The sequence below is a fragment of the uncultured Ellagibacter sp. genome, from assembly GCF_934617235.1.
Lineage (GTDB): Bacteria > Actinomycetota > Coriobacteriia > Coriobacteriales > Eggerthellaceae > Ellagibacter.
In genome coordinates this window covers 1-53,945 of sequence record NZ_CAKTTZ010000012.1, presented here as the reverse complement: position 1 = coordinate 53,945, position 53,945 = coordinate 1, and the positions used below count along the sequence as shown (strand labels likewise).

The following is a 53,945-nucleotide window of genomic DNA, read 5'->3' as shown; positions in this document are numbered from 1 at the left end:
ACTGGCAGAAGCGCATGATCTCGTTGTTGGACTTGCCCTTCGGGTCGAAGTCCGAGCCGCCCTTGCCGCCGCCCATCGGCAGCGTGGTGAGAGCGTTCTTGAAGATCTGCTCGAAGCCCAGGAACTTCAGCATGCCCAGATAAACCGTGGGGTTGAAGCGCAGGCCGCCCTTGTAGGGCCCGATTGCGGAGTTGTACTCGACGCGGAAGCCGCGATTGACCTGGACCTCGCCTTTGTCGTCAATCCACGGCACGCGGAATTGGATGATGCGCTCAGGCTCCACGATGCGCTCGAGGATCTTTGCCTTCTCGTACTCCGGATGAGCCTCGATGACCGGCTCAAGCGTGGTCATGACCTCGGTGACGGCCTGGATGAATTCCGGCTGATCGGGGTCCTTCGCCTTCACCTGGTCGATAATTCTCTGGACGTAACTCATGTAACCTCCTCAAGGTTAACTTGTTCCCAACCGCGGTCATTATACGTTTGCGCAATGGCTCCGTTACTTCTAATTAACATGATAGAAACAATGGTTGCCAGCAATCGCGTTTCTCCTCCATAAACGGTATTGCTGGCACCCCGTTGGGAAGGAGGCCAACGCCTTGAAGGGAGGGGCCGCCGCCGCTTGAATGGGCATACTCGCCCCATCGAGGGGTCTCTGTCGGAGAGGTTGGGATGCGCCGCATCGAGCGAGAGGGGCATCTACGGATTTAGAGCACCTCAGTGTATGATTGGGCGCTCACGCGACGCGAGTTGTAGTAACATTCATAGTCTGCGTTTTTTACCTCAGTTTTGCCACAGTATTTGTATATCGTGCCTGCAACGCGCGATGCGAAAGGACATGCTCGCATGGAAGCACTTGCATGGCTGCTCTCACTTATCCTGCAGCCTTGTTACGACATAAGCGGGAATTGGTGGATCGCCATTCTCCTGTTCACCGTCATCGTGAAGATCATCCTCATCCCGATGTCGCTTTGGTGCCAGAAGAACTCGATTGTCATGGTCCAGCTCATGCCCGCCTTGAATCGCCTGAAGGTGAAGTACTACGGCGATCGCGAGACGATCGGCGAGGAGCAAAATAAGCTCTACAAGGAACAGCATTACCACCCGATGCTCTCCCTGATTCCTCTCGCCGTGCAGATCATTATCCTGTTCGGCCTGGTCGATGTTATCCACACGATCACCGATGGCGGTGCGCCCGGCACGGAGTTCTTGGGCCAGATTCCCTTCGAAGACGGCGGTGCGGCGTGGATCATGCCGCTTTTCGCAGGGCTTTCCGCCATTATCATGGGCTTCGCGCAAAACCGCATCAACCCGCTGCAACGTGAGCAGTCGCGCGCGGAAAAGAACATGACGAACGGCCTGTCCATCGGCCTTTCGTTTGTCCTGGGCGTCTTCGTCGCCACGGGCATGGGCTTTTACTGGGTCTGCTCGAATTTGACCTCCATCGCTATCCAGGCGCTTGCGAACATTCTGGTGAAGCCGGCGAAATATATCGACTACGAAGACCTCGAGGCGAGTCGAGTTGAACTTGAAGAGCTCGAGAATTTTTCGGGTCCTAAGAAGAAGTGGTACGAGCGCGATCCGCTTGCCAAGCGCGAGAAGGCCGACTACAAGCGTTTCTTCAAGGTTGTCGGCAAGCACATTGTCTTCTATTCCGAGGGAAGCGGCTTTTACAAGTACTTCCAGGGAGCGATTGAGTGGTTGCTCGCTCACTCCGACGCCGATATCCACTATGTGACGAACGACCCCAACGACCAGGTGTTCAAGCTGGCGGAGGCCGAGCCGCGCTTGAAACCCTACTACATCGGGCAGCGCAAGATCATCACCCTCATGATGAAGATGGACGCCGACGTGGTCGTGTCCACGCTCGAGGACTTGGAAAACTACTACATCAAGCGCTCCTATATCCGCAAGGACATCGAGTACGTGTTCATGTTCCATCACATGACCTCGACCCACCTCACGCCGCAAAAGGGTGCATACGACCACTACGACACGGTGCTGTGCGCGGGTCCTCATCAGGTGCGCGAGCTGCGACGTGCCGAGGAGCTCTACGGCACCAAGCGAAAGAATCTCGTGGAATGCGGCTATGACCTGCTTGATCGCGAGATTGCGGAATACGAGCTCGCCGCCTCCGCCGTCGAGCGCGATCCGTCGCGACGCGACGTCGTGCTCATTGCGCCGTCGTGGCAGGAGGGCAATATCCTCGATTGCTGCATCGACGACATGTTGAAGAGCGTGCTCGGGCGCGGCATGCGCGTCATTGTGCGCCCGCATCCCGAATACACGAAGCGCTACGCGGCCAGGTGGAACGCCCTTTTGGCTCGCTGGGCCGACGTTCCCGAGTCCGATTTGTACTTCGAACATGACTTCAGCTCGAACAAGACCGTGTTCACCTCCGATATCCTCGTGACCGACTGGTCGTCGATCTTCTGCGAGTTCTGCTTCTCCACGCGCAAGCCCGCCATCTTCATCGATACACCCATGAAGGTGGGCAACCCCGACTGGAAGGAACTCGGCATCGAGCCGACCGACATTGCGCTGCGCAGTGAGGTCGGCGTGTCGATCAGCCCCGAGGATGCCTCCACGTTCGGCGACGTTGCCGAGGAGATGCTCGCGAAACGCTACGCATGGAGCGATCGCATCAATAAGGTGCTCGACAGCTTCATCTTCAACGTCGGGCATGGCGGGGAAGTGGCCGGGCGCTATCTGCTCGACCGCATGATCGACATCCAGGAGTCCAAGCGCAATGGTGGCGCATCCGACGATTCGCTCGCCGCGGAACAACGTGCGGCGGCCGATGCGCAAGAGACGGTACGCAGCGATGAAGAACCGCTCGGCGACGTCGGAGACAGTGCGACGCGAGGGGTGCATGCGAGGAAGGCGGGCCGTCATGAAGCGTAATCGTATTATTGTCGGCGCCTATGATGCGCTTTCATTTGTCCTGATCGCAGGTGTGCTTTCGCTCGCGTGGATAACGCCTGCCTACGCGTATGTCGACCCTTCGGTCATGACCTATACCATCCAGGCGCTTGCTGGTGTCGCGGTTGCACTCTCCGCCGTGCTCGGCGTGGCGCTTCGCCGCACGCGCAAGATGCTCTTCAAGATGTTGCACATCGACGAGAATGCCGGCAAGGTGGTCGAAGCACCTGTTCACAGGCTTGACAAGGATGGCAACCCTATCCTCTCTCCCGACGAGATCGCCACTCGTGCGCAGACGTCGAAGGGCGCCTCCCGAAAGGGCCGCCCTGCCGACGATTATCCTCGTGCGAAGTGGGGCGTGCGCGTGGTTTGTGCGCTCATCGTGTGCGCGTTCTTCTCGTTTACCCTGCTCGTGGTTCCGCCGTATGAAATTGTTGCTGGCGCAGGCGCCGACCTTGTCTTCGGGCTGTCCGATATCTGGCCGATCTTCGCGGTTGCAGGCGTTTTGGTTGCAGTCGTTCTCGCGCTTGGTGTGTCGCTTCTGCGCGGCAGGGCGTTCGATATCGTGCTGCTCTTTTTATTCGCGCTCGGCGTTGCCGCCTATGTTCAGGTGCTGCTGTTGAACTCGGAGCTGCCCACCGCAGACGGCAAGTCCGTGAACTGGGGCGATTATACGTCAACCATGTTGGTGAGCACTGTCGTGTGGATCGTCATCGTGGCGATTCCCCTTGTCGTGGGCCATTTGAAGACGAGCCTTGCGCGCGGTGGTGCGGTTGCGCTTTCCCTTGCGCTCATCATCGTGCAGGGGGTTGGCGTGGGCAGCCTGTTTGCGTCGGGTGCATTCGAGGCAGCAACGAAAGAGCCTGGTCAGGTGAACGTTGCCGACCTGCGCATGACCGAGGACGGCTTGTTCACCGTTTCCGAGAAAAGCAACGTCATCGTCTTCGTGCTCGACTTCACCGACACGAAGCAGATGTCCCAGATCATGCAGGAGCATCCGGAGGAATTCAACGACTGGACGGGGTTCACCTGGTACAACAATGTTGCGGGCTCCATGGTTCCCACGCGCTACGGCGTGCCGTTCCTCTTGACCGGCCAGCTTCCGCAGCAGGGTGAGCTCTTCTCGCAATACCTCGCTACGCGTTACGAGCGCAGCACGTATCTTGACGACATTCACAACGCCGGCTACAGCATGGGCATCTACACCGATACGTTCGGAACCGAATATTCGAGCGAGGATGTGCAGCGCCATGTGGCGGGGCTTACCATGAACTACCACCCCATGAACCAGGAGGAGTCCCCCTCGCTGCTCGATGAGCAGGGCACCCTCTTCACGTTGTGGAAGTGTGCGATGTACCGCGACTTGCCGTGGGCGTTCAAGCCGTATTTCTGGTTCTACACCGACGAGGTCAACAACGGTATGACGCTGCAGGTGGACAGCGACGATGGGGAAGCTCAGCAGAGCACGCTGTACACGATGAACGATGGCGCTTACTACGAGAAGCTCAAGACGACGAAGCTTTCCGCTACTGACGACGGCGAGACGGGCGCCTTCCGCTTCATCCACTTGCTTGGTGGTCACTATCCGTTTAATCTCGATGAGAACGGCAACGACATCGGCACGGACAACTCCGACGCGATTCGCCAGATCCGCGGCAGCCTGAAGATGCTCTCCGAGTACATTCGCCAGTTGAAGGACATGGGGCTCTACGACAACACCGCGATTCTCGTGACGAGCGACCACGGCGACTGGGGAATCTACGAGGATTGGGATTCCACGTCGAACGCGATCATGTTCTACAAGCCGGCGCAGTCGGCCGAGGCGGACGCGCAGCCGATCCAGACGGTGTCGACGCCGGTCGCGCACGTGAATGTGCAGCCGACGATTATCCAGGCAGTTGGCGGCGACTCGTCCAAGTATGGCGAGACGCTCGCGCAAGTGCCCTTCGACAACCGCGTGCGCCAGTTCTACACGACGACGAGTGACGGCAAGAACGACGTCTCCATCGTGGAGTACAACATCACCGGCTGGGCCACTGACTTCAGCAACTGGCACAAGACAGGAGCCATCTGGGACGCGCAGCAATAGCAGCCTCGGATGCGCGACAAGCACACCTTCGACGAGGGCCTTCAAAGCAAGGCCCTCGCTTGTGTTTGGCGCATATAATAGTCTGTAGCATAACTTGGGATTACTGCGAAGCTGGCCAGGCAGGTTTACGTGTTGTCTCGTTGTGGTGTGTCTCGCCCTGCGCTGATTTCCCGCACAGCCTTGTGGGTATAATTAAGAGCAAAAAATGATAGAATTCGACTTTCCTTTGAGAGTTCTATATCGTTGTAGGAGAAAAATGACGGTATATAAAGCTATTGATTTATTCGCTGGCATCGGTGGAATTCGCATGGGCTTTGACCAGGCGTTTGGTGATGATATAGAGACGGTTTTTGCAAGCGAATTTGACGAGCCTGCCTGCAAGACATACCGTGCAAACTTTAATGATGCTTTTGAAATCGCTGGCGATATTACGAAGATCGACGCTTCGGAAGTTCCCGACTTCGACATCTGCCTTGCAGGTTTTCCTTGCCAAGCCTTCAGTTTGGCAGGGCGTCGTAAAGGCTTCGATGACGACTATAAAGGCCGAGCACGCGGAACACTCTTTTTTGATACGTTGCGAATTTGCACCGACAGGCTCAACAAGCCGAAGGTTATCTTTTGCGAAAACGTGAAGGGTTTGCCTATCCACGATAAAGGGCGCACGTTCAAAACTATTTTGGGCGCATTGGAAGAAGACGGATACGTGCCTTTTTACAAGGTGCTTAATTCGAAGAATTTCGGAGTTCCTCAAAATCGTGAGCGCATTTATATCGTCGCGTTTAGGGAAGACATTGCTCCTCGTGAATTTATATTCCCTACGCATGCAGGTCGAAAAAAGGCGATTCGAGACATTATGGAGGAAGCTCCGATTAGCCCGAAGTACTACCTTTCGGACACCTATATGGAAACGCTTCGGCGACATCGGGCGCATCATGAAGCACTTGGTCATGGGTTTGGTTACGAGATTAGAGACCTTGATGACATTGCGGGTGCTATCGTTTGCGGCGGCATGGGTCGAGAGCGTAATTTGATTGTCGATCATCGCGAGCATTCTATGGTGCCCGTGACGCGTATCAAGGGACACATCAATACGGAAGACGTCCGAAAAATGACCCCCCGTGAATGGGCACGTTTGCAGGGTTTCCCAGACACCTACAAACTGACGCTGTCGGACACCCAACTTTACAAACAGTTTGGCAATTCTGTGACAGTGCCGGTTATCAAGGCCATTGCCGCAAGGATTAAGGAGGTGCTTGATGCTCAAGGGCAATAGAGGCGAGTGGAGCGAGGTTTACGCTTTCTTGCGTATTCTCGCCGACGGTGAGATCGAGCCGGCCGATGCAGATCTCAATGTGCTTAAAGACGAGCCTGCAATTCCAGTTGTCAGAATTATTAGGGAAGAGAAAAACTCTCCGCGCATCAGCTACTATGCTGGGGATTTGGTTCAGGCTAAGCTTGACAATGGCGAGGATGTCGCTCAGGTAGAAAGCCTAAAGGTTTCCAATGAGGCCGAAAGTCTCTACCGCGAGATAGTCTCCAGCCATACCAAGGGGGCCTTTGCTGTTCCGCTGACCGAGGAGTTTATGGACGAACTTGGGCTGCATACTCTTAAAGCTCCATCGAAAGATAAATCGGACATAGTGCTTCAAATCCACGATGCGCATACCGGCTTCAACCCGATTTGCGGGTGGAGCATCAAGTCGGAGCTTGGTAATCCCCCGACTCTGCTTAATGCGGGGGCAACTACGAATTTCGTCTTCAAGATTCACGGTTGCAACCAAGAAATCATGGAACGGGTCAATGCAATTAATACATCGACCAAACTTAAAGACCGCATCTCGTTATTAAGAGAAGAGTGCGAGCTCGTCTTCGAAAGCGTGGCTCATCTAACATTCGACCGTAATATGCGATTGATTGATAGTTTCTTCCCGCAGCTGATGGCGAATGCCGTATTGCGATATTACTCGGGCGACGGTGTAATGTGTTCGCAAATTGTTCAGGCAATGGAACATGAAGACGTTCTCGGTATGGGTTCGGGTATGTATGAGTACAAGTTCAAGAAGTTCCTCTGTGCGTCGGCATTAGGCATGACTCCTGCAAAGGAATGGAGTGGACGTGACGATGCAACAGGTGGCTATGTCATCGTTCGCGATGACGGCAAAGTTCTGGCATTTCATATTTACAACAGGGATATGTTTGAGGACTACTTGCTCGAAAGCACGAAGTTTGAGACGGCGTCAACCTCAAGGCATGGCTTCGGGAGCATTTACGAAGAAGAAGGTGAGTACTTCATCAATTTGAACTTGCAAATAAGGTTCCGTTAAACTCGTCTCTAATGAGAGGAAGGTCTAGGCTGCAAAAGGCGTTATGGGGAGGTTCCTATGAATGAGATCAAGTGTCCGCATTGTGGGACGGTGTTTCAGGTGGACGAATCGGGATTCGCGGACATCGTGAAGCAGGTGCGCGACGCGGAGTTCAATCGGGAAATCGAGCGGCGCGAGAAACTCTTCGCTGAACAGCGTGAACAGGCGGTGGCGCTGGCGGGCGAGAAGGTGCGCGGGGAGGCGCGCGACGAGATCGCTTCCCGCGATGCAGAAATCGCGAAGCTCACCCAAAGCCTTGGCGCCATCAAGCGCGAAAACGAAGCGGCTTCTCGTGCGGCGCAGGCTGAGCAGGTTGCGGTGCTCTCTAAAGTTACCGCAGGTAAAGACGCAGAAATTGCCGAACTTAAAGCAAAGCTCGCACGCCTTTCCGACGAGCGCGCATCCGACGCGCGCGTGACCGAAGCTGAGCATAAACGCGCCTTGGCAGACGCAACCGCCTCCCGTGATGCGAAGATCGCCGAACTCGCGCAGAAGCTCGAAGCCCAAAAGGCGACCTTCGCGACGGAGAAGGAGCTCGCCATTACGCAGGCGCGAACCCAGGTCGAGCGCGAGCGCGACGACCTTGCTGCCCAGGTGAAGCTCAAGGCCGCCGAAGGTGAGCAGAAGGTAAGCGCGCTGCGCGAGGAGATGGCGACCAAGCTTCGCGCAAAAGACGAGCTCATCGCATACAAGGAAGAGGAAATCGCCCGTTATAAGGAGATGAAGGCGCGCCTCTCGACGAAGATGGTTGGTGAGTCGCTCGAACAGCACTGCGAGATTGAATTCAACAAGATGCGCGCCGCCGCCTTCCCGAAGGCATATTTCGAGAAGGACAACGACGTGGTCGACGGCACGAAGGGCGACTTCGTGTTTCGCGAGGCGGACGACGAGGGTAACGAAGTCGTCTCCATCATGTTCGAGATGAAAAACGAGAGCGACGACAGCACCCACAAGCATAAAAACGAGGACTTCCTGAAAAAGCTCGACTCCGACCGCAAGAAGAAGAACTGCGAGTATGCGGTGCTCGTGACGATGCTCGAGCCCGAAAACGAGCTCTACAACGAGGGCATCGTCGACATGAGCTACCGCTACGATAAGATGTACGTTATCCGCCCGCAGTTCTTCATCCCGATTATCAGCATCCTGCGCAATGCGTCGCTTTCGGCGCTCTCCTACAAGGCCGAACTCGCCGAGGTGCGCAACCAAAACATCGACATCACGCATTTCGAGGAGCAGATGGAGGACTTCAAGACGAAGTTCGGGCGCAACTACGATATCGCGAGTCGCAAGTTTCAAACCGCCATCGAGGAGATCGATAAGACGATCACGCATCTGCAGAAAACCAAGGATGCGCTGCTGTCATCGGAGAACAACCTGCGTCTGGCGAACAACAAGGCACAAGACCTTACCATTAAGCGTTTGACCAGGAATAACCCCACGATGAAGGCAATGTTTGCGGAACTAGCCGAAGCGAAGGAGACGAAGTCGGCGGGTGATTTGGGCGACGGATTGCACAACGGGGCAGCGGCTGAAGGCGAAGCCGAGTAGCGCCGAGCCCGCGTCCTCTGGGTCGAAAGGCCTCATTTTTCTCAAATAGTACTTGGAACATATGTTCGTATTTGATAAACTTTGCGATATGAATGACATCATGCAAGATATGCCCTCCACCCATGCCGAAGGCGCGCCTCTTCTTACTGATGGCGTGCCTTCGCTTAATGCCGCGCAGCTCGAGGCTGTCACTACAACGGAGGGCTATGTGCGCGTCATCGCTGGCGCGGGAACGGGCAAGACGCGCGCCCTCACAGAACGCTTCGCGTATCTGGTGAACGACCTCGGCATCATGCCGGGGAACATCCTGTGCGTTACCTTCACTAATAAGGCTGCTAACGAGATGCGCCGCCGCATACGCGCGCTCACCGGTGATAACGACACGGGTTTCATCAACACCTTCCACGGATTCTGCGTGTCGGTGTTGCAAGAGGATTCGCACGCCGTTCAATACCCGAAGAGTTTTCTCGTGCTCGACAACTCCGATATCGACCAGATGCTGCAGATCATCTACGATGAGCGGGGGCTTACGCTGCGCGATATGACGTTCGGGGATGCGCGCGACATGATCGAGATCATAAAGCTCAAGGATCGGCCTGATTACTACCTTGACCTTCTCGCTATGCCGCTCGCCACGCTTCGCGAAAAGTACGAGCAGGCAACCAACGCGCGCGACATCATTTTTTACGGGTATCTGTATCAGGAGAAGAAGTGTTTCGGGTTCGACTACAACGACCTTATTGTCGTCGTGCTCTACATCTTCGAGCAGCACCCTGACATTCGGCTGAAATGGCAGAAGCGGCTGGAATACGTGATGGTCGATGAGTTTCAGGACATCGATAAGTTGCAGCACAATCTCATGAGCGTGCTTGCCGGCTACCATAAGAACCTCTTCGTCGTGGGCGACCCAGACCAGACCATCTACACCTGGCGCGGCGCTGACGTGCGCTTTCTCCTTGATTTCGATCGAGTGTTCCCCGACACGCGCACCATCATGATGCTCGAGAACTACCGTTCGACCCCCGAAGTTATCGCGGTGGCGAATTCGCTTATCGAGAAGAATCGCCAGCGCATCCCGAAGGATTTGCAGGCACGTCGCAGCCAGCACGGGCCCACGGTGTGGCATCATGCGAAAACCGCCGATGACGAGGCGAAGTGGATTGCCGAAGGGGTGCGCGCGCTCCATTCCGAGGGTATCGCCTACCGCGATATGGCGGTGCTCTACCGCGCGCATTACGCATCGCGCCCGGTGGAGGAAGCGTTTCTTGAGGCCGAAGTCCCACACGCGGTGTATTCGGGTGTGCCGTTTTACGGCCGCAAGGAAATTAAGGACTCGCTTGCTTACTTGCGGCTTATTGCCTACCAGGACGATCTTTCCTTCGCGCGTGTGGCAAACGTTCCCAAGCGCAATCTCGGCCAGCGACGCATGGCGTTTCTCAGGGATTTTGCGGAAGAGCACGCGTGCTCGCTTTTCCAGGCGCTCGAGCAGACGGTCGACGATGAGATATTCAAGCGCACCAAGGCGAAGCAGCTCGTGGCGCTTGTACACAAGTTCCGTGCATCGTTTGAAGGCAGGCCGGTGTCGGAGGTGCTTGCGGCTCTCATCAATGAAAGCGGCTATGAGCAGGCGCTTCGCACGGAGGGAAGCCAGGAGCGGCTTGATAACGTGGCGGAGCTCAAGCAGTCGATCTACGAGTTCGAGAACAATTGCGGGGAGGAGGTGACGCTCGGGCATTATCTCTCCCATGTGGCGCTGCTCACCAACGCTGACGCGGTTGACGATGCTCGGGACAAGGTGCGTCTGATGACCATCCATGCTGCCAAGGGTTTGGAATTCCCGCATGTGTTTTTGTGCTCGCTTTCCGAAGGCGTGCTCCCGTCGCGCAAGACGAAGACGATCGAGGGGATGGAAGAGGAGCGCAGGCTCGCGTTTGTCGCGGTGACTCGAGCGCGGGACGGGCTCTATCTTACCGAGGCCGAAGGTTTCTCGCACGAGGGCTCGCCGCGCTACCCTTCGCGCTTTCTGCTCGACATCGACCAGAGCGCTCTGCGGTTCTCGAATAAGCCGAGTGACGAGGATCTTTCCTCCGCACGGGCGGCATATGCTGCAAGCGACAAGTGGATGGAGGGGATGGCGGCGGACGCTCGCTTTTCGCCAGGCGATTGCGTGCGCCATAAGGTGTTCGGGCGGGGCGTTATCGAGAGCCTCGACGAGGTGAAGCGCGCCTACATCGTGCATTTCGACTCGCTCGATACGCCGCGAGCCATATCGCTTCGGGCGAAGCTCGACGCGCCCGATGCCTAGGGAAACGCTGAGTGTGTAGCGAATGGACACGCGGGGCCATTCCTCTTGCTCATTTGCTACACTCATGGGTATGGATGAAGTGAACGTGAAAGAAACCCAAGCCGAGAAGATTGCACGCATCAAGCGCGGGCTCGACGCTGTGCCGACCCTGCCTGGCGTGTACCTTTGGAAGGACAAGGACGGCCAGGTCATCTACGTAGGTAAGGCGAAGCAGCTGCGCGCCCGCATGCGCCAGTACGTGAACTTCCAGGACGATCGCGCGAAGATTCCGCTGCTCGTCGACCAGATCGACTCGTTCGAGTACATCGTCGTCGACAACGAGCACGAGTCGCTTGTCCTCGAGAAGAACCTGATCAACCAGTACGCTCCGTTCTTCAACGCCGACTTCAAGGACGACAAGTCCTACCCGTTCATCGCGCTCACGAAAGGCGATGTGTTCCCTGCCATCAAGTACACGCGCGAGAAGCACAAGCCCGACACGCGCTACTTCGGGCCCTACACTGATTCACGTGCAGCTCGCCGCATGGTGGACATCGCGCGTCGCGTCGTGCCCTTGTGCGCGACGTCGTGCGCCGATTGGCGCAACCTCTCGCGCCGCCTTGAGCGCGACCCGCTCGCACTGATGAAATCCGACGTGCGCCCTTGCTTTGACTGCCACGTGGGCCTCGGCCCCGGCGCATGCTGCGGGCGCATTACCCCCGAGGAGTATGCCGTAAACGTGCGCCGCATCGAGCGGTTCCTCTCAGGCCAGCATCGGGAATTCCTCGAGGAGCTTTCCTCCGAGATGGCCGACGCGGCGGCCGAGCTCGATTTCGAGCGCGCTGGGCGAATCAAGGCGCGCATCGACACCATCAACTCGCTTACCGACAAGCAGCATGCGGTGTCCGCACACAACCTGAACGCTGATGTTGTGGGCATATTCCGCGAGGAAACGGTTGCAGGTGCGCATGTTCTCATCATTCGCGAGGGGCGCATCATCAACTCCAACGAGTTCGTCTTGAACCGCGGGCGCGATGTCCCCGACCAGGACCTTCTCCACAATTTCCTCCTGCGCTACTACGACACGACCACCTCCATTCCCCATGAGGTCATCGTGCGCGAGCTGCCCGAGGACGAAGAGTCGATGGGGGGGTGGCTTACCGAGAAGCTTGCGAGTGCGCACGGGGCGAAGGTGCGTTTCACAGCGCCGCAGAAAGGGGAGAAGGCGGCGCTCGTCGACATGGCGGAGACGAATGCGAAGCACACGCTCATGCGTTACAAGGTGCGCACGAACTACGAGGACAAGCGCGTGAACGACGCGTTGCTGCAGCTCGAAAGCGCGCTTGCGCTCGACGCGCCGCCGATGCGCATCGAGTGCTTCGACATCTCGACGATCCACGGGTCCTATACGGTCGCGTCGATGGTCGTGTTCACAGCTGGCAAGCCCGACAAGAACCAGTACCGTCGCTTCAAGATTAAAACGCCCCTCGACGAGGCGAACGACTTCCTCTCGATGCAGGAGGTGATGAGTCGCCGCTACTGCGCTGAGCGCATGGTCGACGAGCGCTTCGGCAGCAAGCCCGACCTTATCATCCTCGACGGCGGCAAGCCGCAGCTTTCGGCTGTCATGGAGATGTTCGACCAGATGGGCATCGACGACATCGCCCTGTGCGGCTTGGCGAAGCGCGACGAGGAGCTCTTCGTTCCCTGGCAGGACACCGGGCCGGTCGTTCTGCCCTCGGGATCGGCGTCTCTCTACCTGGTGAAGCAGGTGCGCGACGAGGCGCATCGGTTCGCGATCACCTTCCACCGCGAGCTTCGCGGCAAGGGCATGACGGCAAGCATCTTGGACGAGGTCGCGGGCTTGGGGCCTGTTCGCAAGAAAGCCCTGCTCAAGCACTTCAAATCATTCAAGAACCTGAAGGCGGCGAGTTTGGCGGAAATCAAAGAGGCCCACGTGTTGCCCGACGAGGTCGCCGAGGAGCTCTACAAGGTGATCGAGCAGTATAATAGTGATCGAAAAGATGAGCTGGTCGTTGGCGGTGAATTGGAGGTCGCAAATCATGGACACACGGCATGAGTACAGCGAGGTGGTGCCCGAGGGCGATTGCGAGGATGTCGCCCGGAAGGCCTCCGACAAAGAGGGCATTGCGCTTGAGGATATGCCCGAGATCGTCATCGTCACGGGCATGAGCGGTGCCGGGCGCACCGAGGCGATGCACGTGTTCGAGGACCTGGGCTATTTCTGTGTCGACAACTTGCCGGCAAGCCTGATTGGGAACCTGCTCGCGCTCAACGGCATGCCCGGCCAGCCCGATGCCCGCCTCCGCCTTGCCGTTGTGTGCGATGCGCGCAACCGCGACTTCTTCCCCAACTTGAAAGGTGAGGTCGAAAAGCTCGAGCACGAAGGTATCGACGTATGCATCCTGTTCCTGGATGCCGCAGATGACAGGCTTGTTGCCCGCTATAAGTCCTCCCGCCGCCGCCATCCGCTGTGCACCGACGGCACCACCATCGCGCAGGGCATCGAGCGCGAACGCCAGATGCTCTACGACCTGCGCGAGATGGCGCACCACGTCGTCGACACCACCGACATGCTCCCGCAACAGCTGCGCGAGACCATTCGCTCCATCTTCGCGCGCGGAAACGAGCGTCGTGGTCTGACAGTCACGGTGTACTCGTTTGGGTTCAAGCACGGCGCCCCCACAGACGCCGACCTCGTCATGGACGTGCGCTTCCTCCCAAACCCCTACTACGACCCCGACCTGCGCTTCCTCACCGGGCTTGACGCGCCGGTGCGTGACTTTGTCATGTATCGCGAGGAGACTATCGAGTTCGTAAAGCGTTGGCGCGCACTGCTCGATTGCGTCATGCCCGGCTACGTTGCCGAAGGGAAGCAGCAACTCGCCATCGCCATCGGCTGCACGGGCGGGCAGCATCGAAGCGTTGCCATTGCCGAGTCGACGGGTGATTACCTCAAATCGAACGGTTATCGCGTTTCCGTTGCGCATCGCGACCTGAAGCTCGCGCCTCGTGCCGCCCAGGAGTAGCTGCCCATGAAAAAGAAGCGACCCTTCATCCAGGACCCGTCGGCGACCGCGGCCTTCGCGGCGCTGTGCGATGTGCCCTTGCCGCGCGCGGCTCGCGTTCCGCGTGGCGACAAGTTCCACGCCGTTGTCATCGGCGGCGGTACGGGCGCGCCGGTGTCCATTCGCACGCTGCTCTCGCTCGGTGTCGAGACGAGCGCCGTGGTTGCAATGGCCGACGATGGCGGCTCGACCGGCCTTCTGCGCGAGGAGGCGGACGTGACCCCGCCAGGTGACGTGCGCAAATGCATCCTCGCGATGGCGGCAGACCCGAAAGACCCGCTCACCCGCGCGTTCAAGTACCGTTTCCCCATCGCAAACAACCATTCGCTCGGGAACCTCATGTTGGTTGCGCTCGAGGATGCGTGTGGTTCCTTCCCCGAGGCAATCTCTGTGTGCGAGCGCATGCTCGACGCGCGCGGCCACGTGTATCCCTCGACGCTTACCCACGTCACGCTTGCCGCGAAGACGCGCGGCGGGGAACTGCTTGAGGGGCAGGCGGTCGCATGCCATTCCGACATCGCGCTTTCGCGGGTTATCCTTCGAGGTCAGGGCGCAATCGAGCCCTATGCCCCCGCGCTTGACGCCATTCGCAACGCCGATTTGATCGTGTTAGGCCCGGGCTCGCTTTTCACATCCATCATCCCGAACCTGCTCGTGCCGGGTATCGTCGATGCCATCCGCGAATCGAAGGGCGCCACGCTGTTCGTCTGCGGGCTGGCCGACGTGCAGGGCGAGACGTTGCACCTGAATGCCCGCGAGCACGTCGAGGCGCTGCTCGACCACGGTATGCGCGACCTTCTCGACTACGTGCTCGTGCATTCGTCCCAGCCGCTCGCGCCTGAGCAGGCAAGCTGTGCCTCCGCGCTGCCTTGCCCCCAGGAGTCCGCGGGCATCCAGCCCGTTGCGGTCACTTACGAGGACGTCATGGCGATCCAGGCGCAGGGTCCGCGCGTCATCGTTCGCGATTTGGTCGACCACAAGCGTCCGACCTGGCATGATCCGGCAGCTTTCCGAGAGGCGCTTTGGGGGGTGCTCAAGCTATGTCGTTCACGGCGGAAGTAAAAGACGAGCTCGCGCGCGTTTTGCCCGAATGCTCGCACTGCGGCAAGGCGACGCTCGCCGCGCTCGTACGCATCGAGGGGACGCTCTTCGTTTCCGGTCCCGGGCGCTATCGCGTGGAAATCGCCACGGATGTGCCGAGCGTTGCGCGCCTTGTGATCAAGCTTTTGCACGGCATCTACCAGCTGCGCACCGAGCTTACCGTGCGCCGCAGCGTGCTTCATAAGACGCCGAACTATCTGATCGAGGTCCCCGCGCAGCCGCATCTGTCGAAATCGCTGCTCGATTTGGGCGTCATCACCGAGGAGGGCGGCTTGGAAGTCGGCATTCGCCCCGATATCGTGGCGAAGCAGTGCTGTGCGGCCGCCTATGTGCGCGGAGCGTTTCTCGGCAGCGGCTTTATAGCGAACCCGCGCGGCGACTTCCATTTCGAGATCACGGTCGAGTCCGAGTCCCTCGCCGAGGGGCTTGTGGCCCTGCTCGCCGACAAGGGCATCAAGGCGCGCATCATGCAACGTCGCAGCTCATATATGGTGTACCTGAAGTCGGGAAACGCGATCCTCGAGTTCCTCGCTTTCGTCGGTGCGCATCAGTGCGCGCTGCGCCTCGAGCAAGAACGCGTCGTGAAAAGCGTCCGCAACGACGTGAATCGCATGACGAACGCCGAGATTGCGAACCAGGCGAAGTCGTCTTCCGCTGCGGTTGACCAGCTCTTCGCCATCCGCACCGTGCTCGAAGCGCATGGCATGGAAAACCTTCCGCCCGCGCTGCAGGAATTCATCCGCCTGCGCGTGAGCTTCCCCGATGCGAGCATCAAAGAGCTCGGCGAGCGCGCGAACCCGCCGCTCTCGAAATCGGCGGTCTACCATCGCATTCGGCGTATCGAGCAGCTCGCGAGCGAAGCCACAAACCGAAAAGGGTAGCGGCTCCGCAGGCAATTCGCCCGAAAATGACGCGCGTCCGCGCAAGGTAGGCTAGACTGATTCTGTGCGTCAAGGAAAGTAATCCTTCGAAAGGAGATTTGCATGGCAATCAAGGTAGGCATCAACGGTTTCGGTCGCATCGGGCGCCTGGCGTTCCGCGCGATGGTGAAAGATCCTGCGATCGAGGTTGTCGCCGTGAACGACTTGGGCGACATCCCCACGATGGCGCATCTGCTCAAGTACGATTCCGTTCATGGACGTGCCTTCGACACGGTTGAGGTCACCGAAGACGGCTTCGTGGCCGACGGCTACGCCGTGAAAGTTCTTTCCGAGCGCGACCCCAACAATCTTCCCTGGGGCGAGCTGGGCGTGGAGGTTGTCGTGGAGTCCACGGGCATCTTCAAGACCGGTGAGCTCGCGAGCGCCCATATCAAGGCTGGCGCGAAGAAGGTCGTCATCACCTGTCCGGCGAAGGGCGAAGACGCCACCATCGTCATGGGCGTGAACGACGGTGAATACGACGCCGAGAAGCACAACATTATCTCCAACGCGTCTTGCACGACCAACTGCCTCGCGCCGGTTGCGAAGGTTCTCATGGAGAACTTCGGCATCAAGCGCGGCTACATGAACACCATCCATTCCTACACCAACGACCAGAAGATCCTCGACCTTCCGCATAAGGACCTGCGCCGCGCCCGCGCCGCAGCCATGTCGATGATCCCGACCACGACGGGTGCCGCTCGCGCAGTCGCCCTCGTCCTTCCCGAGCTCAAGGGAAAGCTCGATGGCTTCGCCACGCGCGTCCCGACTCCCGACGGATCGATGGTCGACCTGACCGTCGAGCTCGATCGCGAGGTCACTGCCGAGGAAATCAACGCCGCGATGAAGAAGGCTGCCGAAGGCGAGCTTGCGGGCATCCTGGAATACACCGAGGACCCGATCGTGTCCATCGACATCGTGGGCAACGACCACTCTTCGATTTTCGACAGCGGGCTTACCATGGTCATGGGCGGCAAGTCCAACCTCGTGAAGGTCGTTTCTTGGTACGACAACGAGTGGGGTTATTCGAACCGCGTGAAGGACCTGGTGAAGATTCTTCTGTAATCGGAATCACGCATTACCGGGCGGCTTCTTGCCGCCCGTTTCTTTGTTGTTGATAGGAGACCAATGGCATCAATCAAAACGATCGACGAACTTGATGCGCGCGACAAGCGCGTGCTCGTGCGCGTCGATTTCAACGTCCCCGTGTCCGATGGCGTCGTGACTGACGACACGCGCATCAAAGCGGCGCTGCCGACCATCGAGAAGCTTGTCGGCGATGGCGCGCGCGTCGTCCTCATGAGCCACCTCGGCCGCCCCTCGGGCGAGGGCTTCGAGGAGAAGTTCTCGCTTCGCCCGGCTGCTCTTCGCCTGGCGGAGCTCCTCGGCAAGCCGGTTGCGTTCGCGAGCGATACGGTTGGCGAGGACGCGCAAACGAAGGCGGCTGCCCTTCGCGCGGGCGACGTGCTGCTGCTCGAGAACCTGCGCTTCGACAAGCGCGAGAAGAAAAACGACCCCGCCTTTTGCGAGGAGCTCGCCAAGCTCGGTGACGCCTACGTCAACGACGCGTTCGGCACGGCGCATCGCGCGCATGCATCCACCGCGGGAGTCGCTGCGCTTCTGCCGGCGTATGCGGGCTACCTCATGCAGCGCGAGGTGTCCACGCTCACGGGCATGCTCGAGAATCCGAAGCGCCCCTTCGTCGCCATCCTCGGCGGCTCGAAAGTCTCCGACAAGATTAAGGTAATCGATGCCCTTATCGACAAGTGCGAAACGCTTGTCATCGGCGGCGGCATGTGCTTCACGTTCCTTCTGGCCGAAGGCAAACAGGTAGGCACCTCACTTAAGGAAGACGAGTGGGTGGCGCGCGCCGGCGAGATGATGGAGAAGGCGAAGGCGAGTGGTTGCGAGCTGCTGCTTCCTGTCGACGTCGTGTGCGCCGACAAGTTTGCCGAGGACGCGAACACGCTGACCTGCTCGGTCGACGAGATTCCCGCTGACATGATGGGTCTCGACATCGGGCCCGAGACCGCCAAGCTCTACGCCGAGGCCATCGCTGGCGCGCAGACGGTCTTCTGGAACGGCCCCATGGGCGTGTTCGAGATGGATGCCTTCGCTGCGGGCACGAAGGCGGTGGCGCTTGCCGTCGCTGCCAACAAGGAGGCAGACACGGTCATCGGCGGCGGCGATTCGGTCGCTGCGGTCAACAAGTTCGACCTTGCCGACCAGATGACCTTCATCTCGACCGGCGGCGGCGCGAGCATGGAACTCGTGCAGGGAGAGGCGCTTCCCGGCGTCGAAGCTCTGCGTTAAACTGCCGATATGCAAAGAGGGGAGGCGGCAAGGCGTGCGAGGTGCGCTTGCGTCTCCCCGTTCTTTTTCTGCGGAAAGGACAAGTCATGGCAAGAAAACCAATGATGGCCGGCAACTGGAAGATGAACAATGCCATCGGTGAGGCGGTCGTGCTCACCCAGGAAATCTCCAATAACTGGTGGAAGGACTGGGGGGACAAAGTAGACATCGTCATCTGCCCGCCGTTCATCGACTTGAAGCCGGTGAAGACGGTGCTCGAGTTCGATAAGACGAAGATCTTCGTTGGCGCGCAAAACGTCTACTGGGAGGACGCGGGCGCTTACACTGGCGAAGTCTCCGTCCGCATGATCCGCGAGTGCGGCTGTGAGTACTGCATCGTCGGCCATTCGGAGCGCCGCGGGCTTTTCGGCGAGACGAACGAGGACGTTAACAAGAAGGTGCGCGCGCTTGTGGCTGGGCGCCTGAAGCCGATCGTGTGTGTGGGCGAGTCGCTTGCCGTCCGCGATGAGGGTACGACGAATGAGTACGTATGTGCCCAGGTGAAGGCCGCGTTTGCGGGTGTTGATGCGGAAGACGCCGCGAAGTGCGTCGTGGCATACGAGCCCATCTGGGCTATCGGCACCGGCCGCACGGCGACGCCCGAGCAGGCTGAAGAGGTGTGCGCGGCTATTCGTGCGCAGCTCGCTGTTCTCTTCGGCGAGGAAACGGCTCAGGCCATGCGCATCCTCTACGGAGGCTCCATGAACCCCGGCAATGTCGACGCGCTTGTGGCCGAGCCCGATATCGACGGTGGACTCATCGGCGGCGCAAGCCTGAAGTGCGATTCCTTCATCCAGCTCGTGAAGGCGGTCATGCAGTAATGGGTGCTCTCGATTCGTCTGCACGCGAGGGCCTTGCGCTTCCTGTGTGCCTTGTCATTATGGATGGCTTCGGGCTTGCGCCTGCAGGTCCCGGCAATGCCATCTCGCTTGCGAGCACGCCGTTTCTCGACGAGCTTTTCGCTGGCGAGTGCACGCGCCTTCAGGCGTCGGGTGAGGCCGTCGGTCTGCCCGAGGGTCAGATGGGCAACTCCGAGGTCGGCCACTTGAACATCGGGGCGGGGCGCGTTGTCCATCAGGAACTCACGCGCATCGATCGCGCCTGCCGTACGGGGTCCATCGATGAGAACGAGGTCATCAACGAGTGCCTCGATTCGTCGAAGGAGCCGGGCCGTGCGCTGCATGTCATGGGGCTTCTCTCCGATGGCGGCGTGCATTCGAGCAATGAACATCTCTTCGCGATTCTCGAGCATGCGGTCACGCGCGGGCTTCGGGATATCCGCGTGCATTGCTTCCTCGATGGGCGCGATGTGCCGCCTTCGAGCGGCGAGGGCTATGTTGCCGAGCTCGAGCAGCTCATCGTCTCGAGGGGATGGGAAAACAAGGTTCGCATTGCGTCGATTTCCGGGCGCTATTTCGCGATGGATCGCGATAAGCGTTGGGATCGCGTGCGGAAGGCGTGGGAGGCGATTGTTTGCGCGACACCTTCCGTTGACCGCGGAGCTTGCGACGTAGTGGCGGATTCATCTACAGAAGGCGTTACCGACGAATTTGTGGTTCCGTGTGCTCTGGATTCACGCGGAGTTCGCGACGGCGACGGCGTGATCTTCTTCAATTTCAGGCCCGATCGGGCGCGAGAATTGACGCGTGCGTTCGTCGATCCTGCATTCAACGGGTTCGAGCGATCGGTATTCCCGCAGGTGAATTTCGTGTGCTTGACCGAATACGACCCCGATATCCCCGCACCTGTGGCATTCCCGAAGGAGTTTCCTGACAATGTCTTTGCCGATGTGCTTGCGACGCAGGGGCTTCGCCAGTACCACATCGCGGAGACTGAGAAGTACGCGCATGTCACCTTCTTCCTGAACGGCGGCCGCGAGGAACCTAAGGCGGGGGAGGAGCGCCAGCTTGTCGCCAGCCCCAAGGTTGCGACCTACGATTTGCAGCCCGAGATGAGCGAGCCTGAGGTTGCGCGCGATTTGGCGCAGGCGATCGACGCCGGTGAGGCGGACGTGTATATCGTAAACTTCGCGAACTGCGACATGGTGGGGCACACGGGCGTTATCCCCGCTGCGGTTGCCGCTGTTGAGGCGGTCGATGCGGGTGTTGCGCAGGTGCTCGCTGCTGTGAAGCGGGCTGGGGGTGTCGCCTTCGTCACTGCCGACCACGGCAACGCCGACAAGATGCTTGCCGAGGACGGCTCTCCCCATACCGCGCACACGACAGCGCCGGTGCCGTTCGCGCTTGCCGATTTCTCGGGGCGCGGGCTTCGCCTTTCGGGGGAGGAGGGCGCGCTTTGCGATATCGCTCCGACGATGCTGACGGCAATGGGCGTCGAAGTACCCCATGAGATGACGGGGAAGAGCCTGCTCGCCTAAATTATCGAATGGATTTTGCGGACGATTCGTGTAGGGGGCTTCCCTGGCCAGGATTTGGCGGGGAAGCCCTTGTCTCGTTATGTCGTTTCCCGTATAATCTATAACTTGCGTATGGTTGCGTGCGATGCGCTACAGATAGAAACCGAGTAACGAAAAGAGTAACGTTTTGAATCCATTGCTCATCCTCATGCTGATTCTGCTGGTCATCTCCGGCGTTGGCTTGATCATCTTCATCTTGCTGCATTCTGGCAAGGGCACCGGCATCTCCGATATGATCGCCAGTTCGGTGTATTCCACGCAGACGGGTACGAGCATCGTCGAGAAGAACCTTGATCGCATCACGATCATCTTCGCGATTATTTTCATCGTGTCCCTTCTCGTGCTGATGGTGATTTATCCTCAGGGATCGATTTCCCGATAAGGAGTGTCTCCCCTTAATCTTAAAAAATATGAGATTAGGGGTTGCGCAAAGAGGTAGAAAGGCGTAATATACTACCTCGCGACGCGGACATGGCTCAGCTGGTAGAGCACCACCTTGCCAAGGTGGGGGTCGCGGGTTCGAACCCCGTTGTCCGCTCCATGTGATCTCACAGCCTAGATTAATATCTAGGCTGTTTATATGCGGACATGGCTCAGCTGGTAGAGCACCACCTTGCCAAGGTGGGGGTCGCGGGTTCGAACCCCGTTGTCCGCTCCAGAATCTCCAACGACCCGGTCACTCGACCGGGTCGTTTTTTTGGCATAAACAACTTTTGCGAAACTCGAGAATCCAGGTATCATGAGCTCACGCCAATCATAAGCAGGTTCTTGTTTTGGATAGTGGGAGACTGATTATGCCAGTGTGGAAAGTTTCACCCGATGAATGCAGGGCGCTCGACCTTAGCAATCCTGATGAGCTGTTACGATATGCCAAGAAGCTTATTGGCCATTCATTTCGGGAGGTTCTCGCGCTTGGTATAACGCCTGATGCCACCTCATCTAAAGATTATGGTAATGTCAAATTCAAAGGCGGAATGGGCACGCTTATTGAAGAACGTTACTTCGGTTATAAGGCGAATAGTGACGAGCATCCTGATTTCCCAGATGCTGGTGTTGAGCTGAAGGCAACTTGCTATGATGTTAAAAAGGATGGTGAGTTGTCAGCTGGCGAGCGTCTTTCAATTACCAACATTCATTACGACGAACGTATCGAAGCTGAGCTTGATAATTCGGGCGTTTGGCATAAAGCTTCCTTGATACTTCTCATTTATTATGAACGCAATCGTTCAATCGAAAAGCTCGACCAGAAAATCAGTTACGTGGTTATGTTCACGCCGTCTGATGTCGACTGGGCTATCATCAAGCAGGATTACGAGTTAATTCAAAAGATGGTGATGGACGGCGAGGCGGACATGCTCAGCGAAAGCCTCACTCGCTATCTTGGTGCATGTACCAAAGGTTCGACTGCCACAAAGTCCTGGGTGAACCAATATCGGAACCCTGGCCGGCAGGCGAAGCAGCGAAACTTCTGCTTCAAGCGTCAGTACATGGACTACGTGTTGCACCATTACATTATGAGCGAGCCAGAAGTTGCCGAGAGCATCGTCGAAGACGCTTCCTTGTTGAGCGAACAGACCTTTGACGAATACGTACTGTCCGTAATCAATGCTCATGCTGGCAAAACTGACAAACAGCTATGCGAGATGCTTGGACTTGACTATACGGGGAACAAGGCGCAATGGGTTTCGATTACGTACAGGCTGCTTGGATTGCACAGCGAGAACGCGCGGGAGTTTGAGAAAGCAGGCATAAGCGTTCGAACTGTTAGGGTGAGACCGCAGGGAGGAATTAAAGAGAGCCTGTCACTCGATACGTTCGACTTTGTTGAGCTCCTCGAAGAAGAGGATTGGGAGCACTCGGACCTATTCACGTATTTTAACGAGACGAGATTCCTCTTCGTTGTCTTCCAACAGGTTGATGGAGAGATGATGTTACGTGGTGCTCGTTTTTGGAGCATGCCGATCGCTGACCTTGAAGGACCGTTGCACGATGTTTGGGATAAGACGAGGGAAGTCATCGCTGATGGCGTCGAGCTTGTGCAAACAAGGCAGAAGAACGGCAAGATAGCCGTTAAGAACAATCTGCCTGGCAAGCAAGACAATCCTGTTGCACATGTTCGCCCGCATACGGGTAAAAGCGCGTATCGCTTTATGGATGGCTCCGAAATAGGGGATGTTGAGAAACATGCTTCACCGCTGCCAGATGGGCGATGGATGACAACACAGAGCTTCTGGCTGAATAACGACTACGTGTACGGCATCGTTGAGTTAGTGGGCAATGATGACTGCGGCGGTGAGAAAGGTTAGTGCTTTTTATCCGCCTGTCCCATAATCGGATCTTCACATATGGATGTTGATCGGTTACAATAACGTCCGCACTGCACAGATTGCAGGCGCAATTCATATTATGGGCACAGCAGCTAAGGAGAAACGTGCCATGAATACCATTAAAGTGGCCGAGCTTTTCGCCGGCGTAGGAGGCTTTCGCCTTGGTTTGGAGGGGTACTGCAACCCGGAACATCCGGAATTCGATATGCCGTCGGCGGGTCCTTTTGAAACGATTTGGGCAAACCAATGGGAGCCGCCCGGAAATGACAGCAAACAATTCGCCTGGCGCTGTTATGAAGAGCGTTTTGGGGAAGATAGCTGCGTAAATGAGGACATCAATAAGGTACTTGATGCGTACGAGAATGGTGAGATAGACATTCCCGATGTCGATATGGTTGTCGGTGGCTTTCCTTGCCAAGATTACTCGGTGGCAAAGCCGCTCGCAAAGGCTGGTGGCATTGAGGGCAAGAAGGGCGTTCTGTGGTGGGATATCTATAGGTTCCTCCATTTGAAGGAGCCTCGATATGTTCTGCTTGAAAATGTCGACCGTCTTTTGAAGAGTCCGGCTTCGCAGCGCGGGCGCGATTTCGCTATCATGCTGTCATGTCTTTCTGACCTCGGTTATTCCGTTGAATGGCGAGTGGTTAACAGCGCCGAATATGGTTTTCCTCAGCGTCGTAAACGGGTTTACATTTATGCTGAGCTCACTTCTGAGAACTGGAATCTCGAAGAGCGCATCAAGGCTGGTGTGTTGTCGTCTGCATTGCCGATTGTTGAGCCAGAGTCCTTCGCAGAGTTTTCTGTGCCGAAGGACCCATATGAGGCTACGCAGTCCTTCAACGTTGGCGGAAAGGGAAAATCTCCGTTCGGCACTGCGGGTGCGATGAGGGATTTCCAAGTTGTCACGTGCAATGTTGTCGAGGATTTCGACGGCGAGCGCCGAACGCTTGGTGATGTGATTATCCCATCGGAAGAGGTTCCAGAGGCGTTTTATATCCCTGAGGAAAAGCTTGAGAAGTGGCGCTACCTCAAAGGTTCTAAAAGCGAGGAGCGCGTCAATAAGCAGACGGGTTTCAAGTATCACTACTCGGAAGGTTCGATGGCGTTTCCCGATTTGCTTACCAACCCGTCTCGTACGATTCTGACTGGTGAGGGCGGCTCAGGGGCGTCCCGTTTCAAGCATATTGTGGAAATCGACGGTCGCTATCGTCGTCTCGTTCCTGACGAGCTCGACCAGCTGCAGGGCTTCCCAAGGGGCTGGACAAATGATGGAATGACTGACGGCCATCGTGCGTTCTGCATGGGCAATGCGCTCGTCGTGGGAATCCCACATCTCATCGGCAAACAGATTGCAGCACAACTGCGTTAACGTGACATAACTACTTTAACTTTTCGGTTAGGCGACGAAGCCCTTCCGTTGCGATGCGTTGAGGGGCCTTGTATTCCTCTCGCATTAAAAAGTGCAGTGAAAAGGGGAAATTCTGGCACGAAAACCGAGGTATCCCATTAGAACTGCCTCAGTTTGGCGGTTTGCCGTAGATCGTTGACCTCTTCGGCGTCTGGATGGAGATCACGTTGAAGACGTTAAACGTCGTTGGAAGAGTGGCTGGCAGCACAGTGCCCAGGCTGCTCGGGTTGTCTAGGATACGCAGGATGCACAGGAAGGCCTGGATGCTCGAGCCTGCGAAGTCGCTTTCTGAAAAACAAAAGAGCCAAGCGCTTTGCCTGGCTCTTGGATTCATGGTGGGCGATACAAGATTTGAACTTGTGACCCCTACCGTGTCAAGGTAGTGCTCTCCCCCTGAGCTAACCGCCCATGATTTGTTTCCGCTCCGCGTTTCTGTTTGGCGCGTCAACAAGACGATAGTTTACCAGAACGAGATACTTTGCCAACCCCCAATTTCAACTTTTTTGAAAAAGTTTGGTTGGATAGGAAATCCGTTCTGGTTGCAACCTGCATCCTCGCCTTGAAGGGTCTTGCCGCAAGTGGCGCTCGGAGCCGTCGTTCGCCTCTTACTTCGTCATGCGTATGCCGACATAGATCGCGGTATCGGGAAGCCCCTTGATTTTATAGACGCTCGACAGCGGAATGGCGGAAACGCGCCAGTTGTACGTTGTGCCGTTCGCTTCAACCGTGCCGGAGCGATACGTGTTCCCCGCGTTGTCGGTTCCCGAGTCGACAACGGGAGCCTCGGCGAGCCCCGAAACATTGATCGCGTTCTGAATGGCCGCGTCAACGCCGCCCGATGAGAAGTCGGCGAACTTCAGTTTCATGTCGGTCGTGCCCGAACGGTTGACTGACAGCGTCCACGAGCCCTTCAAAAGACGCGAGGCGTCCGTCGCTGAGAGGCTCGAGATGCCGCTTGCGTACATCACGCCAGCCTCGGCGAGGGTCACGTCACTCGGAAGCTTCACGATGTCGAAGCCGCCGTCGGGGTACTCGCCTTCCTTGGTCGTCTCGTAGGTGGTGTATCCCGCATCGACGAGCGCCTGCTTGATCGCGTCATCGGTGCTTTCCATATACGTCGTGAGGTTGGGGATATCGTAGTTCACTTCGCGCGCGAGATTGCTGGCGACCGTCTGCTGCGCGCGTGCGGGTGCACCGTATACGCCATCGTAGTACTTCATGAACATGAAGGCGCCGATAAGGGCAGCAACAATAATGAAGATCCCGACCAGGGCGTATGATTTGCGGGGGAGGTCGAACGGCCTTGCAAGGCTCGAGCCGTCCATGTACTTCACGGAGCCCTCGACGTCAGTGAATTCGGGCGCGTGCTTATGGTAAGGCGTATCTTCGAATGAATCGGTTGTCATGCTTCACTCCTGTACGGTTTGTGCATTTCGCCGATTATAGCATTGCCCGTTCAAGGCTCCATGGTAGGATACCCACTGCCCGTGGGGGAGTAGCTGGCGCGACATACGCGCGGCACGTTCAACATCGTGGTTCGCCATAAGGCGGATCTGGCGTGTCTGAAATAGCGAGACTCATGGCGCATCGATTCCGTCGGTGCGCCATGAGTCTTTTTTTATACCCCCGAGCATTTTGACGAGAAGGCCAGGACTGAAAAGGAGACGACGACAGTGGACCTTTCCATCTTTGCAAGCCCTGAGGCGTGGATCAGCCTCGTGACGCTCATCTTTCTTGAGATCGTGCTCGGTGTGGACAACATCGTGTTCATCTCGATCACCTCGAATCGCCTGCCAAAGGAGAAGCAGCATATCGGGCGCAAGCTCGGCCTTGCTGGCGCGATGATCTCCCGCTGCATCTTCCTTTGCTTCGCGAGCTATCTCGTGCACATGGTTGCCCCGCTCTTCACGATTGACCTCGGGTTCTTCTCTCACGGTTTCTCGGTGCGCGACATCGTGTTGCTGCTCGGCGGCGCGTACCTCATCTACAAGGGCATCGACGAGATGCGCGACGTGCTTGCGCTTACCGAGGAGAAGGCGTCTCACTCCGAAGAGCACAAAGCCAAGCATCAGATCGGCCTTGCGCAGGCCATTGGCACCATCATGGTGATGGATGTCGTCTTCTCGATCGACTCGGTCATCACGGCGGTGGGTCTGGCGAACTACCTCATCATCATGATTCTGGCGGTGGTCATCGCTATTGTTGTGATGATGGTGTTCATCGATCCGATTTCCGACTTCATCAACAAGCACACCGAGATGAAGATTCTCGCCCTGTGCTTCATCTCGGTCATCGGTATTCTGCTTGTGCTTGATTCTCTTGGCATCAACTCGGGCATCGAGGTGCTCGACATGCACATGGAGAAGCTCATGGTGTACTTCGCCATGGTGTTCGCCTTCGTGCTCGAGCTTATCCAGATGCGTTGGGCGTCGAATTATGCGAAGTGGAAGCAGGAGCTTGCGGCTGGAACGACCGTTGAGGGCGGCAAGGCAGTGGAGAAGGTGACGAGTGCCGAGGTCATCGACCAGGTGGAAGCTGAAGATTTGGCTGGCGCTTCCGAGGGGGAAGGCAAGTAGCGCCCTTGTGTGGTCGCGAGCGATCGATGAGCCAAATCGAAGGGATTTCAAAAAAGTTGAAATTACCTCTTGCGCGCTCGCCTCGTTCTGGTAATATATGCAACGTTGCGTTTGACGCAGCCAAGCAAAACGTCGGAGTGGTGGAACGGCAGACACGCTAGCTTGAGGTGCTAGTGCCCACTTAACGGGTGTGCGGGTTCAAATCCCGCCTCCGACACCATGAAAAATGAAAGCCCCTCTTCGGAGGGGCTTTTTCATATGCTTAACTTATGTACTGGGCGCCTCGTCAGCAGCGTAGGCGCGCTCCTTAGGCTTCGTCGCCTGCCCAGGTGGCAACCTTCTCTTCGCCCTCAGCACCGAACAGCTCGAGGCATTCTTCGGACACGATGAATCGCGCAGCGCCGGGGAGGATGCGTGCCGTGAAGGGCGTTGAGCCCGTTGCGACCTCGCCGTCGTATTGGATTTGCATGGGCGGATCGGCCTCGACGACGACCTCTTTCGCCTGGAATGTCTCGATGGTTTCGGGGCTGTCCTTGAAATTGCCCTCGTGGTCGATCGCGCGCGCGAAGAGTGCGGGCAGAAGGCCGAATGCGTTCTCCGCTTTCAACACCACGATGTCGAGCAGGCCGTCGCGCGGGCTGTTCTTGTTCGTGACGGAGATGTCGAACTGGATCTTCGAGAAATTCACGATAAGGACCCCGAGCCCCTCTTCCTCAACTGTCTTGCCGTCGAGTGTCAGGGTAATCTTCGAGGTGGGCGGCAGGGGATTCGCAAGCGCCGCGGAAAAGTATGCCATGGGTCCGAGCAGGCGCTTCGAGGGCTGCGCGCCCTTCATGATCGCCGCATCGTAGCCTGCGCCCGCCATGATGCCGAAGCCTTTCTTCTCGAGCGCGCCGGCTTCGTCGTGAAATTCGATTTCGGCCAAGTCGAAATCGAGCGTGATCCCCGCGCGCAGCATCTTCGCGAGCGCATGCGGCTCGTTGGGGGATGCAAGGTTCAGCGCGAGAAGGTTCGCCGTGCCGGCGGGGAAGAGCATGACGGGAATCCCCGAGTTCGCGAGGAAGTACGCGGTTGCCGTGACCGTTCCGTCTCCGCCGCTCGCGATGACAGCGTCGAAGTTGCGCGCTTCGGCAAGCAAGCTCTCGAGCTTCGTCGTCCCGTCGGTCGAGCGCAGGCAAACCTCGTCGCCGTCGGCGGCAAATGATCTTACGAAATCGTAAATCGCGCCTTCTCCATAACCAGACGCCAGGTTGTTCAGCACGAGTAGTTTCACAGATTCCCTTTCGATTGCTATTATGAGGATTGTAAAGCAACACGCGATTCAGGCGTGCTAGATAAGTAAGGAAACCATTTTGTACCTAGCCGACCAAGCGAGCCTCGAGGCGTTCGTCGAACGTGTTACGGGCGCTAAAGTGCTCGCCATTGATACCGAGTTCCTCCGCGAGACAACCTACTACCCGAAGCTGTGCCTGCTGCAGATGGCAACCGACGATGAAGTTGCGATCATCGACCCGTTGTCGATTGACGACCTTTCCGTTGTTGCTCCGCTTTTGGAAGACGAGCGCACGATGAAGCTCTTCCATGCGGGTGGGCAGGATATCGAGATCCTTCTGCGCGAGGTGGGCGTTATGCCGCGGCCCCTCTTCGACACGCAGATTGCCGCGGCGCTTCTCGGGCATACGCAGCAAATCGGCTACGGTGCGCTCGTGCATGCCGCATGCGGTGTTACGCTCAAGAAGACCGACTCGTTCACCGATTGGTCGCAGCGCCCGCTGTCCGATTCCCAGATCGACTATGCGGCCGACGACGTGATTTACCTTCCGCGCGTGTATCGCAAGATGAAAAGCGAGCTCGAGTCGAAGGGGCGCCTGGGCTGGCTTGAACCCGACTTCGAAGAGATGATGAACCCTGCGAAATACCAGGGCGATCCGCAGATGCGCTACCGGAGGTTGAAGCGCGTGACGCAGCTCGACGGGAGGCAGCTGTGCGCGGCGCGCGAGTTCGCGGCGTGGCGCGAGGAAGAGGCGCGCAAGCGCGATATGCCCCGCAAATGGCTTGTTTCCGACGAGCAGATTGTGGAAGTGTGCCGCCGCGACGCTCGTACGATAGACGATCTCTACATGGTTCGCGGTGTGCGCGAGAAGCTTCCCGTGCGCGACGCCCGCGTGGTGATCGAGCGCATGAACAAGGCTCGTACGCTTCCGAAAAGCGAATGGCCTGACCTGGGAAAACCATCGCGCAACGAGCGCAATGTCGATGCCTCGATTGATCTTATGGCTGCGCTTGTCCGCTTGCGCGCGAAGGAGAACGGGGTCGCCATGCAAACGCTTGCAAGCCACAGCGATTTGGCAGCGCTTGCGCGTGGTCACTCCGAGGATTGCGACCTCATGCGCGGATGGCGCTGGGCGCTCGTGGGGGAGGAACTGGTCAATCTTCTCGAGGGCCGTATCGCGCTCAGCCTGGACAAGGGCGAACTTGTCGTCGAGCGTCTGGGGTAAGCAGGGCCCTACCTTTTTGAGAGCCTCGCCTGTGGTGCCCCGAGGATCGCCGTAGGGGACATCCTTGCAATCGATGTCGCTTGTGAGCACCGATTGCGGACGTTTCGCGTAAAGCGCTGGCGTGCGATTGAGCGTAGGGAGCATGCGTTAAAGTGTACAATTGTTCGTAATAACGAGAAGCAGCGTCTCCCCTTTATGAAGGAGTGAGTGGTACTTATGTTTATGAGTGGAAGCTACCTTGCCTTTATTGTTCTCACTATGGTGATCGGTTTGGGCGCCCAGTGGTACGTGAACAGGCAAATCTCCAAGTTCTCGCGTGTGAGGTCGTCTTTTGGCTTAACCGGCGCTCAGATGGCGCAGCGCATGCTCGCCGACCATGGCATCACCAACGTCGCGATCAGACAGGGCGGTGCAGGTCAGGACCACTTCGACCCGCGCAACAACTCCATCACGCTTGATCCCGAAGCCTACAATGGTACGAGCATCACGGCAATTGCCACGGCATGTCATGAGGCGGGCCACGCGTGCCAGTTTGCGCAGGGCTATACGCCCATGACGGTGCGCGGCGCGCTTGTCCCCGCGGTGAACCTCGCGTCGAATGCTTGGGTGTTCCTGCTTGTGATCGGCATTGTTCTGCAGCTTGAGGGACTTCAGGCCCTCGCGATTGCCATGTACGCAGTTGTTTTGGTGTTCCAGCTGGTCACGCTCCCCGTCGAGTTCAACGCATCGCACCGCGCGATGGATTATCTGTCGGGCGTTGGCGTCGTCTCCGCAGAGCGCAAGGGTGCCTTCAACGTGCTGCGCGCCTGTGCTCTGACCTACGTTGCCGCGGCGCTCATTTCCGTGCTGCAGCTTCTGTGGCTTTTAGGCCAGCGCGAAGAGTAGCCGCCATGGAACGCTGGGAGGAAAGCTTGAAGCGCGCTCGGAGCGCCTCGCGGACTGCGGGGGAGCAAACGCGCGCAGCTTCTCGTGATTACGCGCCAGACCAGGCAAAATACGGGTCATCATATGCGGTCGAGTCCGCAGGTGGGCAAGCCGATCCCAAGCCTGAACCCCTTACCGTTTCAGGGGCTATGGCGCTTGCGAAGGGTGCTCTCGAAGGCGTTACCGTGAAGCTTGTCGGCGAGGTTTCCGAGGTGTCGAACAAGGCGGGCTACAAGGCCGTTTACTTCACGGTGAAAGACCAGAAGGCATCGCTTCCCTGCATGATGTGGCTCAATCGCTACCGCGCCTGCGGGGTTGAACTCGATATCGGCGCTCTCGTCGAACTGACGGGGCGCTTCACCCTTTATGCGCCGAAGGGCCGCATGAACTTTGACGTGTTCTCGGTCAACCTGGCGGGCGAGGGCAATTTGCGTCTGCAGGTTGCCAACCTCGCTCGCAAGCTTTCCGCCGAAGGTCTCACCGACGAGGCACGAAAGCGTCCCGTTCCCGCAAATATCCAGGTCGTAGGGCTTGTCACCTCGCCTCGCGGAGACGCGGTGCACGATGTTTTGCGTACCTTGCGTCGTCGTTGGCCGCTCGCTAAGGTGCTCGTTGCGGGCGTTCCGGTCGAGGGTGTGCGTGCGCCGCAGGAGCTCGTTCGCGGCATCGAATGTGTGTCGCGTGCGGGGGCGGAAGCGGTTCTGCTTGTGCGCGGCGGCGGCTCATATGAGGACCTCATGCCCTTCAACGATGAGGGGCTGGCTCGCGCCATCGCCTCGTGTCCCGTTCCCGTGGTGACGGGCATCGGGCATGAGCCCGACACGACCATCGCCGACCTTGTGGCCGATGTGCGCGCATCGACCCCGACGGGCGCTGCCGAGGCGGTATCGCCCTCCTCGGGCGAGCTGTCGGGGAATCTTGTCGCTCGCGCGCAGGCGATTCACGATGGCCTCGCTCGAAGGCTCGAGCGCTCGCGTGTGGCTGTCGATCGCGTTGCGACGCGTCCGGTTTTCAAGGACTCTACTTATTTGCTCGGCACCGACATGCAAACGATCGACTTCCTCTCCGAGCGGCTCGTTCGCACCGAGCCCGCCCGCGTGGCGCGTGAGCGAGAATCTGTCGACGCGCTTGCTGCCCGTCTTGCCCGTGCGCTGCCGGCGAACACCGAGCGCAATCGTGCGGAGCTCACCTCGCTTACCGTGCGCATGCGAACGGCGGGTGCCCGCATCGGCCAGCGCGACGCCGTGCACCTCGATGCTTTGTCGGGGCGTCTTGCCTCACGGGGAAAGAACCTGGTCGCACCCTATGCGCACGAACTCGGCCTGGCTGCCTCGCGTTTGAACGACCTCTCCCCGCTCGCCGTCATCGCTCGTGGCTATGCGATAACCCGCACGGAGGACGGTGCGGTGGTGAAGAGCGTCGACCAGGTTTCCGCGGGCTCGAAAGTCGCTGTGCAGGTGTCCGACGGCGTGCTTTCGTGTACAGTTGACGCGGCGGCGCCCGCGACAGATGTCGCATCCAAGTAGACTAACGACAGCGATCGATAAAGGAGAAACCCTATGGTAGAAGAGAAGCCAATCGAGGAGCTCACCTTCCGCGAGGCGATGGCGGAGCTTGACCGAATCGTGGGTGTGCTCGAGAGCAATTCGCTCGAGCTTGAGCAGAGCGTCACTTCTTACGAGCGTGGCGTGAAGTTGATCGCTTCGCTCAAGAAGCGCATCGATGGGGCTCAGCAGCGCATTGACGTTCTTATGGGCGAGTTGGAGAAGCCGGCGGACGACGAGGTCCGCGACACGACGCTGTCTTAGATACCCGCGGCAGGGCCATCGCCTGTATTTTGCGACCGCAATTCATCTATCTGCAGCTTTGGGGGCATGCAGGCTTCTTTTTTACGTGAAAGGAAGTCTGCATGCCCGCTTTTCGTCTCGAATGAACAGCGGAACCGCTTGCCGAATTCGAATGGCTCGCACGTGCGCTCCCCTTGGCGCATGCCTACAATTTACCAAAACGTAACGTTGTAGGAGGTTGGCTGTTGAACGTTCTGGTCATCAATGCAGGCTCGTCCTCTCTGAAGTATCAACTTGTCCACGTCGAGAATCATGCCGTTATTGCCAAGGGCATTTGCGAGCGCGTGGGTTCGGCAAACGCCTTCCACAAGCACGGCATCGACGAGAACGAAGTGGTCATCGACGCGCAGATGGCCGACCACGATGCAGCCATGGCGCTCGTGCTCGAATCGCTTATCGAGGGCGATGATGCGCCTATCAAATCACTCGACGAGATCGACGCTATCGGTCATCGCATCGTTCAAGGTGGCAAGTATTTCGATAAGTCTGTCCTCATCACCGATGACGTCATCGAGAAGATCGATGAGCTCGCCGAGCTCGCCCCGCTTCACAACAAGGCGGCGCTCATGGGCATCCGTGCGTGTCAAAAGCACATGCCGAACGTTCCCATGGTCGCCGTGTTCGACACGTCGTTTTTCCAGACGCTGCCGCCGAAGGCTTACATGTACCCGCTTCCGTACGAGTACTACGAGAAGTACGCCATCCGCAAGTACGGCGCCCACGGCACGTCGCATCGCTACATCTCCGAGCGCGCAGCCGTCGTGCTCGACGAGCCGCTCGAGGATCTGAAGCTCATCACGTGCCATCTGGGCAATGGCTGTTCCATGAGCGCTATCGACCATGGTGTCGCGGTTGATACCTCGATGGGCTTAACGCCGCTCGACGGCCTTATGATGGGCACTCGTTGTGGCGCCATCGACCCTGCAATCGTTCCATTCCTCATGGAGCACGAGAATCTCACGACTTCCGAAGTCAACGATCTCATGAACAAGAAGTCGGGTCTGCTCGGCATCTCGGGCGTGAGCAACGACCTGCGCAGCGTGCGCGACGCCTCCGAGGGCGGCAACGAGCGCGCCCAGCTCGCCTACGACATGTACTCGAACTCGGTGAAGAAATACATCGGTGCCTATATTGCCGTCATGGGCGGCGTCGACGCCATCGTGCTCACCGCGGGAGTCGGTGAGAACTGCGAGAAGATGCGCCGCATGATCTTTGCCGGCCTGCAGCCGCTCGGCATCATCCTCGACGAGGAAAAGAACCGCCAGCGCGGCTTCGAACGCGAGATTTCCGCCGACAACTCGGCCGTGAAAATCATCATCATCCCCACCAACGAGGAGTACATGATCGCGCTCGACACCTTCCGCATCGTGGAAGAAAGTGAAATCGACCGAGATATCTAGCTTGTCAGGCAATTCCTTTTCGCGGCCTCCGTATACTGTAACCATCATGCACGTGCGAAATTACAGCTTTCGTTGGTTGCGGAGGTGCGATCATGCGTGTTCCAAACGACTTCCCTGTTTATTTTCGCGGTGACAAGCGGCCTACAAATCGCGGCTTCATGGTATTCGCCTTTGCGGCCGTCTGCGTGGTCGCGTCTGCGCTCTTCGGATGTGCGTCATCGGCGCCGACGTCCGAGTCGAATCTGTCGGAAGGCGGCTCTTCGACCGTCGTGGAAACATCGCCGTTCTTTGAGCTGTCCAGTCTTCCCGTTTCCGGAGAGGGCGTGCATTCCTATCGGCTTGCCGTCGCAGCTGAAACCTCTCTCGTTCTCCAAATCGCCTTCGACGGGGAAACGCACGCTGTCCTTTCCGACGAAGAAGGGAACACGGTAGTGGGCGCTGACGGCCATCCCGTCGACATCTTCATCGTCCCCGATGCCGCGCGGGAATCGGGGACGCAAAGCGTTTCCTGCGGCACCTTGGGCAAAGGGTCGTACACCGTCAGCCTTTCGGGAGGGCAAAACGCCGGCGTTCGGTTTTTGGCGCAGCGTTTCGCTGACGTTCCCGCCGATGCGTGGTATTCCACCGAGGGATATCTTGACTTCGCGGTCGATCACGGGATTCTCAGGACCCTAACTAATGTTTGCTTCGGCCCTTCCAACGTCATGACCCGATCAGACGCCGTCGATGCGTTGTACAACATCGAGTTCGATGGGGATGTGACGACTCTCATTTACGACGAGGGTTCCACGCCGTTTTGCGACATGCCGCTTAGCGCCAAGAGTGCTGCGAAGCTCGCCTGGGCGGCCGAAGAGGGCATTGCCCGCGCGGAATCCGACAATACCTTCCGCGCGGAAGATATCGCGACGCGCGAGGAGGTGGCTGTGCTCATCGCACGGTATGCTGAATTCGCGGGTGCCGACATGACGGTGCAGTTCGGCGAAGTCCTCGCTGGCGTCTCCGATGCGGATGCCGTCTCCGAAGACGCGCGCGAAGCTCTGGCATGGTGCGTCGATCGCGGTGTGCTCAGAACGCAGGAAGGCGCCGTCAATCCACATCTCGCCGTTTCCTTCGGCGAGGCCTCGCAAGTCTTCACCGTCTTAGCGCGTGATGTCTTGGGGAAACGCTGAGGTTTCTAGAATCTAACGGTTTATCCGTTGCTTGAAATTCGGGTTGCTCGCCATGAGGCGAGCAACCTTTTCGTCTCTCGCTTTGTAAGCGCTACAGAGCGCGTCGCTACCTTTCGTCTTTGGGCGTTTGCGCCTGCACGCAGGTGATTGCGGCGACGCCCACGATGTCGTCGGCGGTACATCCGCGCGACAGGTCGTTCACGGGCGCGGCGAGTCCTTGGGTGATGGGGCCGTATGCCTCCGCCTTCGCCAATCGCTGCACCAGCTTGTAGCCGATGTTGCCTGCATCGAGGTCGGGGAAGATGAGCACGTTCGCGTGCCCCGCGACGCGCGAGCCGGGCGCCTTCGATTCGCCTACGGAGGGCACGATGGCGGCGTCGAGCTGCAGCTCACCGTCGAGCTCGAGGCTTGGGTCGAGCTCGTGGGCGATCTCCACCGCGCGCACGACCTTGTTCGCATCGTCGTTTCGCGCCGAGCCCTTCGACGAATGCGAAAGCATCGCAACAGCGGGCTCGGTTCCCATAAGCGACTTCCACGAGCGTGCGGAGTTCACGGCGATATGCGCAAGCGCCTCGTCGTCGGGCTGCACTTCAAGGCCGCAGTCGCTGAAGATGAACGTGCCATCCTGACCGTATTCGCAATTCGGGACCACCATCACGAAAAACGAGCTTGCAAGCTTCACACCGGGGGCGGTCTTCAGGATTTGCAGGCAGGGACGCAGCACGTCGCCGGTCGAGTGGCAAGCGCCCGACACCATGCCGTCCGCCTCACCGCACTTCACCATCATCACGCCGAAGTACAGCACATCAGAAATCTTCTCGAGCGCATCTTCGGGGGTCATTCCCTTGTGTTTGCGCAGCTCATAGAGGCGAGTTGCGAACTTCTCGCGCAGATCGGAGGTCTTGGGGTCGACGATGCGGACTCCGCGAAGCTCCCGCCCGCCCGCTTTCAGTTCCTCTTCGTTACCAAGGACGATCACATTGCAGGCGTCGTGCGCGATAAGCTTCTCGGCGGCTTCGAGCGTGCGCGGGTCGTCGCCCTCGGGCAGTACGATCGTCTGCTTGTCGGCCTTCGCTCGCGCGAGCATGGTTTCCAAAAACGACATGCGCAATCCTTTCTCCAGGTGTACGCTGCGAATTTTACCCTTGTGAGACAGCATTTTTTGTTCCATTTGTATGTGATGGCGTATAGGGTAGGATGTTATCGGTAGAATAATCAAGATTCGGCAGCGTGCCTTTGCGCATTGCAAGCGCGCCGACCGACGCGGGTCCGCTCACGGCGGTTTCCCTACACCATTACATGCGAACGAAAGGCAAAGCTCACATGGGCGTGCAGTACACACAGTTCAACGAAGTGAATATGGACGACATCGATGCGGTTGTCGTCGGCAGCGGATTCGCCGGCGGCGTCGTGGCGCGCGAACTCGCGGAGCGTGCGGGCAAGCGCGTGCTCATCATCGAGAAGCGCCCTCATATTGGCGGCAACATGTACGACGAGAAAGACGAAGCGGGCATTCTCGTGCACAAGTACGGTCCGCACATCTTCCACTCCAACGACAAGCGCGCCTTCGAGTATGCGCGCCGTTTCTCCGGCTTTTTGGGCTATCAGCATCGCGTGCTGGCCGATTGGTACGGAACCTACATGCCGGTGCCGTTCAACAAGAACTCGATGGAGATCGCGTTCGGCGAGGAAAAGGCCGCGCATTATATCGAGAAGCTCATCGACACCTTCGGCGACGAGCGCAAGGTGACCATCAACGAGCTTCGCGAGCAGGACGACCCTGAGCTCGCCGAAATCGCCGACTTCGTGTACAAGAACGTCTTTTTGTACTACACGCAGAAGCAGTGGGGCCTCACGCCCGAGGAAGTCGACCCGTCGGTGACGGCTCGCGTGCCGGTGTTCATCTCGCGCGACAACCGTTACTTCCAGGATGCCTACCAGGGGATGCCCGTTTTCGGCTACACGAAGCTTTTCGAGGAGATGCTTGATCACGAGAATATTCAGGTGTGCCTGAACACCGAGGCGGAAAGCGTGTTTGAGCTCGAGTTCGAAAGCGACGCCGAGGACGCTCCGCTCTCCGCGATCAAACTCCACGGCAAGAAGTTCGAGGGCCCCATCGTCTACACCGGCCCGCTCGACGAGCTCTTCCTCGCGCGCTTCGGCCGCCTGCCTTACCGCAGCCTCGACTTTGTGTACGAGACCTTCGACAAAGAGCACGTGCTGCCGTGCGGTACGGTGAACTTCACGGTCACCGAGGACTACACGCGCATCACGGAGTTCAAGTACCTGACCGGCCAAAAGTCGGACAAGACCACCATCATGAAGGAGTACTCGCGCGCTTACGAGGATCCCAACACGCAGACTCCCTACTATGCCATCCTCTCTGACGAGAACCGCGAGCACTACGAGCGTTATCGCGCCCTCACCGCTAAGCTTCCGAACTTCTATCCGCTCGGTCGTTTGGCTGAGTATCGCTACTACAACATGGACAAGATTATCAGCCTTGCGCTCGAGCTTTCTGACAAGCTGGTTGAGGAGTAGCTTCAATGAAGACCATCTCGTTCGCGGTACCGTGCTACAATTCCGCCGCCTACATGGACAAATGCATCGAGTCGCTTTTGGCTTGCGGAGACGACATCGAAATCATCATCGTCGATGACGGCTCGACCAAAGACGACACGCCGCAGAAGGCGGACGCCTGGCAAGAGGCGCACCCCGACGTTATCCGCGCCATCCATCAGGAAAACGGTGGGCATGGTGCTGCCGTGAACACTGGCCTTGCGGCAGCCGAGGGCCTGTACTTCAAGGTCGTCGACTCTGATGACTGGCTCGATGAGGCTGCGATGCGCCAGGTCATGGCCTATCTTCGCTCGCAGCATGACCGCGAGCATGCGACCGACCTCGTTATCGGCAACTACGTTTACGAGAAGGTGCACGAGGGCACGCGTACGGTGATGGGGTACTTCAACGTGTTCCCGACCGAAGAGGAATTCGGTTGGAAGGACGTCAAGCATTTCCGCCAGAGCCAGTACCTGCTCATGCATTCGGCGATTTATCGAACCGAGCTGCTCCGCGAAACCGGCTTGAAACTTCCCGAGCATTGCTTCTATGTGGACAACATCTTCGTGTACGTGCCGCTGCCGTTCGTCGACACTATGCGCTATCTCGATGTCGATATGTATCGTTACTTCATCGGGCGCGAGGACCAAAGTGTGAACGAGAGTGTCATGATGGGGCGCATCGACCAGCAGCTTCGCATCACGCGCTTCATGATCGACGCGGTGCGCCTGCCTGATGACGTCGTGGAGCCGAAGCTTCGCCGCTACATGTTGAACTACCTGTCCATGATGATGTGCATCTGCTCCATCTTCTGCCGCATGATCGGAACGCTCGAGGCAGACGAGAAACGCCATGACATCTGGGAATACTTGAAGGAGAACAACCCGGGTGCCTACGGTGCCGTGCGTCGAAGCGTCCTCAACGTGGGGACGAACCTGCCTGGCGAGGTGGGGCGCTCGCTCGGGATTTCCGGGTACCATCTTGCGCAGAAGGTGTTCAAGTTTAATTAGCATTCGCGAAATGGTGTTCAAGTTCTGCGGGCTTTAATTCGCAAACTGATGCAGCTTCGCCGGAAGCCGCCTGTGAAAGCCGCCTTCGGGCGGCTTTTTCGTACTTTGGGGCGGGAACTCGCGTCGTCGCGGCCCTTTGCTTTACCCTTTCCTGTTCATGTCTTTACGTCCACTTGATAAGTCTGAACACTTCTCTTATTCTGAATCGAGCTCGAAAGAAGTATTTGCGGTGCGGGTGCCTTCGGGTTCCTGCGCCTCTTCGTATAGAAACTTGGAAGGATACTCTCATGCTTTCCCGCTCGGAATTCGACGTGATGCTCGCTTTGAAGAATACCCCTGCAGCCTCGCAGCGAGCCCTTGCCTCGACATGCGGAATGTCGCTCGGCACGGTGAACTCGGTCATCAAATCGCTCGGTGATCGCGGCCTTCTCGAGGGAGGCGCCCTCACGGAGGAAGGCGAGGAGGAGCTTGCACCCTATAAGGTTCGCAATGCCGTCATCATGGCGGCGGGCCTCTCGTCGCGCATGGCGCCGCTTTCCTACGAGTGCCCGAAAGGCGTGCTCAAAGTGCGTGGCGAGGTTCTCATCGAGCGCCAGATTCGCCAACTCAAGGAAGCGGGCATCGACGATATCACGGTGGTCGTCGGGTTCAAGAAAGAAGAGTTCTTCTATTTGGAAGACCTTTTCGGCGTGAAAATCGTTATCAACACCGATTATGCGACCCGCAACAACCACGCGACGCTGTTCCAGGTGCGCGACATCATCGGCAATACCTATATCTGCTCGTCGGACAATTACTTCGAGCACAACCCCTTTGAGCGCTACGTCTATGACTCCTATTACGCCGCGGTGTTCGAGGAAGGGGAAACCGACGAGTACTGCCTTCAGACGAAAGGGCGCGACAAACGCATCACGGGCGCTGTTGCCGGCGGGTCCCATTCGTGGGTCATCATGGGGCATGCTTACTGGACTCGGGACTTCACCTGCGATTTTATGCGCTTTCTGTCCTCGGAATACCACCGCACCGAAACGCTCGGCAAGCTTTGGGACGACATCTTCCTCGAACACGCCGATGAACTGCGCATGTACATGCGCCCCTACGAGAAGGGCGAGATCCGCGAGTTCGACTCCCTCTACCAGCTGCAGGATTTCGACCCTCTGTTCATCGAGAACGTCGCTTCGGATGTGCTCGATAACATCTGCGCGACGCTCAATTGCGTGCGCGGCGATATTTCAGGCGTGAAACCGATCAAGAAGGGGCTCACTAACCTCTCGTTCTACTTCGAGTGTCGCGGCGAGGCCTTTGTCTATCGCCATCCCGGTGCCGGCACCGATGAGATCATCAATCGGCAGGCGGAGACCTATGCCTTGAAGATCGCGTCCAATCTGGGGCTCGATTCTTCGTTTGTCCACGAGGACCCCGAGCTTGGCTGGAAGATTTCGCGCTTCGTCCCCGATTGCGAGCCTTTCGACTACGACAACGACGATCATGTGGCGCGCGCCTTGAACCTTGTGCGGCGTCTGCATAAAAGCGGTGCGGATTCCCCCTGGTCGTTCGACTTCTACGACGAGGCGTGCAAAATCGAGTTGCTGCTCGCCGCCGAGGACTGGTCTTTCCCGGCTGATTTCTCGGAAATCAAGGGGAGAATCGAGCGACTCGTTCCCCTTATGCGCGCAGGTTCCGGCGCGCCAGTCCTTTGCCATAACGACTTCTATGGTCCGAATATCCTTGTGCATGGCGACGAGATGTGCCTGATCGACTGGGAATATGCCGCAATGGGCGACTATGGATGCGACTTCGGCAACTTCGTAGCGCAGGGCTCGGGCTTCGACGTCGAGTGCGCGAAGCGGGCGGTTCCGCTGTATTTCGGCCGTAAGCCCACTTCAGATGAGGTTTTCCACCTGATTGCCTGTACGGCGGTCGTTGGATGGTACTGGTATGTGTGGGCTATGCACCGCGAGCTCAAGGGTGCACCGGTGGGCGAGTGGCTCTACGTGTGGTATCGATCGGCGAAGGACTACGCGGATGCCGCACTTGCCATGGCGGACTCGATCGGCATGCCGACTTCGGGGGCGGGTGCGCTTTCCTTCGAGGAATTCGTCGTGCTTGCCCAGGCCGAGGCGAAGACGCGCAACACCGTGCACCCTGAGTCCTTGGACGACGCATCCCACGAGGCGGCGTATGGCCGTCTGTGCGAAGGGGGCTTGCTTGCCGATGGCGCGCCGACTTCGCGCGGGCTTGCGGCGCTTGAGCCGTATCGGGCCAAGCGCGCCGTCCTTTTGGCGGCCGGCTTCGGGAGCAGGCTGCTTCCCGTTACGGTGAACACACCCAAGCCGCTTGCGCGCGTTCACGGGGTGCGCATCATCGACCGCCTGATCGATGCGGTCATGGCCGCCGGGATCGATGAGATCTACATCGTCCGCGGCTATTTGGCAGAAGAATTCGACCAGCTTCTCGGTAAGTATCCTAACTTGTACTTCATCGACAACCCGCTTTTCGACCAGACGAACAACATCTCGTCGGCAGTGGCTGCATGCGGGCACTTCGAGCGCGCTTACGTGTTCGAGAGCGATTTGTTCCTCACGAACCCGACGCTGGTGAGCAAGTATCAATATCGGTCGAATTACCTGGGCTTTCCTGTTGAGAAAACCGACGACTGGTACTTCGACGCCAACGAGGAGGGCGTCATCGAGAACCTGGCGAAGGGGAAGGACGCCCCGTGCTGGCAGATGGTCGGCCTGTCGTATTGGACGGCGGAAGACGGCGCGCGGCTTTCCCGCGACATCCCCGAAGTTTTCGAGCGCGAAGATGCGCGGCAGATTTTCTGGGACGACGTGGCGATTGTTCGCCGTGCGGGAGAATACGCGGTTCACGTGCGCCGGTGCAGCCCCGATGATATCCTGGAAATCGACGACTTCGACGATCTGCGCCGTATCGATCCCGCGTATGTCGTGCGCCATAAGGGAGCCTAGCAGCTATAATCGTGGGGACTCAAACGGAGTTCTCGAAGCATAGTTATGAAGCGCTGTTCGCAGGGAAAGGGGCTCATCGCATCATGTCGCAAACGAGGAAGGCGCCTGACCGTTCAACTTACGCGCTCGCGATCGATGTGGGCAACACGCTTACGCGTTTCGGCTTGTTCGACGGGGAAGAACTGACGTCGACCTGGTGCGCAACGACGCGTCCCGTGATCACCGTCGATGAGGCCCACGCCATGCTGCGCGAGTTCTTCCTTATTCGCGGGGTGCTTGCAAGTTCGCACGAAGCCGCTGTCGACCGCGCCATCGTGTCCTCGGTTGTGCCCTCGCTCACCGATGTGTGGGTGCAGGCGGCCCATGCGGTGAGCGGGTCTCGTCCGCTCGTTGTGGGCCCAGGCCTGAAGACGGGCCTTCGGATGCGCTTCGATGACCCAGGGCAGGTTGGCTCCGATCGCATTGCGGATATGGTCGCCGCCAAGGAGCTGTTCGGTTATCCGCTTATCGTCGTCGATTTCGGCACGACCACCAATTTCGAGGTGCTTGCCGAAGACGGTGCCTTTATCGGCGGAATTATCGCACCTGGCCTGCGGCTTTCCCTTTCAACGCTCTCTTCTGCCGCGGCGAAGCTCTCCATGGTCGAGATGAAGGCCCCCGCAACGATCGTGGGGTCGAACACGCGCGCCGCTATTCAGTCGGGAGCCATCATGGGCGAGGTCGCGCGCATCGACGGGCTCATCGACATGATCTGGCGGGAACTGGGTTATACCGGCGACGTCGTCATGTCGGGCGATGATGCCTCGGCGTTGGCGGCCCTGTGCAGCCACGAGGCGCAAGTGGAGCCCGATCTGACGCTTCTCGGGCTGGGCATGCTCGAGCGTGCGAATCGGCGCAGGTAGGAAGCCCTATGCCGACCGACGTTTCCGAATCGCTCCTACAGCCGTGGGAGGGGTCGGCAATCCTGCTTGTCGACCTTGACGCCTTCTTCGCGTCGGTCGAGCAGCTCGACCATCCCGCCTGGCGTGGGAAGCCCGTCATCGTCGGTGGCGACGCCGACAAGCACGGGGTTGTCTCCACCGCCTCCTATGAAGCGCGCGCGTTCGGTGTCCACAGTGCCCAGCCCTCGTCGACGGCGCGGCGGCTGTGCCCCGACGCCATCTGGACGCATGGTCATTTCGATCGTTATCGCGAGATGTCCAACGCCATCATGGGCATCCTGCGCGATGAGACGCCGCTCGTGCAGCAGGTGAGCATCGATGAGGCGTTTGTGGACGTGTCGCCTACCAAGGTCAACACGGAGCACCCCGTACTTATCGCCCAGCGCATCCAATCGCGCGTAGAGGCGCTCGGCGTCACCTGCTCGGTAGGCGTGGGCACGTCGAAGACCATCGCGAAAATTGCTTCTGACATGGATAAACCTCGCGGACTCACCGTGGTCTACCCGGGACGCGAGCAAAGCTTTCTTGCGCCTTTGCCTGTTCGGAAAATGAGCGGCGTGGGCGCCGTCGCCGAGCGAGAGCTTACAAGCCACGGCGTGCGCACCTTGGGGGACTTGGCCTGTGCGGACGAATCGCTGCTTCGCCGTATTTTCGGGAAGAACGCACTCGTGATGCGAACCCGCGCGCAAGGTGGGGACATGACGCCTGTCGAGGCGGGAGAGGCCGCGAAATCGGTGTCGAACGAGATGACATTCGCGAGGGACCTTGTGGCGCGGGTCGATGTGGAAGCGGCGATTGCCACGATCGCTGCGAAGGTGGGGCGGCGCCTGCGCAAGAAGGGCCTTGCGGGCCGCACGCTTTCCCTTAAGCTGCGCTTCGACGACCGTTCCGTGCGCTCGGTCCAAAAGCGTCTACCCGCGCCGAGCGACGACGAGCTTGCCTTCACCCCGCTGCTCTATCGCATGGTCGATGAGATTTGGCGCGAGGGGATTCCCGTGCGTCTTCTTGGCGTGGGGATGAGCGGATTTGAAGAAGACGAATTTGTGCAGCAGACGCTTTTCGATGTTGTGCAGGAGGCGCCCTCCGCGCTCGATGCTACGCCCGTCATTGCCGATGATGCCAAGCGGCGCGGTTTGCTCGATGCTACCGACGCGCTGCGCGACCGCTTTGGCGAAGGTGCCGTTCGCTTTGGGCATGAGCTGCGCAATGCGGGGAACACGACGGGGACCGGCGCCAAGAATCCTGACGATTACAAGTAGGGTTTGCGATTGCGCTTGCGGCTGGGCTGTGGACAGGTGCCTGCGAGCGAGCGTATCCGCGTCGGCGTAAGCAGACGAGCGACCGCGAACGCGCACTTGGGAGCTCGAATGTAGGCAGGCCGCCTTTCCTCTCCTGCGGCATATTCCCCGATTTCGCCACAATGCCGTATACTTCTTCATAGAGTAAAACGACCCGTGCTCCAGGGTGCTTTGCGCGGAGTCTTGTCATGAAAGGATAGCCATGGATTTCGAGATCGTCACCGACTCAAGCTGCAACCTGAAAGAGGAAATGATCGACGAGTTCGGTCTCCACGTGCTTCCACTGACGTTCATGGTCGATGGCGAACAGCGTCAAAGCTACCTCAAAGGCCAGATCACCGACTTGAAGCAGTTCTATACGATGATGCGCGAGGGCAAGGTCATCACGACTTCGCTTCCTAATCTGGCCGATTCCGAGGCGCTTTTGCGCGGCCTTTTGGAAGCGGGCAAAGACGTTCTCTACCTGGGCTTCTCGAGTGGCCTTTCGGGCACCTACGAGGCTATCTCGCTTCTGTGCAACCAGCTTGCCGCTGAATTCCCCGATCGCAAGATCTTCTCCGTCGATACGCTCGCCGCATCGGGCGGGGAAGGCCTGCTTGTGTGGTATGCCGTGCAGAAGGCTCACGAGGGGCTCTCGATCGAAGAGCTTCGCGATTGGGTAGAGCAGCATAAGCTCAACCTGGCGCACTGGTTCACCGTCGACGACCTCATGTTCCTGTGGCGCGGCGGGCGTGTCTCGAAGACGAGCGCCTGGGCGGGTACGCTGCTGAACATCAAGCCTGTTCTTCACGTCGACGACGAGGGCCATCTCATCCCCATGGAGAAGGTGCGCGGTCGCAAGAAGTCCCTGAACGCGCTTGTCGACCACATGGAGAAATCCGCGACTCCGCCTGTTGCCGACCAGATGATCTTCATCACGCACGGCGACTGCCTCGAGGATGCGGAATACGTCGCGGCAAAGGTGCGCGAGCGCTTCGGCGTGCGCGATGTCGTCATCAACTACGTTGACCCTGTCATCGGTGCGCATTCCGGTCCGGGTACGATGGCGCTGTTTTACATGGCGGAAAGCCGCAACTAGCAATCATGTCCGCCCCCGCAATGCCCGCGACCACCCGTCGCACGCTCCATTACTACTGGCTGGTTACGCGCTCACACTTTGGCCTGTTCGCGGGCCTTGTCGCCTCGACGCTGGCCTACGTGGCCCTGCTTTCGTACGCGAATCCGTACCTTATGAGCATGGTGGTCGACCAAGTGAGCGCGAACCCTGTCGCCGCCGACGAGGTGTTCGCCACGTTCGGTCCCTTTGCGCTTGCCCTCGTCGCCGTGAACGTCTTCGGTCAGGCGGCGAGCAAGCTGCAGGACTATTGCATGTACCGCCTGCAGATTGCGGCTTCATATGATCTGGCCACGATGAGCTTCGATGCGCTGTGCAACCAGTCGATGTCGTTCCATTCGAACCGCTTCGGCGGGACGCTCGTGAGCCAAACGTCGAAGTTCATGAGTGCCTACCAGCTCATCTTGGAGACCCTGTCGTTTCCCTTCTTGCCGGTGCTCTGCTCAGTCGTGTTCACCTGCGCCGTGCTCATTCCGCGCGTGCCCATCTACGTGGTCGTGCTGATGGTGCTGCTCGCAATTTACGCGTGCGTGTCCTATTTTATGTACAAGCGGATTCTCGGTCTGAACGAGAAGGCAGCGAGCGCGCAAAACCAGCTGTCTGGCGAACTCTCCGATTCGGTTGCGAATATCCTTGCCGTGAAAACCTACGGGCGCGAGGATTACGAGCGCACGCTTTTCGACGAGGCGAACCGCTGCGTCGTCGAGCGCGACAATCGGCGTATGCGCGCCTCGCTTGCTCGCGGTATCGTCACGGCGTGTATCGCTGTTGTTATAATGAGTGCGGTCACCGTCTTCATTATCGGGGGAAACGCTTGGTACGGCATCACGCCCGGCACGCTTGTGCTCATGTTCACCTATACCTACACGGTGACTAACCAGTTCAATTTCATCAACAACGGCCTGCAGCGTTTCAATCGCGCCTTCGGCGATGCGAGTGGGATGACTCAGGTTCTCGATGAGCCGCGGCTTGTGGCCGACCTTCCTGGCGCACCCGATCTTGAAGTGAGCCGCGGGGAAATCGATTTCTGCGACATCGGGTTTTGGTATACCGATGGTTCGGCGAAAACATGTGTGTTTGATGATTTCAACCTACATATTGCCCCAGGTGAGCGCGTAGGTCTTGTCGGTATGAGCGGGGCGGGGAAGACCACGCTCACGAAGCTTTTGCTGCGTTTGTCCGACATCCAGGAAGGCAGCATCCTTGTCGACGGGCAGAACATCGCCCGCTGCACGCAGCAATCGCTTCGCCGCCAGATTGCCTATGTTCCCCAGGAGTCGCTGCTCTTCCATCGCAGTATCGCCGAAAACATCGCCTATGGACGACCCGACGCCACGATGGATGAGATTCGCGAGGCCGCACGGCTTGCGAACGCGCTTGAGTTCATCGAACGTTTGCCGGAAGGCTTCGACACGATAACCGGCGAGCGCGGCGTGAAGCTTTCAGGTGGGCAGCGTCAGCGCGTGTCGATAGCGCGCGCTCTTTTGGCCGACTGCCCTGTCCTTGTGCTCGATGAGGCCACAAGCGCGCTCGATTCCGAAAGCGAGCAGCTCGTTCAGGACGCGCTCTCGACGCTTATGCGGGGCCGCACGTGCATCGTGGTGGCGCATCGCTTGTCGACGGTGGCGAGCCTTGATCGCATTGTCGTGTTGGACGACGGGCGCATCGTGGAGGACGGCCCGCATTCCGAGCTTGTCGCCCAAGGTGGAGAATACGCCAACCTGTGGGAGCGTCAAACGGGCGCTTATCTGGAGTGATATCTGATTTCGGATGAACTTGCGAATCAACCCTTTCTCTGCCGTCTATCGCGATTTTGGGAAACCGCTCGTTCTGCCAATTACCGAGCCTTCTTCTTGGCTTATACTCTTGTGGTTTGACGGATGGCGCATTCGTGCGCTTTGCATAGGAATCGATCGGGAAAGGCTGGGCCGCTTTTATGGCGAGCAACTACAAGAACACAATGAACCTGCCCACGACCGACTTCGCGATGAGGGGCAATCTCCCGAAAAACGAGCCCAAGCGCCTCGCGGAGTGGGAAGAGGACCATGTATACGAGAAGCTGCAGGAAAAGAACAAGGACGCCAAGCCCTTCGTCCTGCACGACGGCCCCCCGTACGCGAACGGCCCCATTCACCTTGGCCATGCGCAGAATAAGATCTCCAAGGACATCATCAACCGCTATAAGGCCATGCGCGGCTTTCGCACTCCGTATGTGCCTGGTTGGGACTGCCACGGCCAGCCGATCGAGCATAAGGTCGAGACCATGCTCGGCACTGAGAAGTTCAACCAGCTGCCCACCGAGAAGGTCCGCGAGCTGTGCCGCAAAATGGCCGTCGAGCAGGTCGACACCCAGCGCCAGGGCTTCAAGCGCCTAGGCGTTCTGGCAGAGTGGGACAACCCGTATCTGACCTACGTGAACGACTATGACGCCACCGACGTCGAGATCTTCAAGGCCATCTTCGATCGCGGTGCAATCTATCGCGGACGTAAGCCGGTCCATTGGTGCTCGCACTGCCACACGGCGCTCGCCGAGGCGGAAATCGAATACGGCGACGAGGTCAGCCCCGCAATCTTTGTGCGCTTCGAGATGACCACCGCGCCTGCTGGCCTCGAGGCATGGGCGGGCAAACTCTGGGTCGACATCTGGACCACTACGCCGTGGACCCTTCCCGCCGACGACATCGTCATCCTGCATCCCGAAGCCGACTACGTCGCGGTTATCCACGACGGCCAGGCTGAAATCATGGCGCGTGCCCTTGTGGAAAAGGACTGCGAGAGGTTCGGTTACGGCGAGGTCGAGCTCGTGTGCGGCGCCGACGGTGAGCCTTGGAGCATGACCGGCATCGAGCTTGCGCACAATAAGTACAAGCAGCCCATCTTCGGAGACCAGGGCGTCGAAGGCGAATTCGTCTACGCCGACTACGTCACCTTGGATGACGGCACCGGTATCGTCCACGGAGCACCTGGTCACGGCGTTGATGACTACCTTGTTGGCATGAAGTTTGACATCCCTGTGGTCATGCCCGTCGACGACGACGGCCGCTTCTACAAGGGCGACGAAATGGGTACAGGCGGTTCGTGGTCGGGCATGGAGGTCAACGAGGCCAACCCGAAGATCATCGAGTGGCTGCGCGAGCGCGGCACGCTCATCCTGCATGAGGACATCAACCACAGCTATCCGCACTGCTGGCGCTGCAAGCAGCCCGTCATCTTCCGCGCGACGAGTCAGTGGTTCGTCTCGATGGACAAGGAACTCGACGACGGCCGTACGTTGCGCGCAGAGGCGCTCGACGAACTCTCGAAGGTCGCGTTCTATCCGCCTCATGCCGTGAAGCGCATCGGGTCTATGGTGGAGGGCCGTCCTGACTGGTGCATTTCCCGTCAGCGCAACTGGGGTGTGCCGATTCCCGCTTTCACCTGCGAAGACTGTGGCGAAACCGTCGTGAACGACGAAACGCTCGACGCCGTTATCGCGCTTTTCCGCGAGAAGGGCTCCGATTGCTGGTTCACCGACGATCCCGCGAGCTATCTGGGCGACGCGTGCGTCTGCCCGAAGTGCGGCGGACACCATCTGAAGGCGAACAAGGACATCCTCGACGTGTGGTGGGACTCCGGCGTTTCCCATACCGCCGTGTGCAAGCATCGCGACAACCTTGAGTTCCCCGCTGACATGTACCTCGAAGGCTCCGACCAGCATCGCGGTTGGTTCATGAGTTCGCTTATGACCTCGGTGGGTGCCTACGGCACGGCGCCGTACAAGGCGGTTGTCTCCCAGGGCTTCACGCTCGACGGCCAGGGCCGCAAGATGTCCAAGTCGCTTGGCAATGTCATCGACCCGAACAAGGAATGCGATACCCGCGGTGCCGACGTCATGCGCCTGTGGGTTTCCTCTGTTGACACCTCAAACGACGTCACCTGCGACGGCGAGATCCTTTCGCACGTCGGCGAGGCATATCGCAAGATCCGCAACACGCTGCGCTTCCTGCTCGGCGAGATTGAGGGCCGTTTCGACCCCGCGACTGACGCCGTGGCGGTAGACGAACTTGCCGGCTACGACAAGCTTGCGCTTGCCCGCCTGTGCCAGGTGCATGAAGTCGTGACGGAGGCTTACGAGGGCTATCGCTTTAACGTGGTGTTCCGCAATCTCTACGACTATGTGACCGAGCTTTCCAACGGCTACCTGAACGCCACCAAGGACCGCGTGTACTGCGGTCAGGCGGATGGCCAGGACCGTCGCAGCGCTCTCACCGTGTGGGCGCAGATCCTCTCGATGCTCGTGCATGACCTGCAGCCGATACTTGTCTTTACCTGCGACGAGGTTATGGCGTTCCTGCCCGCTTCGCTGCGCGACGGTCAGACCCGTGCGGCTCTGCTCGACTGGTACACGGCTCCTTGGTCTGCCGATGAGGCCGCGAGTCTGCTTTCCGCCTACAACCAACTTTCGACGGCGCGCGACGTGTTCACCAAGGCGTTCGAGGAGGCGAAGGAATCGGGCATCGTGACCGAGGGCACAAGCCAGGCAGCTCAGGCTACGCTCACGCTTCCCGCCGACGCTGCAGCTGCGCTGGCAAACGTCGACTTGGCGGAGGTCTTCGTTTGCGCGGCGGTCGAAGTTGTCTCGGGTGAGGGCTTCTCCTGCGCCGTTGCTCCCGCGACAGGCGAGAAGTGCCCGCGTTGCTGGAACGTGCGCGAACTTGGCGGCAACGCTAACCACCCGCATGTCTGCAAACGCTGCGGCGACGTGCTCGATTCGATCGGTTTTTCCGAGGAGGACTAGCGCTTGAGCGCCGAAAAAGATTTCGAGAAAGGGCGGACCGTGCGCGCTGTGGCGCGGCGGTTCGCCGTGTTTATCCCCATTGTGGTGGTTTGGCTTGTGCTCGACCAGGCTTCGAAGCTGTTCTTCAACGGCTCGTATCACGCGGGGCAGGTGATTTCCGATCCGATTCTCGGCATCTTCCGCTTCCACCTTGTGTACAACACGGGCGGTGCCTGGAGCATTTTCTCGGGCGCTACCTGGGCGCTCGGTATCTTCTCGCTTCTGGTTTGTCTCGCGCTCACGGCGTATCTGGCGCTTACCCCGCAGCGACCGAACATAGGTGAGCTTATTGGCCTCTCGCTTGTCGTCGCGGGCGGCATTGGCAATGCAATCGACCGCTTCACCCTTGGTTTTGTCGTTGACTTCATCGAGCCGACGTTCATCGATTTCCCTATCTTCAACATTGCTGATATTGGGGTGACCTGCGGAATCGTTTTGTTCATCGTATCGCTTCTCATCCACGAGCGCGCCGAGGCCAATCGCGCGGCGCAAGGTGCTGAAAACGGGGGTGGGGAATAGATGGCGCGTATGTTGAGTTATTCTGCTACGGCGCTTGACGCGGGCGAGCGACTCGACTCGCTTCTCGCGGCGCGCTCGTGTTTTGCGAGCCGAAGTGCGGCGGCGCGAGCGATTGAGTCGGGCTACGTCTTTGTGAACGGGGCTGTTGTTGCTAAAAAGTACACGGTGTGCGCGGGCGACACCATCGTGTATCAGGAAGCGGAGGAAGTCGTTGCTGGCCCAGTAACGGGACAGCCGATTGATCTCGATATCCGTTTCGAAGACGATAATCTTATCGTCTTGTCCAAACAGATCGGTTTTGTCTGCCACCCTTCCGTCGACCACGCGGACGGGACGCTCGTGAACGCACTTATCTACCACTGCGGCGCCGATCGTCTCTGCAACGTGCAGGGCGAGGACGACCGGCTGGGCATTGTGCATCGGCTCGACCGCGATACGTCGGGTCTTATGCTTGCGGCAAAGACCGACGAAGCTGGTTATGCGCTCATGCAGGATATCCGCGACCGCGCGGTCGATCGCCATTACCTTGCGCTCGTCCACGGCGTGATCGCGCCTGATACGGGCATGATCGATGCGCCCATCGCGCGAACCGCCAATGAACGGACGCGTATGGCTGTTCGCGATGTTCCTTCTGCGCGCGATGCCGTTACCACCTTCCGCGTTCTTGAGCGTTTCGAGCCGCGCCAGCACGACGATGGCTACACGCTCATCGATTGCAAGCTGTTCACGGGCCGCACGCACCAGATTCGCGTCCATATGCAGTACGCGAAGCACCCGCTTGTGGGCGATCCCGTCTACACGGCGAACGGGCCGAAGGATGCGCGCGCCCAGCTCGGGCTCAAGCGACAGTTCCTTCATTCGTTTAGGCTTCGCTTCACCCATCCCGAGACAGCCGAGGAACTCACGTTTGCTGATAATTTGCCGAATGACTTGGTCAAAGCACTCCATGGCTTAGCTGATCGCGGTCGCGGCTTGACCGACGCGGGGCGCGAAGTCGCCGAACTATTGGCGGATGCGCCTCACCCTTCGATTGAGGGCGAGCTGCCAGAATAGGAAGTGATGAACTGTGGCGTTGCATGGCAAAGAGAAAGTAGGCGTGCTTCTCGTGAACACCGGGACGCCGTCGTCGCCTGAACCGAAGGCGGTCAAGCGTTACCTGGCGCAATTCCTCATGGACAAGCACATTGCACCAATGAATCGGTTTATCTGGTGGTTTATTCTCCATTTGGCTATTTTGCCGAAGCGAAGCGTGGCTTCGGCGGAGAAGTACCGCAAGATTTGGACCCCCGAGGGTTCGCCGTTGCTGGTGACGCATAGGGCTCTTGCCGAGGCGCTCGAGGCTCGTCTCGAAAGCGAGGGATTCGACGCTCCTGTGCGCATTGCAATGAGTTACGGCGAGCCGTCCATGAAGAAGGCCATCCGCGAGTTCCGGGAGCTTGGCTGCGAGCGCATTGTCGTGTTGCCGATGTACCCTCAAACTGCCCACAGCACGACGCTTTCAGTGAAGGACGGCGTTGCTCGCGCCGTGCGCCGTGCTCACTGGAAGGGCGCCACTTCTATCGTGGAAGGCTACGCCGAGCATCCGAGCTATATCCGCGCGCTTGCCGCCTCGATCGAGCATGCGGGGTTCGGGCAGCAGCCAGGCGATCGCCTTGTGTTCTCGTTCCACTCTATTCCGCTTGTCGATATCGAAGACGGTGATACCTACGAGCTGCAGACGGGTGCCACGAGCTTGCATGTTGCCGATGAGCTGGGGCTTAGCCGCAAGGCCTGGACGATAAGCTATCACTGCCGCTTTGACAACGCGCGCACGTGGCTCTCGCCCTTCACGAAGGACACGCTCGCTCGCTTGGCCGAGGTCGACGACGGGCGGACGTTTATCGTTTGCCCTGGGTTTTCCGTCGACTGCCTGGAGACGCGCTTCGATGTGGAAATCGAATTCGGAGACTTGTATCGTGAAAAACTGAGGTCATCGGGTCACCCTGTGGATGATTCCCGCTTCGTGTATGTCCCTTGCTTGAACCAGAGCCGCGCGCACGTGCGCGTGATCTCCGATGTTTTGAAGCCGTATCTTGGGGAAGGGGAATAGCGTCATGAGCCAAACCGATTCGCTGAATTTGCAACCTGTGAACAGGGGAGACGCAAGCTCGCCCCTGGTTTTGCTCGGTGTTACGGGATGTATCGCTGCCTATAAATCCTGCGAGATCCTGCGCGGCCTTCAGAAGGCAGGCGTGCGCGTGAAGGTTGTCATGACGAAGAACGCCTGCGAATTCGTCGGCCCGACCACCTTCCGTGCCCTGACGCACGAGCCCGTTGCCATCGACACCTTCGGCGATGGTCCGGGCGACCCAATTCATCACGTGTCGCTTGCCGAGGAGTGCGACCTGTTTCTTATCGCGCCCTGTACGGCGAACGTTCTCGCGAAGATGGCGGCGGGTATCGCTGACGACCTACTTTCGACGACGGCGCTCGCCTGCACGGCTCCGATTGCGGTGGCTCCCGCAATGAACGTGCACATGTACGAGGCTGTGGCGACGCAGAGCAATATGAGGACGCTCGCGGCACGTGGCGTTCACTTCATCGAGCCTGGTGAAGGCTATCTCGCATGTGGGGATGTGGGTCGTGGGCGTCTTGCCGACCCTGCCGATATCGTTTCCTATGCCCTCGAGATGCTCAAGTCCGAAAGAGACTTGGCGGGCAAGCGCATTGTCGTGACGGCGGGGCCAACTGTCGAGCCGATCGACGCTGTGCGCTTCATCTCGAACCCTTCGACGGGCAAGATGGGCTTCGCGATTGCCGAGGCTGCGGCGCGCCGCGGTGCCCAGGTCACGCTTGTTACGGGCCCTGTGAGCCTCGATGACGTTGCCGGGGCGCAAATGGTGCGCGTGGGTACGGCCTGCGAGATGAAAGCTGCCGTTGACGAGGCATTTCCCTCTGCCGATATCGCCATCTTCTCTGCGGCGGTGTCCGATTTTCGTCCTCGGGTTGCCTGCGATCGTAAACTTAAAAAGGGCGCTGATGATGAGGCGCTTGCGCATATCGACCTCGTTGAGAACCCCGATATCCTTGCCTCGTGTGGTGCCTCGAAGCGTGCGGGCCAGGTGGTTGTGGGATTCGCCGCTGAGACGAATGACGTGACCGGCAATGCGCGCAGCAAGCTTGTCCGTAAGGGCGCTGATTTCATCGTGGCGAATGACGTTTCATGCGGAAGAGGCTTCGGCGCCGACTCCGATGAGACGTCATTCGTGAGTGCTTCAGGGGAAGAGCATCTTCCTGAAATGGGAAAACGTCAACTTGCCGACCGAATTCTCGATAAAGCGCTAGAATTCTTGAAATAAGGGCTTGAAACCAAACGAAGGTAACGGTATTATAAACAAGCTGTCTTAAGCGGACGGCAAACAAACGAATCGGGTTGTGGCGCAGTTTGGTAGCGCACTTGACTGGGGGTCAAGGGGTCGCAGGTTCAAATCCTGTCAACCCGAC

Annotated in this window: 40 protein-coding genes and 5 tRNA genes; 40 read left to right on the top strand and 5 right to left on the bottom strand. The window is 58.6% G+C overall.

Features of this window, described 5'->3' with window-relative positions; genetic code table 11:
• On the bottom strand, nt 1-436 hold a 436-nt coding region (locus tag Q0G85_RS03945), incomplete at its 3' end, for a Glu/Leu/Phe/Val dehydrogenase dimerization domain-containing protein (RefSeq protein ID WP_297154926.1).
• Between the two features lie 410 nt (nt 437-846).
• Between Q0G85_RS03945 and yidC the strand changes: the two genes are divergently transcribed.
• The 19 genes from yidC to dcm (Q0G85_RS03850) all read left to right on the top strand — a co-directional run bounded on the left by yidC (nt 847) and on the right by dcm (Q0G85_RS03850) (nt 24,780).
• Nucleotides 847-2,904: a membrane protein insertase YidC gene (gene yidC, locus Q0G85_RS03940; RefSeq protein WP_297154924.1), complete on the top strand. Its 2,058-nt coding sequence runs from the start codon at nt 847-849 to the stop codon at nt 2,902-2,904.
• A complete protein-coding gene (locus tag Q0G85_RS03935) occupies nt 2,894-5,011 on the top strand; it encodes a sulfatase-like hydrolase/transferase (protein ID WP_297154923.1) in 2,118 nt (705 codons plus the stop codon). The genes yidC and Q0G85_RS03935 overlap by 11 nt, the downstream gene beginning before the upstream one ends.
• Before the next feature lie 205 nt (nt 5,012-5,216).
• Complete coding sequence (gene dcm / locus Q0G85_RS03930; RefSeq protein WP_367116863.1) at nt 5,217-6,284, top strand: DNA (cytosine-5-)-methyltransferase; 1,068 nt, start codon at nt 5,217-5,219, stop codon at nt 6,282-6,284.
• Entirely contained in the window at nt 6,268-7,335 is a 1,068-nt protein-coding gene (locus tag Q0G85_RS03925; RefSeq protein WP_297154919.1) for an HpaII family restriction endonuclease, read from the top strand. Before dcm (Q0G85_RS03930) ends, Q0G85_RS03925 begins: the two co-directional genes overlap by 17 nt.
• A 57-nt stretch (nt 7,336-7,392) precedes the next feature.
• Complete coding sequence (locus Q0G85_RS03920) at nt 7,393-8,922, top strand: DUF2130 domain-containing protein (RefSeq protein WP_297154917.1); 1,530 nt, start codon at nt 7,393-7,395, stop codon at nt 8,920-8,922.
• 88 nt (nt 8,923-9,010) lie between these two features.
• Nucleotides 9,011-11,227 (top strand): ATP-dependent helicase, encoded by a 2,217-nt coding sequence (locus Q0G85_RS03915; protein WP_297154915.1) that lies wholly within the window; start codon nt 9,011-9,013, stop codon nt 11,225-11,227.
• 64 nt (nt 11,228-11,291) lie between these two features.
• Entirely contained in the window at nt 11,292-13,286 is a 1,995-nt protein-coding gene (gene uvrC / locus Q0G85_RS03910) for an excinuclease ABC subunit UvrC (protein WP_297154913.1), read from the top strand.
• An 82-nt stretch (nt 13,287-13,368) separates the two neighbouring features.
• Complete coding sequence (rapZ, locus tag Q0G85_RS03905) at nt 13,369-14,256, top strand: RNase adapter RapZ (protein ID WP_297154928.1); 888 nt, start codon at nt 13,369-13,371, stop codon at nt 14,254-14,256.
• Nucleotides 14,257-14,262: 6 nt separating this feature from the next.
• On the top strand, nt 14,263-15,357 hold the full coding sequence (yvcK, locus tag Q0G85_RS03900) for a gluconeogenesis factor YvcK family protein (RefSeq protein ID WP_297154911.1): 1,095 nt from the start codon (nt 14,263-14,265) through the stop codon (nt 15,355-15,357).
• Nucleotides 15,336-16,277: a DNA-binding protein WhiA gene (whiA, locus tag Q0G85_RS03895; protein ID WP_297154909.1), complete on the top strand. Its 942-nt coding sequence runs from the start codon at nt 15,336-15,338 to the stop codon at nt 16,275-16,277. Before yvcK ends, whiA begins: the two co-directional genes overlap by 22 nt.
• A gap of 102 nt (nt 16,278-16,379) precedes the next feature.
• Nucleotides 16,380-17,381: a type I glyceraldehyde-3-phosphate dehydrogenase gene (gene gap / locus Q0G85_RS03890; protein WP_158049275.1), complete on the top strand. Its 1,002-nt coding sequence runs from the start codon at nt 16,380-16,382 to the stop codon at nt 17,379-17,381.
• 63 nt (nt 17,382-17,444) lie between these two features.
• The gene (gene pgk, locus Q0G85_RS03885) at nt 17,445-18,629 is read left to right on the top strand and encodes a phosphoglycerate kinase (RefSeq protein WP_297154906.1); all 1,185 of its coding nucleotides are present in this window, start codon (nt 17,445-17,447) and stop codon (nt 18,627-18,629) included.
• An 86-nt stretch (nt 18,630-18,715) separates the two neighbouring features.
• The gene (tpiA, locus tag Q0G85_RS03880; protein WP_297154904.1) at nt 18,716-19,489 is read left to right on the top strand and encodes a triose-phosphate isomerase; all 774 of its coding nucleotides are present in this window, start codon (nt 18,716-18,718) and stop codon (nt 19,487-19,489) included.
• Entirely contained in the window at nt 19,489-21,045 is a 1,557-nt protein-coding gene (gene gpmI, locus Q0G85_RS03875) for a 2,3-bisphosphoglycerate-independent phosphoglycerate mutase (protein WP_297154902.1), read from the top strand. Before tpiA ends, gpmI begins: the two co-directional genes overlap by 1 nt.
• A 166-nt stretch (nt 21,046-21,211) precedes the next feature.
• A complete protein-coding gene (secG, locus tag Q0G85_RS03870; RefSeq protein WP_297154900.1) occupies nt 21,212-21,466 on the top strand; it encodes a preprotein translocase subunit SecG in 255 nt (84 codons plus the stop codon).
• Nucleotides 21,467-21,549: 83 nt separating this feature from the next.
• Nucleotides 21,550-21,625, top strand: a tRNA-Gly gene (locus Q0G85_RS03865).
• Between the two features lie 41 nt (nt 21,626-21,666).
• Nucleotides 21,667-21,742: transfer RNA gene (locus Q0G85_RS03860), tRNA-Gly, on the top strand.
• 136 nt (nt 21,743-21,878) lie between these two features.
• Entirely contained in the window at nt 21,879-23,390 is a 1,512-nt protein-coding gene (locus tag Q0G85_RS03855; protein WP_297154898.1) for a Sau3AI family type II restriction endonuclease, read from the top strand.
• Nucleotides 23,391-23,520: 130 nt separating this feature from the next.
• The gene (gene dcm / locus Q0G85_RS03850; protein ID WP_297154896.1) at nt 23,521-24,780 is read left to right on the top strand and encodes a DNA (cytosine-5-)-methyltransferase; all 1,260 of its coding nucleotides are present in this window, start codon (nt 23,521-23,523) and stop codon (nt 24,778-24,780) included.
• Nucleotides 24,781-25,152: 372 nt separating this feature from the next.
• On the opposite strand, the gene Q0G85_RS03845 is transcribed toward dcm (Q0G85_RS03850), so the two are convergent.
• Both Q0G85_RS03845 and Q0G85_RS03840 read right to left on the bottom strand, forming a co-directional pair.
• Nucleotides 25,153-25,227, bottom strand: a tRNA-Val gene (locus tag Q0G85_RS03845).
• A 197-nt stretch (nt 25,228-25,424) separates the two neighbouring features.
• Nucleotides 25,425-26,225 carry a teichoic acid transporter gene (locus Q0G85_RS03840; protein WP_297154894.1) on the bottom strand — a complete coding sequence of 267 codons (801 nt, stop codon included), beginning with the start codon at nt 26,223-26,225 and terminating at the stop codon, nt 25,425-25,427.
• 267 nt (nt 26,226-26,492) lie between these two features.
• Here Q0G85_RS03840 and Q0G85_RS03835 point away from each other — a divergent pair, with 267 nt between their 5' ends.
• Together Q0G85_RS03835 and Q0G85_RS03830 are read left to right on the top strand one after the other, a co-directional pair.
• Nucleotides 26,493-27,395, top strand: coding sequence for a TerC family protein (locus Q0G85_RS03835; protein WP_297154892.1), 903 nt, complete (start codon nt 26,493-26,495; stop codon nt 27,393-27,395).
• Nucleotides 27,396-27,526: 131 nt separating this feature from the next.
• Nucleotides 27,527-27,615, top strand: a tRNA-Leu gene (locus Q0G85_RS03830).
• Between the two features lie 87 nt (nt 27,616-27,702).
• On the opposite strand, the gene Q0G85_RS03825 is transcribed toward Q0G85_RS03830, so the two are convergent.
• A complete protein-coding gene (locus Q0G85_RS03825) occupies nt 27,703-28,668 on the bottom strand; it encodes a diacylglycerol kinase family protein (protein WP_297154890.1) in 966 nt (321 codons plus the stop codon).
• A gap of 79 nt (nt 28,669-28,747) precedes the next feature.
• Here Q0G85_RS03825 and rnd point away from each other — a divergent pair, with 79 nt between their 5' ends.
• The 6 genes from rnd to Q0G85_RS03795 all read left to right on the top strand — a co-directional run bounded on the left by rnd (nt 28,748) and on the right by Q0G85_RS03795 (nt 35,233).
• Nucleotides 28,748-29,893: a ribonuclease D gene (rnd, locus tag Q0G85_RS03820; RefSeq protein ID WP_297154887.1), complete on the top strand. Its 1,146-nt coding sequence runs from the start codon at nt 28,748-28,750 to the stop codon at nt 29,891-29,893.
• A 216-nt stretch (nt 29,894-30,109) separates the two neighbouring features.
• Nucleotides 30,110-30,778 carry a zinc metallopeptidase gene (locus tag Q0G85_RS03815; RefSeq protein WP_297154886.1) on the top strand — a complete coding sequence of 223 codons (669 nt, stop codon included), beginning with the start codon at nt 30,110-30,112 and terminating at the stop codon, nt 30,776-30,778.
• Between the two features lie 5 nt (nt 30,779-30,783).
• Nucleotides 30,784-32,343, top strand: a complete 1,560-nt coding sequence (xseA, locus tag Q0G85_RS03810) for an exodeoxyribonuclease VII large subunit (protein ID WP_297154884.1) — start codon at nt 30,784-30,786, stop codon at nt 32,341-32,343.
• Between the two features lie 33 nt (nt 32,344-32,376).
• Nucleotides 32,377-32,625, top strand: coding sequence for an exodeoxyribonuclease VII small subunit (xseB, locus tag Q0G85_RS03805; RefSeq protein ID WP_276995852.1), 249 nt, complete (start codon nt 32,377-32,379; stop codon nt 32,623-32,625).
• Nucleotides 32,626-32,849: 224 nt separating this feature from the next.
• The gene (locus tag Q0G85_RS03800) at nt 32,850-34,064 is read left to right on the top strand and encodes an acetate/propionate family kinase (RefSeq protein ID WP_297154881.1); all 1,215 of its coding nucleotides are present in this window, start codon (nt 32,850-32,852) and stop codon (nt 34,062-34,064) included.
• A 92-nt stretch (nt 34,065-34,156) separates the two neighbouring features.
• Nucleotides 34,157-35,233, top strand: a complete 1,077-nt coding sequence (locus Q0G85_RS03795) for an S-layer homology domain-containing protein (RefSeq protein WP_297154879.1) — start codon at nt 34,157-34,159, stop codon at nt 35,231-35,233.
• A gap of 106 nt (nt 35,234-35,339) precedes the next feature.
• Here the strand turns inward: Q0G85_RS03795 and pta are convergent, their stop codons facing one another.
• On the bottom strand, nt 35,340-36,338 hold the full coding sequence (pta, locus tag Q0G85_RS03790) for a phosphate acetyltransferase (protein WP_297154877.1): 999 nt from the start codon (nt 36,336-36,338) through the stop codon (nt 35,340-35,342).
• Nucleotides 36,339-36,556: 218 nt separating this feature from the next.
• On the opposite strand from pta, the gene glf reads away from it, so the two are divergent.
• The 13 genes from glf (at nt 36,557) to Q0G85_RS03725 (ending at nt 53,944) form a co-directional block, all read left to right on the top strand.
• On the top strand, nt 36,557-37,774 hold the full coding sequence (glf, locus tag Q0G85_RS03785; RefSeq protein WP_297154874.1) for a UDP-galactopyranose mutase: 1,218 nt from the start codon (nt 36,557-36,559) through the stop codon (nt 37,772-37,774).
• A gap of 5 nt (nt 37,775-37,779) precedes the next feature.
• Nucleotides 37,780-38,802: a glycosyltransferase family 2 protein gene (locus tag Q0G85_RS03780; protein ID WP_297154872.1), complete on the top strand. Its 1,023-nt coding sequence runs from the start codon at nt 37,780-37,782 to the stop codon at nt 38,800-38,802.
• Nucleotides 38,803-39,089: 287 nt separating this feature from the next.
• On the top strand, nt 39,090-41,774 hold the full coding sequence (locus Q0G85_RS03775) for an NTP transferase domain-containing protein (protein ID WP_297154870.1): 2,685 nt from the start codon (nt 39,090-39,092) through the stop codon (nt 41,772-41,774).
• 83 nt (nt 41,775-41,857) lie between these two features.
• Entirely contained in the window at nt 41,858-42,676 is an 819-nt protein-coding gene (locus Q0G85_RS03770) for a type III pantothenate kinase (protein ID WP_297154868.1), read from the top strand.
• Nucleotides 42,677-42,684: 8 nt separating this feature from the next.
• A complete protein-coding gene (gene dinB / locus Q0G85_RS03765) occupies nt 42,685-43,974 on the top strand; it encodes a DNA polymerase IV (RefSeq protein ID WP_297154866.1) in 1,290 nt (429 codons plus the stop codon).
• Nucleotides 43,975-44,215: 241 nt separating this feature from the next.
• A complete protein-coding gene (locus Q0G85_RS03760; protein WP_297154864.1) occupies nt 44,216-45,091 on the top strand; it encodes a DegV family protein in 876 nt (291 codons plus the stop codon).
• A gap of 20 nt (nt 45,092-45,111) precedes the next feature.
• Complete coding sequence (locus Q0G85_RS03755; protein WP_297154862.1) at nt 45,112-46,884, top strand: ABC transporter ATP-binding protein; 1,773 nt, start codon at nt 45,112-45,114, stop codon at nt 46,882-46,884.
• A 179-nt stretch (nt 46,885-47,063) separates the two neighbouring features.
• Nucleotides 47,064-49,904 (top strand): isoleucine--tRNA ligase, encoded by a 2,841-nt coding sequence (gene ileS, locus Q0G85_RS03750; RefSeq protein WP_297154860.1) that lies wholly within the window; start codon nt 47,064-47,066, stop codon nt 49,902-49,904.
• A gap of 3 nt (nt 49,905-49,907) precedes the next feature.
• On the top strand, nt 49,908-50,462 hold the full coding sequence (lspA, locus tag Q0G85_RS03745) for a signal peptidase II (protein ID WP_297154857.1): 555 nt from the start codon (nt 49,908-49,910) through the stop codon (nt 50,460-50,462).
• A complete protein-coding gene (locus Q0G85_RS03740; RefSeq protein WP_297154855.1) occupies nt 50,463-51,515 on the top strand; it encodes an RluA family pseudouridine synthase in 1,053 nt (350 codons plus the stop codon).
• Nucleotides 51,516-51,528: 13 nt separating this feature from the next.
• Nucleotides 51,529-52,551 carry a ferrochelatase gene (gene hemH / locus Q0G85_RS03735; protein WP_297154852.1) on the top strand — a complete coding sequence of 341 codons (1,023 nt, stop codon included), beginning with the start codon at nt 51,529-51,531 and terminating at the stop codon, nt 52,549-52,551.
• Nucleotides 52,552-52,555: 4 nt separating this feature from the next.
• The gene (gene coaBC / locus Q0G85_RS03730) at nt 52,556-53,800 is read left to right on the top strand and encodes a bifunctional phosphopantothenoylcysteine decarboxylase/phosphopantothenate--cysteine ligase CoaBC (protein ID WP_297154850.1); all 1,245 of its coding nucleotides are present in this window, start codon (nt 52,556-52,558) and stop codon (nt 53,798-53,800) included.
• Between the two features lie 70 nt (nt 53,801-53,870).
• Nucleotides 53,871-53,944 (top strand) — tRNA-Pro (locus Q0G85_RS03725).
• The last annotated feature ends 1 nt before the right edge of the window (nt 53,945 follow it).

Excerpts from the sequence above, each read along its gene's own strand:
- tpiA (WP_297154904.1), top strand. The coding sequence starts at position 18,716 with ATGGCAAGAAAACCAATGATGGCCGGCAACTGGAAGATGAACAATGCC.
- Q0G85_RS03740 (WP_297154855.1), top strand. The coding sequence starts at position 50,463 with ATGGCGCGTATGTTGAGTTATTCTGCTACGGCGCTTGACGCGGGCGAG.
- Q0G85_RS03935 (WP_297154923.1), top strand. The coding sequence starts at position 2,894 with ATGAAGCGTAATCGTATTATTGTCGGCGCCTATGATGCGCTTTCATTT.
- Q0G85_RS03840 (WP_297154894.1), bottom strand. The coding sequence starts at position 26,225 with ATGACAACCGATTCATTCGAAGATACGCCTTACCATAAGCACGCGCCC.
- pgk (WP_297154906.1), top strand. The coding sequence starts at position 17,445 with ATGGCATCAATCAAAACGATCGACGAACTTGATGCGCGCGACAAGCGC.
- gpmI (WP_297154902.1), top strand. The coding sequence starts at position 19,489 with ATGGGTGCTCTCGATTCGTCTGCACGCGAGGGCCTTGCGCTTCCTGTG.
- Q0G85_RS03815 (WP_297154886.1), top strand. The coding sequence starts at position 30,110 with ATGTTTATGAGTGGAAGCTACCTTGCCTTTATTGTTCTCACTATGGTG.
- pta (WP_297154877.1), bottom strand. The coding sequence starts at position 36,338 with ATGTCGTTTTTGGAAACCATGCTCGCGCGAGCGAAGGCCGACAAGCAG.
- rapZ (WP_297154928.1), top strand. The coding sequence starts at position 13,369 with ATGCCCGAGATCGTCATCGTCACGGGCATGAGCGGTGCCGGGCGCACC.
- uvrC (WP_297154913.1), top strand. The coding sequence starts at position 11,292 with ATGGGTATGGATGAAGTGAACGTGAAAGAAACCCAAGCCGAGAAGATT.
- whiA (WP_297154909.1), top strand. The coding sequence starts at position 15,336 with ATGTCGTTCACGGCGGAAGTAAAAGACGAGCTCGCGCGCGTTTTGCCC.
- Q0G85_RS03920 (WP_297154917.1), top strand. The coding sequence starts at position 7,393 with ATGAATGAGATCAAGTGTCCGCATTGTGGGACGGTGTTTCAGGTGGAC.
- Q0G85_RS03780 (WP_297154872.1), top strand. The coding sequence starts at position 37,780 with ATGAAGACCATCTCGTTCGCGGTACCGTGCTACAATTCCGCCGCCTAC.
- Q0G85_RS03775 (WP_297154870.1), top strand. The coding sequence starts at position 39,090 with ATGCTTTCCCGCTCGGAATTCGACGTGATGCTCGCTTTGAAGAATACC.
- xseA (WP_297154884.1), top strand. The coding sequence starts at position 30,784 with ATGGAACGCTGGGAGGAAAGCTTGAAGCGCGCTCGGAGCGCCTCGCGG.
- ileS (WP_297154860.1), top strand. The coding sequence starts at position 47,064 with ATGGCGAGCAACTACAAGAACACAATGAACCTGCCCACGACCGACTTC.
- dcm (WP_367116863.1), top strand. The coding sequence starts at position 5,217 with ATGATAGAATTCGACTTTCCTTTGAGAGTTCTATATCGTTGTAGGAGA.
- yvcK (WP_297154911.1), top strand. The coding sequence starts at position 14,263 with ATGAAAAAGAAGCGACCCTTCATCCAGGACCCGTCGGCGACCGCGGCC.
- gap (WP_158049275.1), top strand. The coding sequence starts at position 16,380 with ATGGCAATCAAGGTAGGCATCAACGGTTTCGGTCGCATCGGGCGCCTG.
- Q0G85_RS03760 (WP_297154864.1), top strand. The coding sequence starts at position 44,216 with ATGGATTTCGAGATCGTCACCGACTCAAGCTGCAACCTGAAAGAGGAA.
- xseB (WP_276995852.1), top strand. The coding sequence starts at position 32,377 with ATGGTAGAAGAGAAGCCAATCGAGGAGCTCACCTTCCGCGAGGCGATG.
- dinB (WP_297154866.1), top strand. The coding sequence starts at position 42,685 with ATGCCGACCGACGTTTCCGAATCGCTCCTACAGCCGTGGGAGGGGTCG.
- yidC (WP_297154924.1), top strand. The coding sequence starts at position 847 with ATGGAAGCACTTGCATGGCTGCTCTCACTTATCCTGCAGCCTTGTTAC.
- Q0G85_RS03755 (WP_297154862.1), top strand. The coding sequence starts at position 45,112 with ATGCCCGCGACCACCCGTCGCACGCTCCATTACTACTGGCTGGTTACG.
- Q0G85_RS03915 (WP_297154915.1), top strand. The coding sequence starts at position 9,011 with ATGAATGACATCATGCAAGATATGCCCTCCACCCATGCCGAAGGCGCG.
- Q0G85_RS03855 (WP_297154898.1), top strand. The coding sequence starts at position 21,879 with ATGCCAGTGTGGAAAGTTTCACCCGATGAATGCAGGGCGCTCGACCTT.
- Q0G85_RS03795 (WP_297154879.1), top strand. The coding sequence starts at position 34,157 with ATGCGTGTTCCAAACGACTTCCCTGTTTATTTTCGCGGTGACAAGCGG.
- coaBC (WP_297154850.1), top strand. The coding sequence starts at position 52,556 with ATGAGCCAAACCGATTCGCTGAATTTGCAACCTGTGAACAGGGGAGAC.
- Q0G85_RS03770 (WP_297154868.1), top strand. The coding sequence starts at position 41,858 with ATGTCGCAAACGAGGAAGGCGCCTGACCGTTCAACTTACGCGCTCGCG.
- Q0G85_RS03925 (WP_297154919.1), top strand. The coding sequence starts at position 6,268 with ATGCTCAAGGGCAATAGAGGCGAGTGGAGCGAGGTTTACGCTTTCTTG.
- glf (WP_297154874.1), top strand. The coding sequence starts at position 36,557 with ATGGGCGTGCAGTACACACAGTTCAACGAAGTGAATATGGACGACATC.
- dcm (WP_297154896.1), top strand. The coding sequence starts at position 23,521 with ATGAATACCATTAAAGTGGCCGAGCTTTTCGCCGGCGTAGGAGGCTTT.